The organism is Colwellia maritima (assembly GCF_022669015.1).
Classification (GTDB): domain Bacteria; phylum Pseudomonadota; class Gammaproteobacteria; order Enterobacterales; family Alteromonadaceae; genus Colwellia; species Colwellia maritima.
Genome location: NZ_JAKKSL010000003.1, coordinates 173015 through 230685 on the forward strand (window position 1 = coordinate 173015; position 57671 = coordinate 230685).

Consider the following 57671-nt stretch of genomic DNA (forward strand, 5'->3'; position numbering starts at 1 on the left):
TTTCGGTCACTTAATCATTAATATTGGTGATATGTTGCAAGAAGCATCAGGTGGATATTTTCCCTCTACCAGTCATCGTGTGATTAACCCAACAGGTAACAGTAAATCAAAATCGAGAGTATCATTACCGCTGTTTTTACACCCAAGAAGTGAGGTTGTACTGTCAGAAAAACACACCCAAGCAAGCTACTTATTAGAAAGATTAAAAGAACTTGGGGTGAAATAATAATGAAGCAAATTCACCCATTATTACAAGCACGACGTAATGCTTACGCAGTCTCTTTTAATAGACGTTTATCTGATATCTTTTCACTTAGATCCAAGCCCAAATCATACCCCACTTTCGGTATATTGATAGGCATTTCGAATAAGGTTAGTTTACACATTATGTCGCTTCGATATTAATCATTGTATTTTCAACGTCAGTATTGATAAGCACTTTCAAAATGGTTATACACGCTGATAATTATTAATTAGAAACTGCGCTTGAAAGCCTAATTTATCATACAGAGGCTTTCCTGCATCAGATGCTTGTAAGACAACATGTGTACCTTGCCATTCTGCACAATTTACAATAAGTTCAGACATCAATAAACGTGAAAAACCTTTACCTTGTACATCAGGTTTGACGCCTACCTGATGTACACCAATAATACTTCCTGTTTTATACATAAGTGCAGTGGCAATAGCCTCGTCATTATCATAAGCTAATAAAAGGCGAATTTCAGAATCATTCATTAAACTTTCTATCACTGATTGATCTATAACATATCCAAATGCTTTAGACGCAATATCTACCCACGCCATTAATTCTTGTGTTTTAGTTACCAATTTAACAGTAAAACCCTTACGCAATTTTATTTTATCTTTTATCGTGAAAAGCACCGCAGGCAATATAGCTAGGTACATTGCAGTTTGACTGAACAAACATTGCCCCTTTTTAACTAATTCTACTTCTAAACTCGATTGTTTCGTTAAAAACAGCTGTGAACTTAAATTACTGTTCTCCTTTTCTTCAATGTCTGCGTTTTCAGGTTCAGACCACATTGGTACGATAGCGGTTGTATCAAGATGTTTTAACTGCAAATAATTTTGACCCGATGCCGGAAGATCAAACCAACAACGATAAGGCCAAGAAGTGTTTTTGATCAATTGCGTATTTTTATCAATAATTTGAACGCCATATTTTTTCCATAAACGAGTAAGATTATCTATATTCGCCTGATTAATATCCATATTCTGTCTCCCAATTAATTAATATAACACCAATAATTAACAAAGTTGCGCCGCCTAATTTTATAGCGCCGATTTGTTTTATCGGTAAATCAAACCGGCCCAAAATGACTAGCAACAATTGCCATTAACAACTGCCCTGTTAACGCATAAGACATCATATTTCCTACGCCCATTTTAGGAATTAAATAATAGAACATGCTAATACCTAGAGCACTTAACACGCCACTAAACCATAAAAACACAGGCACAGATTTTATTTCTACTAGTTCGGGATACTGCCTAGTAAATACCAAAGATCACTACTACTGTAAAAAACAAACTTGTGAAAAAAGCGATACTTGTTGCTACCATTGAACTGTTTAATAATACTCCTAAACGAGCATTCATTGCTGCTTGTACAGCAATTGCGGCACCTGCTACCAAGGCCATACAAGAAAATAGGAACATGTTACATCTCCACTACTATTTCATTGTAATCAAACCTAACTTTAGGAGAATCTGCTTGAGCATCACTTTCATGACGGTAGCCTATAGGGCATATTGCGGTTACTGTTAATTTCTTTGATGTTAGATCTAAAATGGCATCATATCCCGCACGATCAAAACCTGTCATTGGGCAAGTATCTATTTGCATTGCCGCAGCACAAGTTAACAAATTACCCAAGGCAATATAGGCTTGCTGATGTGCCCATTCTTGTTTTTCTTCGGGTGTTTTTACACTTAATGCTGATTTCATAAAATCAGAAAAGTTACTGAGACCTTCAACACTATTATGAGTTATTTGTGCATGTTTATTAATATAACAATCAACTGTATCATTACCCACATTAGTATGTGCTGCCAAAACAATTAGATGTGAACTTTCAGCTACTTTATTCTGCCCGTAAGAAAAAGGCAGTAACTGCGTTCTAATATCTGCTGACTCAACCACAATAATTTTATAAGGCTGAAGTCCATAAGACGAGGCACTTAAACGTGTTGCATCAAGTAATGCCCTTAAGGCTGATTTGGTCACCTTTTCATCTGAAAATTTCTTAACTGCGTAGCGCCATTGTAGTGCTTCTAAAATATTCATTATTAATCCTCTATTTGTCGTTAAGATCACAAACCATAAAAAAATACAAACTTATCTAAGTTAAGTGTATACATTGGTTTGTAATAAGATAAAACGGATAATAAAAGACTAATTCTTTAAGTGCATTTACATAGGTTGATAGATGAACTTTATTTATAAAACACTTTAAATAGGTTGGTTCAATAAGCTTTTTCTAATACGGCTTAATTGCGTTGGTGTAATAGCAAGATGTGAAGCAATATGATATTGCGGTAAACGATCAACCAAAACAGGATACATAGCCACAAAACGTAAATAACGTGCTGTAGCATCAGTTTGCACTATTTCTATTTCACGAGCCTCTTTTTCCAAAGAGCCAGTTTTTCTCCAAATAATAAATTTGAAATAGCATGATTTCTTTGTTCTTATGCATGAGTGCGCGATATGCTATAAAATCAATTTCAATAATAAGAGAGTCTTCCAATAATTCACAAGCAAGTTTCGATGGTGTTGAAGTTAACAAAGCTGCCATTGATCCAGGAAACATACCTTCATCAAAAAATATTTTGTTGTATTCATTACCCTTTTCATCACACGTAAAACAACGTACTAATCCTTTAAATACATAAGCATATGAATTAGGAACATCGCCGATACTATAAAGTACATGTTGTTTTTTTAGTGATTTAAATTTACAAATCTGCTGAAATTCATACCAAGTATTGTCACTTATAGGGTAATAAAAAGACAAAGACTCCCTTAAAGCAATGAAAGCATTATATTTATCTGACATGGTTAAAGTATAACTCGAAGCTTAAACCTAAAGAATATATGAATCATAACCACTAGCCTATTTAAAATACAGAGGGGATGGTTGAAATATCTATGTATACCTATGGCTAATACTAAACAAGAGTTATAAATAAAATACCCCAGAGTTTCTCCTTTATTCCTATCGATTAACTACCGAACTCAACAGGCCGGTGTGCCACCAAACCTGTCGTTCACATAATGCATTGGCATGACTTATAAGTTAAGGTTTTTGAATATTATTTACTGGCCCTCCATAATTATCCGTAGTCATAAATCTACAACAGCTTACCTATATTACTCTGAAAGTAATCCAAAAATGTTCGCGTTTTTACTGGAATTTTTCGGCTTTGATATAAAACACTCAACTGCTGTGCAATTGGCTGTTTATCTAAGCATATCCTTTTCAATTGGCTTTGATTATTACCATGATTCTTGATTTGCTTATCGCTTAGCTTAATGCCTTGCTGCAAAACGTAATCGGGTAGTTTACATAAACCTAAACCTTGTTCTGCCGCTTGTTGTCGCATCTCAGGGCTTGATAATGTCACTTGCCCTTTGACGTATATCGCCTGTACTTTATCATTATCTCGAAATAACCACGGCTGACTTGGTTGGGCTAAAATACAATTATGCGCTGTTAAATCTTCCGCCAAATTAATCATATTACTATCAAAGTTTTTTGGTGCATAAATAGATTGTGAAAAACTCAGTAAGGTTTTCGAAATCCAGTTGGAGGTCGGTAACAATTGTTCATGCAAAACAAAACAAAGATCAAACTGAGGATTAAAGTCAGGAATTTCATCTGAGTAGTGCTGACAACTAATATGAATTTTGGGATATAGTGTAATAAAGTCAGTGATCAATGTACTAATAATTCGGTTAAAAAACTCTAACGGTAGCAAAATATTAAGCCGGCCTTGAGGCTGATGAATTATAGATCCGACTTCTTCTTCAATTTTACTTAAAGCTTCAACGTGTTCTTTTGCAGCACCATATAATAAGCGACCACTTTCAGTTAGCTCCTGATTTCTGGTGGTTCTAATAAGCAACTCACTCCCTAACTTATGCTCTAGCTGCGCTAACCGTCTACTGAGGGTTGATTTTGGCATTGTCATTTTTTGGGCGGCAAGGGTAAAAGATCCCTCTTCAACTAAAATCACAAATAAATATAAGTCATCTAGATTTGTTAACATCAATTTTTATTGTTCCATTTTTGAGATAATAAAAACCATTAAACCCAACTAATCAATAAAGCACAAGTCCATTACACTACTTCTATCAAATAAACACACCCAAAGGAAAACCCATGAGTAAAGTAATTAATGTTTTAGCAGAAGATTTTAAAAATGAAGTAGAGCAACACCGAGGCAAAGTACTAGTCGACTTTTACGCACCTTGGTGCGGTCCATGTAAAATGATTGCGCCAATTGTTGAGCAAATAGCCGAAGAAAATAAGGCTGTAAAAGTAGTTAAAATTAATGCTGATGAAAGCCAAGAACTAATGGCGAAATTTGGTATTAGAGGCATACCAACATTGTTATTAATGAACGAAGGGGAAATCATTGCAACACAGGTAGGTACAGCTAGTGTTTCTCAAATTAAAGCGTTTGTAGAACAATAAATGTAAAATAAATGGTTAGGGGAAGAATATTATAACTATGAGGCTGATTGTCGTTCATATGTTCACCTTATATATTGCCAATTTACTTGCGCCTTATGAAAATGAAGGTGATGGCCGGCGGTTTTGCTACATCACCGATTTTTGTTATGTGGGCAGTGGTTATATGGCAGAACTTGCCAAAGACCTAGACTTTGACTTCGATGCAGGTCTTTTTCAGAATTTGTTTGGAACATATCCTATTGAGCAAGCGATAGAAATGTTTCAAATATGGGAAACTAACTTTGTTTATTACGCCATGGTAGCCAAAGTTTTCACTATTCAAAAAGTAGCAGGTTAAATGTTGTTTAGCAGCTGAATCAAAAACTAATACCACAAAGCCAATATAAGGTAATACCTGCCAATGAAGCTTTAGTTTTATATAAATAACAAAGCCTTGCACTAACTAAACATGCTTTAAACTGTTCATCAATCATAAAAAATATAGTTATTCCAGATATAAGTGGACATTCAATTAGTTGCCATGCAATATGTAGAGCTTTGTTTAATATAGAAAAAACTAAAAAGGATTTTATCAACCATGGCATCAATCAGTAACCAAATTTGTAGTGCGGATCAAGCTATTTGCAATAATATTGCATCCGTTGGAAATAGAGACTTACTTTCTCAAAATATATTATCCCAATTAAGAAACCTTATTGAAGGTATTATCGTTTTCACTCACTCTGCAAATCCAGAGGAGTCATTTCATTACGATAAGGTATCATTGGCCATGGAGGTGGTTAAGCAAAATGGAAGACTAAACTTTCTTGCAAAATTTCATAAGCTAATACAAAAAAGTGCCTCACATTATACTTTTGATGGGGATACATCAGAACGTTTAATGCTTAAATACTATGAATACCTTCTGCGAACAAGAAAGATGATGAATGTTCATTATGGGCTAAACATTCTTAATAATCTTGAAGCTTTCCCTATTGATCAAGATCCTTCTCTCCGAGAGTACCATGAGCGAATTGCTGACCAAATAAATACGTCAATGGTTTCAAATCAACAATTACTTACACCTGAACGCTACTATATTCATAAAACAAGACCATTTTTTGTTAATGAAGAAATCTTCTATGAAGTCACATTTTATCGCGCAATCAATAAAGCAACAAAAGCAGACCGTGTAATAGCATTTACAAGCATAGATATTACTGACAAATATTCAGCAATGCTCACCCTCCAACAGGACGCTATAACGGTTATAGGTTACACAATGCCAATAATAATAATACGCCAATGGGAGGTATCAATAAGGCCCTGTGAATTTGATAACTTGGCAAAACTATTGACTATTTCCAAAAAGGTACAAGCCAATTCCAAAGAATATCGTTTTATCATGAACATATTAACTACGGAATCATCTAATTTGTTAGATATTATAGATATGCCTGACAATAAATATGAAGTAGTTAAAGCCAACGCGACTAATGGTGTTGTCTCACCTAAATTATTTCCAATTTTGGATAAAGCTCGCTACATAATTAGACCTAAACTTGCCGGTCATAACATTATTAGGTATTTGATGCTAACAATGTTCAATAAAACCCTAAAATCCCAATTTGATAGAGGGGGATGCGCTAACCTATCAGCACTAAGCCTAAAATATGCTTGTATACCATTTGATCAGATGCCTTTTTGTACATCTTTATCTGGACATAACCCGAGATACTGGGACCTTGTTGAAAGCCTTGATACTGCAGATAAACAGCATGAGCTACTAGTAAGAAAAGTGAAAAACAATGTAGATCATCAAGGAGTACTTTATACCCCTGTAGCAGAGCTCTCTCAATACGATAATTTAGACACTCTAATACGTACATTTAACAATAATCTGTATTACAAACATAGAAGCACTCGTAAATTGATATCGGACAAAGGACATGTATTCGTCGCCGGATATGAAATAGATACCGCGGCAATTGTTACAAAATTAAAAGGAAAGTCCTCTCATGGAATACAGGGCTATACCGAAGCTGTTGAACGTTGGCTGTCCGATAGTAATCGTGATATTGACGACGCATTAAAAGTAACAGCGTTAAAACAATTATTTTGCAAATCATATGTAGCACTTATTTATGGCGCTGCCGGCACTGGCAAGTCTACAATGGTTAATCATATTGCAAATTATTTTAACGATAAGCAAAAACTATTTCTTGCACATACAAATCCTGCGGTAGACAACTTAAAACGTAAAGTTAGTGCTCAAAACTCTGTATTCAGAACGATAAGCAGTCAATGCTATACCGCAGAAAATACAAACTATGACGTACTTATCATAGACGAATGTAGCACGGTTAGTAATGCTGACTTACTCAGTGTTTTAGAAAAAACCTCTTTTGACTTACTTGTTCTTGTCGGTGATATATACCAAATTGAATCAATCCAATTTGGTAACTGGTTTAGTGCTATAAGCTCATTCATACCAAGTGACTCTATCTTTGAATTACAAACACCTTATCGCACAAGCAAGCAATCATTACTAAATTTCTGGAACAAAGTAAGAAGCATTGATGACGATATAGCGGAAAGTATCGCTCAAAATGACTATTCTTCAGTTTTGAATAGCAAGCTATTTCAACCTAGCGCCAATGATGAAATTATTCTCTGCCTTAATTACGATGGCTTATATGGCATTAATAATGTAAACCGCTTTATGCAAAGCAGTAACCCAAACCCTGTTTATACATGGAGAGAGACAATTTTTAAAGTGGGCGATCCTATTTTATTTTCAGAAACAGGGCGATTTACCCCTGTAATATACAACAACCTAAAAGGTAGAATAAAAGCTATCCAACAAGCACCGGGATGGATTCAATTTGACGTTTGGCTAGATCGCCCAGTCAGTCAATTCGATGTATTACATTTAAATGAACTTACATGGATAAGCAGTTCAGTAGTCAGGTTTACGGTTTATGATCACCCCGGAACCAGTGATGAAGATGATGATTCATATAATACCACAATACCATTCCAAGTAGCTTATGCTGTTTCAATTCATAAAGCACAAGGTCTTGAATATGAATCCGTTAAAATTGTAATCACCGATGCTAATGAAGATGATGTATCCCACAGTATTTTTTATACCGCTGTCACTAGAGCTAGAAAACACTTAAAAATATTTTGGACACCAGAAACTCAGCAAAGTGTTTTAAATAAATTAAGTAAAAAAACTAACACAAAGGATGTACACCTTTTAAAGGCAAGGTGTGGGCTGTAGACGATAAATAAAAAAGCCCCATCCAATTAAGGACAGGGCTTTCGTATAATGGTATCGGTGGGCGGACTCGAACCGACATGTCTGACTACAGCTTAGTTTAAAAGAGCATACATTCAAAAACCACTTGTAAATTAAGTCCTGTAAAGCACTTTTATTACATGCCAACCGAATTTAGTTTTAACGAGATGAGGCTCTAATATTGCACCGTTAAATGCTACCTTATCAAACTGGGGTACCATTGTTCCTCGTTTAAACTCGCCTAAATCACCACCCTTTTTACCAGACGGACATGACGAATATTTTTTAGCCAACGTTTGAAACTTAGCGCCTTTACCTAACTGCTTAATAATATCTTCTGCAATTTCTTTGTGCTTAACCAGTATATGAAGTGCGTGCGCTGTAGCTGCCATAAAAAACCTTTTCAATATCATTAAAAACAAAAAAGCCCTAACTCTTTCGAATCAGGGCTTTCATATATGGTACCGGAAGACGGACTTGAACCGTCACGCCCGAAGGCAACGGATTTTGAATCCGTCGTGTCTACCAATTCCACCACACCGGCAAGAGGGGATAGTAAACTGTGAAGTTTACAAAGAAATCATGTTTTTCTAAAACCTAATTTCTTTGTAAACTCTATTAATTCTTTTAATAAGCTAACTATAACTTATACATAATAATGTACTTCGCTAAAGTGGTTGGCATTATACGAGATATCTTTGTTAGTGCAATAGTTTTTCTCTGCACATTGCGCATTTGTGCCCTATTTGTTGTTTATTTATTCAATTCCTGTTTAATAATTTCTTTTATATTCTCGTATCACTATTTAACTGGCTGCTCTGGTTGGTAAGCTTTAAAAAATAGATCAACCGCTTTATTAACATGCTGACGAATTTCTTCGTCTGATATTTTTTGGTTTGGCAATAATAACACTTTAAAATGTATTCGACCTTTTATCATTTCCATTAGCATACGTGTTGCAAAGCAAGGGTCATCAATGGTTAAAATACCAGCTTGATCAAGCTGCATTAAATAATCCGTCAATGGCTTTAAACCTTTCAATGGCCCTTTGTCATATATTAGCATGCCAATTTCAGGTAATTTCGGTATAACCTGAATTACTAATCGAAAAAGTGACACTAAGGTTTCTGATACCAAGCCTTTAACAAACCGAAAACACATTTCTTTTAAAGCATCACTCGGTATTAATTCTGTCGTATTAATAGAAGCGATAGTGTCTGTTTGTATACTTACTTGCTGTTGTATTACTGCCATCAACAAACCTTGTTTGTTGCCAAATTCATCATAAATAGAGCGCCTAGACCCACCGGCAACAGAAATAATCATTTCGAGTGAAGTTTGATCGTACCCATGTTGAAGAAATAAATCTTTTGCCGCGGTAAGTATTAATTCTCCACGGGCACTTAATTGAGTTGAATGTATGGTTTGGCAACTTTCCATTATAGTGCTAGCGCTTTTAACTTTTTAATTGACTTTGGTACTACATAGTACCAAAATGCATGGTACTTTACAGTACCAATTTACTTTTTAATCTTTATTTTCTTAAATAAAAGCGAGTTATCCTAACTGGAATCATCATGCGACTATTACTAATCATTATTTTAACGTCATTTTTATTGAGCTGTAGTGAACAAACAGTTAACACCGAAACGGCGATTAGGCCTATTGCGTGGACTAAAGTTACTGAATCAAATTTACAACAATTACGTACCTTGTCTGGTATTGTGGCCCCGGTTGAAGCAACAAGCCTAAGTTTTGAAGTCCGCGGAAAAGTGCAAAGTGTTGAAGTAAAACTTGGAGATTCTGTTCAAAAAGGCGATGTTTTAGCTCAGTTAAATCATCGCACCTTTGAGCTATCCTCTAAATCTGCTCAAGCACAGTTAGATAAAGCAAAGTCAGATATGGTAGAAGCCAAAAATAGTTTTACTCGCTATAGCCAACTAATAAAACAAGGATTGGTATCTCAATCAGGGTTTGATAATGCACAAGCAAATTTTGAATCAACTAAGAGTGCTGTAAATGTAGCACAAGCGCAGTTAGACATCGCTAAGAAAAATTTGCAAGACAGCACACTAATTGCCCCTTACAACGGCATTATAACGAAACGTTTAATAGAGCCTTCTCAACAGATTAGTGCCGGTCAAGCGGCCTTTGAAATTGAAGGAAAACACGGCTTAGAAGTGAATGTGATGGTACCTGAAACACTTATCAGAGAATTACGCCAAAATACCATTATACCAGTACGCTTTCCGGTATTAACTCAAACAACCATGTTAGGTCAAATTACAGAAATAGGAACAAGAGCTGAAACAGCTAATGCTTTTCCTGTTACCGTTGTATTACAAGAAGAAAATTCACTATTACGCGCAGGTATGACCGCTGAAGTTGATTTTACTTTTGAAGGGGTAGGAAAAACAGGCTTTCAAGGGGTAGCCATTAACGTTCCATTCACTGCCATCCGCGCCGGACTAAATCAAAAAAGTTATGTATTTGTGTATAACCCAACCACACAGGTTGTGGAAAAACGTCAAGTAGTAACAGAGAATGTGCTCAATAATATTGCCTTTATTTCTTCAGGTTTAACAAACGGCGAGATAATTGCTATTGCCGGCGTCGCCTTTTTAAGGGATGGACAAAAGGTTACCTTATTAGACAACACCACTCAGCGTTTTAATTAAGAAGCACTACAATGAATATTACTCAAATTGCCTTTACTTACCGTAAAACAGTATTTTTCATCCTTACTTTGCTGTTAATCAATGGTGTGTTTGCCTATTTTGTTTTACCTGCACAAGAAGATCCCACCATTACCATTAGAGAGGCCGTGATTACAACGTCTTTTCCAGGTATGGCACCTGAGCGGGTTGAGCAATTAATTACTAAAAAAATTGAAGAAGAAATACGAAAAGTCCCAGAAGTTAAAGAAATTAGGTCTCTTTCAACAACCGGCACTTCAACTGTTCATGTTAAGATTTATGATCGCTATTTCAATCTTGACGATATTTGGCAAGACGTTCGAAATAAAACCGCAGCCGCTCAAACTAAAATGCCATCAGGCACTAGCTCTCCCTTTGTTAACACTGAGTTTGGGGATGTTTCAGTTGTAACACTCGCCTTAACCGCTGACGGTTTTGATATGAGCTCAATGTATGATATTGCGCAACATATCCGAGACACATTATATGCCGTTGAAGGTACCAAAAAAATTGAAATTTTGGGCCAGTTGCAAGAGCGTATTTTTCTTGAAGTGTCAAACGCAAAACTATCGCAGCTTGGAATTTCTCCTCAAGCACTCATCAGCGAATTACAACAACAGAATATTATTCGATCGGGTGGTGAAGTAGACACAGGTGCAAAAAGCTTTATTGTCGAGCCTTCGGGTAATTTTGGCAGCGAAACAGATATTGCTGATACTTATATAAACATTCCAAACACAGAAGACTTTATTGCATTAAAAGACGTGGTTAACATCAAACGAGGCTATATTGATCCACCGGATAAACTTGCCTATTTTAATGGAAAACCCGCTATATTCTTTGCCATTTCAATGTTACCAAAATATAACATTTTAAAATATGCACCTAGCGTTAAAGTAAAGGTTAACGACATAATTGCTAGTTTGCCTATAGGTTATCAATTAGATATTGCTACTTATCAAGCCGACCAAGTAAACAAAACGGTGCGAGGGGTTTCTATTAATGTTCTGCAAACCTTAGCCATTGTGTTAGTTGTTGTCGTATTATTTTTAGGTGTAAGAACAGGCCTAATTGTGGGCGCTATTGTACCATTTGTTATGCTAGCAACACTTTCCATCATGCTCTTTTTTGGTATGAAATTAGAGCGTATGAGTTTAGCTACATTAATCATATCTCTAGGTTTGTTAGTTGATAACGGTATTGTTATTGCTGAAGATTTCAAAAGTAGAGTTGAAAATGGTATTAGTCGTTTTGACGCCATGATACAAGGTTGTCAAGAATTAGCTGTTCCACTACTAAGCTCTTCAGTTACCACTATTCTATTTTTCTTACCCCTTATGTTAGCTGAACATGTCGCAGGGGAGTTTACTCGCTCAATTTCCTTAGTCATTTTAATTACCTTACTAACAAGTTGGATAATGGCTTTATGCGTTACCCCTATTCTTTGTTATTATTTTATAAAACCGTCTGTAAACAAAAAAGAAAAAGATTCTGCCTTATCTAAAGTTTATAGTGGATATGAAAATTTTTTACATTGGATATTACAATATAGATTATTATTTATAGGGTTTATGTTACTTTTGTTTATTGGTTCAGTGGGTTCAATGAAGTTTGTGGCTAAACAATTCTTCCCTGAATCAGACCGAACACAAATACTCATGTATATTGATCTACCTAACGGTACCTCATCCCGTGAAACTAACCGACAAATGAAGGAAATTTTTGAATGGTTAGATGACAAAGAAAAATTCAGTTTTATCGAAAATTATTCAGCCTATGTTGGATTTAATGGTCCTCGCTTTGTTTTATCACTTAACCCAGAAGATCCGGCTAAAAACAAAGGTTTTCTGGTACTTAATGTAGTAGAAGGAACTGATGTTACTAAAAGAGTATTAGAGCTAGATACACAACTTGAGGCAAAATTCCCTAATATATCAGCACGCGTTAAAAAAATGTTTCTTGGGCCGTCTGATGCAAAAACCATTAAAATTCAGGTTCGAGGTCCAGACAAAAATGTTATCTATGAAAAGGCACAACAAATTATGGATTTACTCCATCAGGTGCCCAATACCATCAATATTCGCAACGATTGGGAAAATTTAATTGTTAAAATTGATGTACGCGTAGATCAACACCGTGCGAAAAGAGCAGGTTTAACATCAACGGAGATTGCCGATGCCTTACAAACCTACTTCTCGGGTGCACAAATTACAGAATTTAGAGAAGAAGATGAAATTATTCCTATTATTTTGCGCGCAGAAGAAGCTGAACGAAATAATTTAGACAGACTGCGTACTTTGAACGTTTATTCACAAAAAACTGGCAAAGCTATACCACTATTTCAAGTAGCAACGTTTGCTCCTGTAAATCAATTTTCCGTTATACACCATGAAGACATGTTTCGTACCATTAGCATTGAAGCTCGCAATAACAAAATGGCTGCTGAAGACTTAAAATTCGTTGTTGATGAGAAAATTCAAGCATTGGCTGCCGATTTACCTATTAACCACGAAATAGTATACGGGGGAGCAATTAAAGAATCTAAAGCAGCCCAAAAAGCGTTAAGTGCAAGTATGCCTATGGTAATTGGTTTTATCTTAATATTGTTGGTTGCCCAATTTAATTCTTTCAGACAGGCTTCAATCATAACCCTCACTATGCCTTTGTCTTTTATTGGTGCAGTTATTGGTTTATTAGTAATGCAGGCACCGTTTGGCTTTGTAGTAACCCTTGGTTTATATAGTTTAGCCGGGATTATTATTAACAATGCCATCGTACTTATTGATCGAATTAAAATTGAAGGCCAAAGTGGTAAAACACCGTACCAAGCCTTAATTGATGCTTGTTTAGCTCGATTACGTCCTATTGCAATGACAACCATAACAACCGTAATGGGGTTATTGCCGCTGATTATTGGCCACGACCCCTTATTTTATGGCATGGCTAATGTTATTGCCTTTGGTTTAGGTATTGGCACCATATTAACTCTGGCTGTAGTGCCTGTATTGTACTCATTATTGTATAAAATTAGCGCTCCATCTTAATATGTTTTTTTAAATATAAATTGGTTATGCATTTCGATCATAAAAACGTAATATTCACTGTAGGGCGTAATTCAATGCGCCATCTCTGAATAGTCAGAATAAATTCTAACCTACATAGGCGTATTTTAATTTCAAGATAACGCATTACTCTCTTAAACTTTGCGCATCTCTTTGTTAGACTATGGCAAAATTTTCTGAGCACTTTCTATGACTTCAATTTCTGTTAACGAATTTCCCGCGCCGGCTTTCGTCGCCGTTTAGGTTCTTGGATTTATGACGTACTTATTGCCTTTGCTGTCTATATGGTTGCAGGTGCAATTGCATTTTTACTTTTTAATTTGCTAATAAAATTTGGTTTAATCAGTATGCAAAACTTTGAGCATCCCATAGATTTACAACGCTCTTCTATATTGTATAGCGTTCTAATTTACGGTCGGAACATTGCTTGGGTGAGTTTTTTCTTTGTTTTCTTTTGGGCTAAAAGTGGTCAAACATTAGGAATGAAAGCTTGGCGGTTACGCGTTCAAAATCAAGATGGTACGCGCATAAGTAAAATAACAGGAATAAAACGTTTATTACCTACATTATTGGGTTTAGGTAATTTAACCGTGATATTTGATCGTAAAAACAAACTGAGTTTGCAAGACAGACTAACTGACACAGAGGTTGTAGTATTGTCTTTAGAAGCAAACAAAGGCAGACTATAGTTGCCCGCGGCGCATAACTTTCTCGTTTATTGCTTTATTACGCCGCCTTTTTATTCATAAAATACCAGGCTACACCTATAAATAATATACTTGGTGATAAAGCACCTATTATCGGGGGAAATTGATAAACTAGGCTCAACGACCCAAGTACTTCATTTGATACAAAAAATACAATTCCTGTGATAACCCCCATCATGATGCGTGCGCCCATGGAAACAGAACGAAGTGGTCCAAAAATAAAAGATAATGCCACCAATAACATTACTGCTACCGTTACGGGTTGTATGATTTTTCTCCAAAAAGCGAGTTGATAGCGGCTAGGATCTTGCCCATTCGCCTGCAAATAATCTAAGTAATCGAGTAAACCTCGCACCGATAAGGATTCAGGTGTCACCGTAACCACACCCAACTTTTTAGGCGTTAGTGACGAGATCCACTCTTGCGAGTCAACTGAAGAGGTGATGATTTCATTTTTATTTATCTTCGTATTAACTACACCAGACAACTTCCAGACCTTGCCTTGATATACAGCAGACTTAGCGCTAAGCCAACTATCGAGTTTTAATTCATCATTAAAGCGATATACTTCTACTTTTTTAAGCTGCCCTTGTTCTAATACCTCACCTATATTAACAAAGTAATCACCATCTTTTGCCCAAACACCATTTTTGGCTGAAATTAAACTTCCACCCGAAATGGCTTGAGCACGAATCTCTCTAGCTGTTGCTTCACCACTAGGTGCAAGCCATTCACCCACAGCCATTGAAACAAAAATAAGTAAAACAGCAGTTTTCATTACCGACTTAATAATATCTAACCGTGATAATCCGACCGCTTGCATAACGACTAATTCACTATTACTTGCTAGCATGCCAATACCGATTAGCCCCCCAATTAGCGCTGACATTGGGAAAAAAACTTCAATATCGCGGGGTAAGGAATAAAGCACATAAAGCGCAGCATGTGATAAATCATAATCACCTCGCCCAACTGCCCGCATTTGTTCTACAAATTTAATAATACCACTAACGCTCACAAATACAGCCAAGGTTAAGAACGTTGTTGATGCCACAATACGACCGATATAAACATCTAATATCTTCATTCTTTTATATCTCGTACTTTATTATCACTAGCAGTATTGCGCCTGAAACCTGGAAATTTCGCCTTAATTTTGCGCCCACTACTACGTTCTCTCATCAGCAAAATAATCCCCATAAATAACGCACTGATATGTATAGGCCATAACCCTATATTCGAAGGTAAGGCTTGACGCTCCACACCCGATTTCATTGCTGTTAATAGCAAAAAATATCCCAAAAATAACATTAACGGTAACATTTTAGCAAATTTACCTTGCCGAGGATTAACCACACTTAAAGGCACAGCAATCAGTGTTAAAATAATACAGGCAAGCGGAAAAGCAATACGCCATTGAATGGTGGCACTGTATTCAGGTGCCGAATCAGCATCTGGTGGGTTAAACAACTGGTGTGTAGGTAAAGCGCTTAATTTTCGATGTTTTTGTTCTATTTCTTGATCTTGAATTTGAATATAATATTTATCAAAGGTAACCGCTTGAAATTCACCACTATTGGCGTCCTTGTGATAACGAATTCCTTGAGATAAGACTAAGCGTTGCGACCCTGATTCTTCTTCAAATACTTGACCTTTTTTGGCATAAACTAAGCTCGAATTAATAATACTGTCATCCAGATGGTTTTCATCCGGTAACTGAGCTAAAAAAACTTTATCAAAACTATTATCATCACGGTGTTTATCATGAATAAAAACTACTGCTTTTTCATTACCCGTCTTCTGAAAACGTCCTGCAACTAAAGAGCTTAATCCTGAATCAGCAGCAAGTTTATCTTTCACTTGGTATTGATACTCTGATGCCATAGGCGCTAAATACAAAGTAAAAATACCGGTAAATATAGCGGTAACTAATGCTAATATTAACGTAACCCGTACTACATACCATTCACTGACACCACAAGCATGTAATACTGTCATTTCGTTGTCAGCATAGATACGTCCGTAAGCTAGTAAGATTCCTAAAAAGAAACTTAGTGGCAACATCATGCCGCCCAAATCGGGTACTTTAAGCGCAATAAAGATCATAACCATTTGACCGGGTATGCTACCTTCTGAGGCATCACCTAAAACTCGAACAAATTTTTGGCTAATAAAAATGGTCATCAACACAAAAAATACTGCTAGCTGTGTTTTTGCCACTTCTTTTAATAAATAACGAAAAATGATCACAAAAAGATCCCATTAAAACTGTGTTTTTTCTGACAATTGACGAGTTTTTCTAGTAAACTTGCCGTTTTCATAACTAAACTATATAGTCAACAGCTAAGTTTAATTGATAAATACTGCTATAATTATAGCCCTTAGCGATATCACTTGAATAGTTAAGAGTGCAATTTTTTACTAATTTTAGCAAGTTATAGTCTCATTAAAAAGGTTAAAGGAGATCTCATGGAGTTCAGTATAAAAAGCGGTAGTCCCGAAAAACAGCGTAGTGCCTGTATTGTGGTGGGTGTATTTGAACCTCGTCGCCTCAGTTCAACGGCTGAACAACTTGACGAAATTAGTGAAGGCTACATAAGTAACCTATTACGAAAAGGCGATTTAGAAGGTAAATCAGGACAGATGTTATTGTTGCATCATGTGCCAAATATTTTGAGTGAACGCGTATTACTTGTTGGCTGCGGTAAAGAACGTGAACTAGATGAACGTCAATATCGTCAAATAATCAAAAAAACAATTAACACCTTAAACGAAACCGGTTCAATGGAAGCGGTATGTTTCTTATCTGAGTTACACGTTAAAGGTCGTGATACGTACTGGAAGGTTCGTCAAGCAGTAGAAGCAACACAAGATAGCTTATACAGTTTTAATAGCTTAAAAACTCATAAAGAAGAACCACGTAGACCTTTACGTAAAATAGTATTTAACGTGCCAACTCGTCGTGAATTACCTATTGGTGAGCGTGCAATTAGCCATGCATTAGCAATCTCCGAAGGAATAAGCACCTGTAAAAACGTAGCAAACATGCCACCTAACATTTGTAATCCTGCTTATTTAGCTGAACAAGCTAAAATTTTAGCAAATGATTACGATAAAGTGTCTACCACGATTGTTGGTGAACAAGAAATGGAAAAACTAGGCATGGGCTCTTACTTAGCAGTTGGACGTGGTTCTGCTAATGAATCATTAATGAGTATTATGACTTACAAAGGTATTGATGATGATTCAAAACCGCTTGTTTTAGTAGGTAAAGGGCTCACGTTTGACAGTGGCGGAATCTCGTTAAAACCTGGCGCAGGTATGGACGAAATGAAATATGATATGGGTGGTGCAGCAGGGGTTTTAGGCGCCATGCATGCATTAGCCGAACTCGATTTACCAATTAATGTTATTGGTGTTTTAGCGGGTTGCGAAAATATGCCAAGCAGCAATGCTTACCGTCCTGGCGATATCCTTACAACGATGTCAGGCCAAACGGTTGAAGTACTTAATACCGATGCTGAAGGTCGATTAGTTTTATGTGATGCATTAACTTATGTGGAACGCTATGATCCAGAAGCCGTAATTGACGTGGCAACGTTAACTGGTGCTTGTGTGGTTGCATTAGGAAAACATGCCACTGGCTTGTTAAGTTCTCACAACCCATTAGCGCATGAATTATTAAATGCGTCTGATCAAAGTGGCGATAGAGCTTGGCGCTTACCTTTATGGGACGATTACCAAGAACAATTAGAAAGCCCCTTTGCTGATATGGCAAATATAGGTGGTAAAGAAGCGGGTACCATTACCGCTGCTTGTTTCTTGGCACGTTTTACTAAAAAATATCATTGGGCACATCTTGATATTGCCGGTACCGCATGGCGAAGTGGTGGTAAAGATAAAGGCTCTACTGGTCGTCCGGTAAGCATGTTAACGCAATTTATGCTTAATCGTGCCGGTCAAGAGCAAGGCGAATAGATTAACCGCATGCAAACACACGTAATGTTTTACCTTCTCGATGATGATAAGGAAAAAATAGACAAGCAAAACGCTGATACTAGCTCAGCGTTTTATCATGCCTGTTTGCAAGCGAGTTATTTTTATCGTCAAAATCAACGAGTATTTATTTACACGCAAGATAAGCAAAGTGCGGAACACGTAGACGAACTACTGTGGGCATTTGATAGTGACAGCTTTGTACCTCACAACTTATCAGGTGAAGGGCCAAAACAAGGTGCTGCAGTAGAAATTAGCGATCAGCCAATTCGTGGTCGTCGCTCTGTGTTAATAAATTTAACACCTACCGTGCCAGACTTTGCTAACCAATTTCAATTTATTGTTGATTTTGTTCCTAGTGAAGAATCACTAAAACAGCAGGCAAGAGAGCGTTTTAAAGCCTATAGACAACGGGGCTTTAAAGTCGATAATCAGCCCGTAGCCTCGTCGCAATAATGTAAGCAAACTTACAATTCATAACTTTTATTTTTGAGAACATGATGGAAAAAACTTTCAACCCAACCGACATTGAACAATCTCTTTATACTCACTGGGAAGAGCAAGGCTACTTTAGCCCTACCGGTGAAGGTGACAGCTATAGCATTGCTATTCCACCACCTAATGTCACAGGCTCATTGCATATGGGTCATGCTTTTCAACAAACCATCATGGACACGTTAATTCGTTATCAACGTATGCAAGGTAAAAACACACTCTGGCAAACGGGTTGTGACCATGCAGGTATTGCCACACAAATGGTAGTAGAACGTAAAATTGCGGCCGAAGAAGACAAAACACGTCACGATTACGGTCGTGAAGGTTTTATCGATAAAATTTGGGAATGGAAAGAAGAATCAGGCGGTACAATCGGTAAACAAATGCGCCGTTTAGGTAACTCTATTGACTGGACACGCGAACGTTTCACTATGGACGCAGGTATGTCTGAGGCCGTACAAGAAGTATTTGTACGTTTATTTGAAGATGACTTAATCTATCGTGGCAAGCGCCTTGTTAACTGGGATCCAAAATTCCACACTGCTATTTCTGATTTAGAAGTAGAAAATAAAGACAAAAAAGGTCACATGTGGTACTTACGTTACCCTCTAGCTGATGGCGCAAAAACTGCGGAAGGACTTGATTACTTAGTTGTGGCAACTACACGTCCAGAAACCATGCTAGGTGATACTGGCGTTGCTGTAAATCCTGAAGATCCGCGCTATAAAGATTTAATTGGCAAAAAAGTTTTATTGCCATTAGTTAATCGTTTAATTCCTATTGTTGGTGATGAGCATGCCGATATGGAAAAAGGCACAGGTTGTGTAAAAATCACCCCTGCCCATGACTTTAACGATAATGAAGTAGGTAAACGTCACGCCTTACCTCAAATTAATATTTTAGACAAAAATGCAGCTATTTTAGCTGAAGCAGAAATTTACGATACCAAAGGTGAACTTTGTGATGCCTATAGTACCGCATTACCTAACGAATTCGCAGGTATGGACAGATTTGTCGCTCGGAAGGAAATTGTGGCAAAGTTTGACGAACTTGGCTTGTTAGTTGAAGTAAAAGATCATGATTTAGTTGCCCCTTATGGCGACCGTTCTGGTGTGATCATCGAGCCATTATTAACTGACCAATGGTATGTACGTGTTGAAAAATTGGCAGGTCCTGCCGTTGACGCAGTTAAAGATGGTCAAATTGAATTTGTACCTAAACAGTATGAAAATTTATATTTTTCGTGGATGCGTGATATTCAAGACTGGTGTATATCACGTCAATTATGGTGGGGACATCGTATTCCGGCATGGTATGACGACAGTGGTAAAGTCTATGTTGGACGCACAGAAGCCGAAGTACGCGCTAACAATAATATTACAGATGATATCAATCTTAAACAAGATGATGACGTACTTGATACTTGGTTCTCCTCTGCCCTATGGACTTTCTCAACTTTAGGTTGGCCAAAAGAGACTGACGATTTAAAAACCTTTCATCCTACCGATGTATTAGTGACAGGTTTTGATATTATTTTCTTCTGGGTTGCCCGTATGATCATGATGACCATGCACTTTAACAAAGATGAAAATGGTAAAGCGCAAATACCGTTTAAAAAGATTTACATGACAGGCCTTATTCGTGATGAAAATGGCGATAAAATGAGTAAATCTAAAGGTAACGTTATCGATCCTTTAGATATGATTGATGGTATTTCACTAGATGATTTACTGAAAAAACGTACTGGCAACATGATGCAACCAAAACTTGCCAAGAAAATTGAAACACTCACTAAAAAAGAATTTCCTAACGGAATTGAAGCACACGGCACGGATGCTTTACGTTTCACTTTGACCTCTGTTGCGACAACAGGTCGTGATATTAGTCGGGATATGAAGCGTTTAGAAGGTTACCGTAACTTTACCAATAAGTTATGGAATGCAAGCCGTTATGTATTAATGAATACTGAAGAATTTGATTGTGGTTCAAAAGGTGGTGAGCTTGAGTTTTCATTGGCTGATCGTTGGATTATCGGCCAATTTGAACAAACAGTAAAAACCGTACATGAAGCATTTGATACCTTCCGTTTTGATTTAGCATCACAAGCCTTATATGAATTTACTTGGAATCAATTCTGCGATTGGTATTTAGAATTAACTAAACCAGTATTATTCAAAGGCAATGAAGCACAGCAACGTGGTACACGTCATACCTTAGTCAATGTATTAGAAGCTTTATTACGTTTAATGCACCCTATTATGCCATTTATTACTGAAACCATTTGGCAACGGGTTCAACCATTAAGCGACTTCGAAAAAACTAACGACTCAATCATGGTGCAAGCATTCCCACAATTTAATGCGGAAAAATGCGATCAACAAGCTATTGACGATTTGGAGTGGGTTAAACAATTTATCATTGCTATTCGTAATATTCGTGGTGAAATGGATATAGCCCCGAGCAAATCATTACCGGTTTTACTGAAAAATGTCAGCGAAAGCGATCAACGTCGTTTAGCTGAAAACGAACAATTTTTAAGTTCATTAGCAAAACTTGAAAGCATAACGGTACTTGATGAAGGAGAACAAGGACCTGCTTCAGCGTCTGCCGTTGTAGGTGATTTAACGGTATTAATACCTATGGTCGGGCTAATCGACAAAGAAGCTGAAATTGCACGCTTAGATAAAGCGATTGAAAAATTAGACAAAGACGCCTCAAAAACACGAGGAAAGTTAGCCAATGAAAACTTTGTTAGTAAAGCGCCTGCGGCCGTAATTGAAAAAGAACAAGCCAAACTAAGTGAGGTAGAATCGACATTAACTAAATTACGTGACCAAAAAACACAAATTGCTGCACTGTAACCTAATTTAGTTAAAAACCTGCCAATAATCCCGCCTTTATATAATATCAATAGCAAAGTATCGATATTATAGGCGGGGTAATTAAAGTAAGTACTCGCATTTTATTCAACCAGAATCCCCTTATAACAATAAATGTTTATTTTCTAAATTAAGATTTTTATTAAGTATAAAAAATATTGAACTATTTCAATTTTTTATAAAGCAAATTAAAAATACCTGTGCTAATATCTAATTGCGTTGAGTTTTTGTGTTGCGGATGAAGGTTGATACTAACTTTTGTTTTAGATTTACCGGGTACTAATGTACTTGTTTATTCTTAACAAATGGATTTAGGCAATACAGACTGATTGTTTGTTCCAAATACGGTTTGTTACGAATATGGTTTGTTTCCTTCCTCTTCCTGTACTACTTATGGTAGAGGGCATTTACTCGGGTAAAAACGGTGTTAAATTGTGCTGAATATTTCTAGCAAAAACACCACATTAATATTATTTTATGACTACGGGAAAATGTAAGTATGTCTGATACAGTTACTGGTAAAGTTAAATTTTTCAACGAAACTAAAGGTTTCGGTTTTATAGAACAAGAAAATGGTCCTGACGTGTTTGTTCACTTCAGCGCTATCTCTGGAGACGGTTTCCGTACTCTAGCTGACGGTCAAGCAGTAACATTTACTGTTAAACAAGGTCAAAAAGGCCCTGAAGCAGAAAACGTTCTAGCTGTATAAGTTTTAAACTTATAAGCGAAAAAAGCGAGGAATGAGTTAAACTCTTTCTTCGCTTTTTTGTATCTGGCGTTTGATCTATTCTGACGTTTGTTCTATTTAGATTTATACCAATCTCAGCAATTTCTACGTATAAAATAGATCACTTAATTAATGGAACTGGTATTAATCTTTCGCCCGCTTCGTTATGCCGGGTTCAAACTAAATACCACAGCAAAAAAAACGCTACCGATTATCACCACTAGCGTTTATTACTGTATTATTTCAGTTGGTATAATCGTTATTCTGCTATATATTCAACCACTTCCAAGCCAAAACCGGATAATGAATGGTATTTGCTTTGCGAGCTTAACAAACGCATTTTACCCACACCTAAACTCGAAAGAATTTGTGAACCAACACCAACATTGCGCGATCCAACATGTCGATTAACTTCTTTAACAGTTTCACCTGCGTCGATTTTAGCGTATTTTTCAGCAAGATTAATTAGTTCAGTTGGTGATTCATGTTTACCTAATAAAACCAACACACCGCCTTCTTTAGCTATCTTTTCTAAAGCACTCGCTAATGGCCATGTAGCAACGCTTTCACGTTGGCTAAATAATAAATCTCTGAATGTATTTTCTAAGTGCACGCGAACTAACGTAGGCTCACCTGCCTTTATTTCGCCTTTCGTTAAGGCAAAATGCGCTTGACCATCAATAGTATCTTTAAATACCGTAAGATCAAACTCGCCAAATTCAGTTGGCAATTTACATTGAGATACCCGTTCAATGGTAGTTTCTGTAGCGTTTCTAAACTCGATTAAGTCCGCAATAGTACCCATTTTAATATCATGCTTTTTAGCAATAATTTCTAAATCTGGGCGACGAGCCATGGTGCCATCTTCATTTAAAATTTCAACAATTACTGCTGCCGGCTCTAGTTTAGCCATACGAGCTAAATCAACCCCTGCTTCAGTATGACCTGCGCGATTCAATACACCGCCATCTTTGGCAATTAAAGGAAAAATATGTCCCGGCTGAACTATATCTAAATGCGTTGCATCTTTAGCAACAGCTGCAAGTACTGTAGTGGCTCTATCTCCGCCTGAAATTCCTGTAGTAACACCTCTAGCAGCTTCAATTGAAACAGTAAAGTTAGTACTAAACTGAGCATCGTTTTTATCAACCATCAATGGAAGCTTTAATTTTTCACACTTCTCTTGGGTCATTGGCATACAAATTAGCCCTCGCCCATGAGTCGCCATAAAGTTAATGGCTTCTGGCGTTACTTTCTCAGCAGCCATGATGAAGTCACCTTCATTTTCTCGGTCTTCATCATCCATTAGAATAACCATTTTACCTAAAGCAATATCATCGATTATTTCTTGTGGGGTATTTAAATTCATGGGGTTCTCTTTGGTTACTTGTTGATATTAGTTGTTGATCATAGTAATTAATTTTCTTAGCTATGCATTTTGTTCAAGCAAAATTAATACCCCAATGTAGGGGATAATTTATTGCCCTATGTCAGAATAAATTCTAACCTACGTAGGCTATTTTAAGTTTAATAGTAAACCCTGAGTTATCAGCATGGCCATGTACATTTTTAACCTAAGTGTTTATTGAGCAAACATTAACTTACTTAATAAAGCCAGATTTTTTTAATAAGTCTTCTGTCACGTTCGACTTAACGTCCGCCGATTCGTTTTGGTTTTTTGTTAATAAACGCTCTAAATAACGAGCGATTAAATCAACCTCTAGATTCACTTTAGTACCTACCTGATAATAAGCAAACACCGTTTCTTTCACAGTGTGTGGCACTATTGTTAATCTAAACTTGCTATTACCTGATTGTTCATTTAATGCGTTTACCGTTAAACTGGTGCCATCAACTGTTACTGAGCCCTTTTCTGCAATGTAATGAGACAAATCATTTGGCATAGATAACCAATATTCAATACTGTTACCGTTGCTGCTAATAGACAATACCTCACTAATACCATCTACATGACCTGAAACCATATGGCCACCAAAACGTGTACTTGCTTGCATGGCTTTTTCTAAGTTGACTTTCATGCCCACTTTATAATGAGCAAATCCCGTACGTTGCAACGTTTCATTTGACACGTCTGCACTGTAACTATGTTGGTCATAATCAACAACAGTGAGGCAAATACCGTTAGTGGCTATGGAGTCACCTAATTTAACATCGCTCATATCAAGGCTATTGGTCGCAATAACTAAACGCGCGCCTTGGGCATTAATATTCATCGCTTTAATTGTGCCGACAGCTTCAATAATTCCTGTAAACATGTGTATTCTCTATTCTGTTTTACTAAGTGTTATAATCAAATATTTAACTATTATGCTTTTTTTGCAGTTTAGCAGTAATGCGAATATCAGTACCTACTTGACGAACATCGGTAATTGATAACAATTTTGCTTGTGGCAACGTATTAACATTCGGCATTTCTATTAAATTTTTTCCATCACCACCCAATAATTTGGGTGCTTGATATAAAATAAATTCATCAGCCAAGCCTTGTTCTATAAATGCTCCCGCTAAGTGAGCACCAGATTCAACAAGTACATCATTTAAGCCACGTTGAGCTAATAATGATAATAACGCATGCAAATCAACTTTATATTGTCCTAAACTTGTCTTAACCATAGGAATTTGTACTTGTTCTACAAAATGAGGCCAACGATGATAATTTTCAAGGTTAGTTTCAGTTATATTTCCACGTACTAAAATAACAGGGGATTCTTGCCTAAAAAAATCGAGGTCAGGTGTGAGACGATTTTGGCTATCTATTACTACCCGAACAGGTTGACGAATCTTATCTTCAGGATAACTATCCTTTAAATCGCCTAATTCCGACCAACCGAACCGTCATTTTGGCATTATCAGTTAATATGGAGTCTGCACCAGTAATCACAGCGCAGCTTTGTGCCCTAAGCTTTTGTACATCAAACCTTGCGTTAGTTGAGGTAATCCACTTACTTTCACCATTTTTCATGGCTGTTTTGCCGTCTAAACTCGCCGCCAATTTAACGCGAACATAAGGCAAAGCTTTGGTCATAACGTTAATAAAACCTACATTTAATGACTTTGCTTCATTTTCTAACAAACCAAAAGCTATTTGAATTCCCGCTTGTTCGAGCATTGCCAAACCACGACCAGACACTTCAGGATTGGGATCAACCATCGCAACGACAACACGTTTAACTTGTGCATCAATTAATGCTTGAGCACAAGGAGGTGTTCTACCAAAGTGGCTACATGGCTCTAAGGTCACATAGGCAGTTGATCCTTTAATCAAATGGGGATTGTTAGTTGTAGCGTCAAGCAAGGCATTAACTTCTGCATGCCCTTGCCCTGCTTTTTGATGAAAGCCAGTACCAATGATTTGAGTATTTATCTTCTCCCTTTCCGCCGCTACTCTATCAATAACTTCTTCATGAACCAGAACACAACCTACTCTAGGATTAGGGGATGTTGTGTAATGACCTTGTTTGGCAAGCTTGATAGCTAATGCCATATAATGATGATCTTGCTCAGTAAACACGTAACTTCCTTCCCTATTTTTTATTCGTTTTTTTATCCACCTTTTTACTACCACTTTTTTCCCTGTTTCGGCTTTCCTTACCTAACAAGGCTATTTCATCAGCAAATTCGCTAATGTCTTCGAATGATAAATACACAGAAGCAAAACGAAGGTAAGCAACCTTGTCTAACTCCTTTAGCTGAGTCATTAATAAATTGCCGAGCATTTCACTGGTAATTTCTCGCTCACCCGTGGCGCGCATTTGTGATTGTAGTTTGTTAATTGACAGCTCAACTTGCTCAGTACTAACAGGACGTTTTTCTAATGCTCTCATTAAACCGCTACGCATTTTCTCTTCGTTAAACGGTTCACGGCTACCATCACGTTTGATAATACGAGGCATAACTAATTCAGCAGTTTCAAAGGTGGTATAACGCTCATTACAGACAAGGCATTGTCGACGACGCCTAATTTGGTGTCCGTCTGACACTAAACGCGAGTCAATTACTTTGGTTTCTTGTGCGCTACAAAATGGACAATACATGGTTTACCTACAATAAGAATAAGATTAAGATTATAGCAAAAGTGATTCCTGTATTTGCTAAACACCTTGATTCTAGATATAAAAATGGCCGCTAATTGCGACCATTTTAATATAAATTCACGTGAATTTGTAAATTAGTTTTAGTTATTCAAGTTATTAGCAAAGACTATATTAACTATTTGTATACTGGAAAACGCGCACATAACTCTTTAACGTTTGCTTGTACTTTAGCGATAGTTTCTTCGTTAGTAATATCGTCTAAAATATCACAAATCCAACCCGTCAACGCTTTAGTTTCTTCAAGACCAAAACCACGACGACTAATTGCCGGTGTACCAAGGCGTAAACCTGAAGTAACAAACGGAGAACGAGGATCGTTAGGTACTGAGTTTTTGTTTACTGTAATGTGTGCTTTGCCTAACGCCGCATCAGCATCTTTACCCGTAATATCTTTATCGATCAAATCAAGTAATAAAAGGTGGTTTTCTGTACCGTTTGATACCACTTTATAACCACGTTCTTGTAACACGGCAACCATCGCTTTAGCATTATCTAAAACACTTTGTTGGTATACTTTAAATTCTGGTGCTAAGGCTTCTTTAAATGCTACCGCTTTAGCCGCAATAATATGCATTAATGGGCCACCTTGGCCACCAGGAAATACCGCACTGTTTAATTTTTTGTATATGTCTTCATCATTACACGCTGAAACAATTAAACCACCACGAGGGCCTGCTAATGTTTTATGCGTTGTCGTAGAAACTACGTGTGCATGAGGAACTGGGTTTGGATATAAACCAAGAAAGCAACAAGACCAAGAACATGAGCCATATCTACGAAGAAATAAGCACCGATGCTGTCAGCGATTTTACGCATACGCGCCCAATCAACAATACCTGAGAAGGCAGAGAAACCACCGATAATCATTTCTGGTTTGTGCTCATTGGCTAAACGTTCAAGCTCATCATAATCAATATCGCCTGTTTCAGGGTGTAAACCATATTGGAAAGCTTCGTATGATTTGCCTGAAAAATTAACATGTGAACCATGTGTTAAGTGACCACCATGGGCTAAGCTCATACCTAACACTTTTCCGCCTGGAGTAACAAGCGCTTGAAAAACAGCAGCATTTGCTTGTGAACCCGCATGTGGCTGAACATTGGCATAAGTTGCACCAAATAATTCTTTCGCACGGTCAATGGCTAATTGCTCTGCAATATCAACATATTCACAACCACCGTAATAACGTTTGCCCGGATAACCTTCAGCATATTTATTGGTTAATTGTGAGCCTTGTGCTTCAAGAACACGCGGGCTACAGTAATTTTCAGAAGCAATCAATTCAATATGCTCTTCTTGACGCACAACTTCGTTGCTCATAGCTTGATAAAGTTCAGCATCAAAATCTGCAATATTCATATCACGAGTAAACATGGTTTTTCCTCAAATAAACAACCTAAGTACGTTGTATGTAAGATAATAAAAAGGTCTAAAATTAATGCCGCATATTTTGCCTGACTTAGTCCAAAATGTACACGCAAAAACCTGTAACTTTTAGTTCATTTTGTCTTGTCTTATGTCTGATTTACTACCTGTACTATAGAAGTAAAACAAAAGAGCCAACACAACGGGGTTAAGCTTAAAGTTCTCAAACTTATACAAACCCAACAAAACCGAATATAACCAATAAAAATCCTAAACACAACAAATAATATACACAAACATAAGTCAAACGCCGAACTTTAATCGGATCGCACTGAGTTGTTCGAAGTAAACTTTACTACAAGGAAATATCAATATTAACTTAAAGCTAGAACAACTTTTTCTGAACGTAATTTTTTCGCCATTAATAATACTAATAAAAAGGTCATTGTAATGGTCACTAATCCTGTAAAACAAAGTAAAGACCACGACACAGGTAAACCTTTAAAAAGATCTTCCATAATCAGCGACTGCCCTGAAATAGGTAACCAATCTAACCACTTAGGTTTATTATCCACAAACATCATGATAACGGGCACCATAGCGGGGAGCATAATAATCATCGAGACCATAGATTGCGCCTCTTTAAAGTTTTTAGATTGAAAAGCAACAAAAAGTTGTAAGGCTGAAGCAAAGAAGCAAATGGGCAATAGCAGTAATAATAAAGCTGTGATAGTAAAAGCATCTAAATTAAAACTCGCGCCAATTTTAGTTAAATCAATAAAGCTAACTGAAAATGTGGTTAAACCTAAGGTTAACAGCACTCCAATACAGGCAATTAAACTTGCACAACATAATTTTGCTGCAACCACTTTAAGTGTGCTTACGGGTTGACATAATAACATTTCTAACACGTTACGTTCGCGCTCCCCTGCACTGGCATCTATAGCCACAGGAAGCCCCGACATAAAAGCAGCCATTAATAAATATAAACCAAGCATCATCGAAATAATCATCGCATTTGAGTTTGGTAATGAAGTATCTTGTTCTATAATTTTAATTGGCTGTAATAAACGTACATCAATGCCACGTACCAACAAACGCTTGTAACCAATGGCTTGAGCATAATGATTAATAGTGGTTTTAATACGTCTAATAGGTGACATATTGGCTTTTTCACTAAAATCAGCCCGTAAATAAAGATCGATAGGTTTACCTTCTAACATGTCTTGATTAAAACTAGTGGGTATTGTGATACTCAGAGCACGATCTTCCCAAATTGTTTTTTCATCGTTAGGTACATCAGCGAGTAACAAAATATTTTCATTTTTAAGAGATTTAATTAATTTGGGTGCATATTCAGCCCCAGTTACCTTGACATAAACAGGAGGCGTTTCTACCGCCTCTTTAATCATGACCTTTGACATAGCAAAAATCATAACCGGTGCCATTACTGCCATCATCATGGCCATCATCATTGCCCGTTTATCACGAAAGGCTTCTTTTAACTCTTTTGAAAGTAACGCTCTAAATTGAATCATACTGCTACTCCTTTAGCTCTTTTGAAAGTATCGCTCTAAATTGGTTTATATTAAAATACATCATGCTGCTACTCCTTCGTCAGATCCAATAATTTTAACGAAAGCCTCTTCTAGTTGAGTTTCACCTGCCAATTCACAAAGCTCATTAGGTGTACCTTCTGCAGCGAGTTTACCGTTAGCAACGATAATAACGCGATCACATAAAGCAGCGACTTCCTGCATTACATGGGAAGAAAATAAAATACAGTGTCCTTTTTCTTTAAAACGTGCCAAATAATTTCGTAACACCCGGGTACTCATCACATCAAGACCTCGGGTTGGTTCATCAAGTACAAAGTTTTTAGGTTGATGTACTAAGGCTTGCGCTAGTGTTACTTTCATTCGCTGACCTTGGGAAAACCCTAAGGTTTTGCGGTGCGCCAATGCCTCCATGTCTAAATCTTTGATTATTGCTTCAATGGCTTGATGCTTAAAGTCTCCTTGTAAACCATGAATACTGGCAAAGTAATCTATTTGTTCATAAGCGGTTAAACGTTCATATAAGCCAAACTTATCAGGAAATATCCCTAAACGCGCTCTGGCCGCCAGTGGATTTTTAACAACATCAATACCGTCAATCATGGCACTGCCATCATCGGCCTTCAGTAAACCATATAAGGTTCGCAAACAGGTTGTTTTTCCTGCGCCATTAGGTCCTAAAATACCTGTAATTTCACCATCTTTAGCGGTAAATGACAGGCCATCTAAGGCGACAACGGGGCTTGGCTTTGTCGCCTGACTAAAACCATTAAAAAGGTGCTTCTTGCTAGCCCCAAAGGTTTTACGTAAATTATTAACTTGTATCATTGCTCTTTACCTCCTTGTTTAGAAACATCGATGTGAATATCTCCGCCATTTAAATTAGTCATAAAAGACTCTCTAGGTACCTCTTCTAAGCAAGATTCGTCTAATGATTTAGGTTCGAGTGTTGTTAAAAACTCATTGATAATATCACTAGCACAAGTACTCATAGCAACAGTATGAGCGGCATTTTCAATAACAATATGATGGTTGTTTGGTAATGATTTAGCGCTATATTCACCATTGCTAGGTGGTGTAACTGGATCTAAATTGCCTGATAAAATCAAGGTGGGAATATTCGCAGTTACAGGTTGATAAAATGCTTCGTCGGGGCGATATTGTGGCCATATAGGACAAACCATTTTAAAACCAAAATGACTATCTCCACCCCCAAAATTATTATTAGCATCCTGGGCAAAATCCTCTGCTGAAATTCGAGGGAAATCTTCATTACAAGCAATATTAAATAACAAGCCTAGATAAATACCTTGTCCACTTTCTGATTGGGCAACCAACCCGACTAATGGCATATAATTACCTAAATAAGCTTGATGAATAACTAAAGGCACGATAGAACGTGTGGCCACTGAGTATAATTGTGTGCGTAAAGTACCAAGCAATTTTCCTTCACTAATAACGAACTTGGTTTGAGTGCCTAGTCTAGGGTGAGCAATATTCACTTCTCTGCCGGCGCTTTAGCTAAACGAGTAACTAGGCTATGAAACTCTTGTTCGAGTTCAGGATAAGCTTGCTGACAACTTACCTCTTGTTGACAATTTTCTAGTAACAAATTAAATGATCTGGCCGAACTTTGCCCAAATAAACCAATAGGGACTTCAATAGGGCCTACACTATCCAGTACAACACTGCGCAATGAATCAGGAAACATGCGCATATAAACGAGCCCTGCGCGAGTACCATATGAACCACCATAAATATTTAATTGTTGATGACCAAGTACTGCGCGTACCGCATCAAAATCACGAATAGCATTTTCGCTGTTATATTGACTTAAATCGCCAGTAAAATTGGCAATACAATCTTTAATTTCCTGTGCTGAAAATTCTTCGGGTGTTACGGTATAAACGTTTTGTTCTGCCGCTTCCTCACATTGCAAAGGATGTGATAAACCTGTACCTCGTTGATCCACTAAAATTAAATCGCGGGTTTTACGAACTTCTCTAAACACATGACGTAAACTCGATGCTAATTCTGCTGCCGCCTGTCCAGGGCCCCCCGCTAAAAACATTAGCGGTGTTTTATTATCACTGTTATCAATAGCAGGTAAAACCACAAAATTGATGCTAATTTGTTCACCATCAGGTTTACTGTAGTTTTCTGGCACTAATAGCTTGCCACATTTGACCTGTTCTCTAACACCATCAACATGACAGTTTTCTAACGTAAAACCTTGCTGCTCACTATAAGCTGCAAAGCTCAAAAGCAGAAAAAACAAGGGTATAATTTTCCAATTATTTATCATTTTATATTCCATTTATTTAACGTTTTAAGCATTTTTTACAAAACAACGTTATTCTATTAGAGTTAGCGCTTATTTAAAATCGATGAAAGTGTAAATATTTATAAATACTTATTCCCAAATGCTGTAATAAACGATAAAGTTTGAATATTGATTTCCCTCTAAATATCTAAGGAAACCCTCATGGAATTAAATCAGTGGGTAGATGAGTTATTTGAAGTGTTTGATGAAGATAAGGACGGTGTAATTAGCCGCTCTGAATTCGTTGAGCTCATTGATGTACTTTTACAAGACAAAGGCATTCGTATGTGTGAGTCTATTTTCAATCGTTTTGACAAGAACCACAGCAATTCTATCTCTAAAGATGAATTAACAGAAATGGTAATAGAATTAGCTTTATAGGGTTGTGCCTTTTTAGAATGTAGCTCTCTAACTGAAAGCTACATTTATTTTATACCAATCTCACTAACTATGTGATCATTTCTACTTGCTAAAATCACCAACTACATCATTATTTATTTAATAATTAGAATAACTCGTTATTGAAATAAATGCTTTGTATTTGGCAATTTTTTAGATTCAAATGTTGATTATGAACCTGATAACAAACCATTTTTCAGCGCTTCTTTGTTAATTTTATTTTTGTCACTTTGCACCAAAGGTAGAGATTTTTTGTAGATAACTCTCTTGGGTATCATATAAGAAGCAAGGTGTTTTTTAAGTTCGAATAATATTTCGTTTTCGGTTATTTCATTTAACGCAGAATAAACCATAACAATTTCTTCTTCGATAAGTTCATTGTCTAATCCAAATACAGCACATTTTTCTATTTGCGGAATGTTTTTTGCCACAACAGATTCAATTTCATACGGTGAAACCCTAAAACCACGGGTTTTAATCATATCATCCTGTCTAGAAACAAAGTACAAGTAACCTTCTTCATCTTTGTAAACATAATCACCTGTTGCTACTACAAGTTCGTCGGTTAATTGCCCTTCTAAATTAATAACATCTTTTAATATCTGCACAGACTTGAATCGTTCAGCATTTTGTTCAGGGGCGTTCCAAAAACCACGATATATATAACCACCACGGTGAATTAGTTCGCCAACCTCACGCACACCACACTCTTTTCCATCTTCATTAATCACATACAATTCAACATCGGGAATGGCTTTACCGATTGAATCAGGTCTAATTTGTACTTGTGATGGGTCTAAATAGGTTGAACGAAATGCCTCAGTAAGTCCATGCATTGAATAGAAATCTGCTTTTTGGAAGGTATTCTTACAGTCTTTGATCATTTTAGCTGTGACATTACCACCTGAAGAAGTAATGGTTTTAACGTTTGAAAAAAGTTCAGCACTAGGAATACGTTGTAAATCTTCGTCAAACATTTGCGAAATATTCACAGGCATTAACGGTAACACTGTCACTTTATCGTTAATAATATGATTAAAAAAGTCTTCCGGTAATATGAAGCGATGCAGTGCTAAAGTCGCTTTTTTATATAAGGTACAAAAGATTTGGTTCAAACCATAATCAAGATTAAAAATAAGCACGCCTGAAATAACATCTTCATGCTTAAGAACTAAATATTGGGATACAACTCGTGCAGAATCAATTAAATTTCGATGTGATATAACAATACCTTTTGGCGTACCTGAAACACCAAAAGAATAGGTAATTACCGCATTACTATGGCCATTAATATCACAAACATAAGGCTTATTGTAATACTTAAATATTTCTTCAAAAGAGGCTATGCCTTTATCGGCCGTTTCATAAGAAATAATGTGGCCATTAAAGTCAATTTCTTCTATATTTTCAAGCTGAAGTTTATCAGTGATAATACATTTAATATCACAATCATTAATAATATATTCCACCTGCTCAGACTTAAGCAGCGTGGTTAATGGCACTAAAATATAATCGGTAGACAAAATAGCCAACACCGCGATAACTTGTTCGATACCTTTAGTAGAATAAAGCCCTATACGTGAATCTTTGGGTAAATCTAATTCATTCAAGTAAAAAGCCACTTGATTTACTTTGGTAAATAACTCGCCATAGGTGATGCTTTTTTCGTTATAAACAATAGCAGATTTATCGCTATGACCTTGCACGGCATCTTCAATAAGTGTTCTTATACAGTTTATCGACATTATGCTTTTCCTCTTCTTTGTCTTTTAAGCATCTACAGCCCCAAGTGTCCAAATATCGTAATTGCTATCAAGTACGGTGGTTGGGTTATGCGCTGAATTAAGAATTTTTTTGTAGAAAAACGAAACAATATCTTCTATTTCGTTACTTGTTAAAACTTTGGTAATACCACCTGTTAACACAATGGAGTTAATAGCAAGCAGCTTCAAATTAATGTAAGCCTTTCTATAATGTGAAATTTTACATAAAACCAAAAAGATAGCCAATTGCATTAATATTTTTGTCGCTTTTTCACTTTGTTCTTCAAAAATATTTTCAGTTACTTTTAAATGCATCAGTAATTCATAAACAAATTCATTATTTTTAGCGGCAAAAATTAATGACTGCCTTGATTTATATACACCTAACTTTTTAAACACCAACCGGTCATATTCGTTGTCAGTCACTAAGTTGTCATCAACCAAATCTTTTGAGTAATGAATATCCGTCGTTGCCCCACCAATATCAAGTAAAATAAAAGGGTTAACCACTGAAAACTTCGTGTGAATTAAAGGTAAAGTTTTATTGACGATATACGGTGTAGAATAAATTTGATTTGAGGTAATATTATACAAGTGTTTAATATCTTCCTTCCCTTCAATATCTTTTTGATAAAGATTCGTTAAATATTCACGTAAATGTTCTTCTACAATATGTAACCTGTCATCAATAATATTAGGCAAAATCTCTACATGTTCAATGTTAGCTTTAATTGTAGGTGCATCAAGTTCATTACCAACAAATACAACATTGGAATAATTTAACTGGGCTAAATAGTTATATAATGAACTAGAAAAAATATTACCGTTAGCATTAATACCACCAACAATAATCACTACATCAATAAGATCACTTGGTATTGAATAGTCTTCAATATTTTGAAACAACACAGTATCGATAATATTAATGCCAGAATTAAAAGCAATATTGGTGGCATATTTTATTGAGAAGGTGTTGGTAATGCCAATAATAAGGGTAGTTAATCCACCATTCGCAGAAGAACAAATATAAACATCTTCTTTTGCAAAACGCTCTATCGTTTTTCCGCCCTTGTGCATTAAATCATCTAAAATATCTTTATTAAAATCTCTAAAATGCTGCTCAATAGCCGGAGTGCTCATTTTAAAGTAAGTACTTCCTACATCAATGAGTAGTTTTTCATTGCTACGTTTCATGTTAATGCTTTCATCATTGTTGTTAACTTCTACCATACTCATTGCATGATCCCTATATCGTGAATAATATCATTAACGATACTGGTGGTATCTTTGGTTAGATCACATTGTGCTTTATCATAGGCATAACAACGATCAGGAATAGGTACATTGCCTCGTTTAATGATGCGGATATTTTTCTTCGCATCTCGGATAGTGATCATATTATTGTGATTGATGATATGAGGAGAAAAAGGCACATCAATAATACCGTTTTTAATACTATTAAAGACTTTTCGCCACAATGTATCTGCAGGATCATTAAATACCGCTTCCATAATTGCTTTTACTTGCAACGTAAGCATTTCTTCTTCTTCTTCATCAACCACGTTAGGTAAACCATTTAAAATCCCTAACGTGTATTGAGTATTTGCCACCGTTTTAGCATTGGCTTCTTTGGTTGGAATTCCCGATGCTTCTTCTCGGGTTTTAGTGATAATTTTGTCTGCACCAACCATAGACGCGATCACTGTGGCAACGTTGATCAATTGCTCAGCATAATCTTTGTTCATGGGGAAAGCGCCCATCCATTGGTGGTATACCAAGTGAATAGCCGCATCACTACAATTAATTTCTGCTGCATAATGTTTAGCAAGTTTTTTCAATACTGCACCAGTAACAATATCTTGATTCATTGATCCTTGTTGCGCAAACGAGACAGAAAACGACTTTACGCCCTCTTCTAATGACAACAACATTTCCAATAATTGAATAACAATGGTGATTGAAGGAGGCACTAACGTTGCGGTTAAAGGGCCAAACGATTCTCTATTAATTGGTTCATTTAATTGAGAATAGTTAGCACACACTCTTTCTACATACTTCCAATACAGGAAAGCTTTATCAAGTGGGAAATTTTTTGAATAGGGTAAAAGGTAGGTGATTGGTCCACCTTCAATTTCAAAAATACCCGACGCAATGGCCGTTTCAATCAATAGCCTAGCGTCTGGCGTACCGTGTCGTAAACTCACAGGTTTATTAAAATGCGTAATCATTTTACGTGTGGTGCGATACCCATGATTGACTAAAGGATAGCCGTTGAGCATATCAACATTATTCTCTTCGCTTAAGCGTAGCATTTTCTTCGATGTAGCATAATCATTTAAGCGCGTGTTGGAGTCAATGGTTAATGGCAGTACATCAACATTGGCATCCACAAAAAACTCGTACAGTGCAAACTGTTTTTTATACGTAGGGAAACCACCACGAGGCTGCACTAACATTTTATTTTGATTTTTAAAGTGATGAGATATAAATAAATCTTTACTGGCGTTTTTAACAAATTCTGTTACTTCGGCAAAGTCAAAGGTGTCAACATACTCATTGCTCAGAATTATTTCTCTTTCTTCTTGCAGCAAACTCATTAGCTATTTCTCTCTTGTGTCACGCTATCTTCAATTGTTTTTTCTTCAGAACTTTTACCTTCACTTTTTCGCTCCGCAAGTAAGTCCTCAAGCATGTCTAAACCTGTATTCAAATCCACTTGATGACAAACAATATCAAAACCGTAATTTTTATATCTTGGTACTATATCGTCAGCATTACCAGTGCCAACAACCAAGTTGCCACCAATCATCATAATAAGGTTATCTAAATTTTTATATTTTGATTTCAGTGCTTTAACCTCTCGGCTCCGACCTTCTGCTTCACCATTCAAAGAAGAAATCATTAAAACTTCGGCACCAGTTTCTACCACAGCATCAAAAAATTCTTCTAAATAGGTGTTTACTCCTAGGTTAAACACCTCGTATCCTCGAGCATTTAATGATAGCTCTATTAGTCGATTAGCGACCACATGGATGTCGTTACCAACTACACCTGTTACAACCTTCATATTTTTACCTTCATATTTTCGCAGAGCCTACCGTATAACTATTCACTATTGCTGAATATATAGTACCAAAATTTAGTGAAAAACACTCCTTTAATGCTAGAATACTGCCAAATACCGTATATAAAAAATAACAGGACTGATTTATGACATTTTTTACCGCAGATATCTGTGATGATCACAGCGAAAAGGTATTTTTACTTGGCGCGGTTATCAAAATTATGGTGGCGCAAGTAAATGCCAAGGTGAAGTTATCACAATAAAGTTAGACAAAAACAACACTGACTTAATTACACTACTTAGAGATGAAGATGGCTCAGGTAAAGTAGTTGTGGTAGATGTAGCCCAAGAATATTATGCCGTTGTGGGGGAGAATTTAATGAAATTCGCCCATAAAAATAACTATGCTTTGGCATTATCGTTAATGGTTATATTCGAGATACTTTTCAAATTACCGATATTCCTGTGGCGCTATACGCCCTAGGTACGTGTTCTAGAAAAGCAATTCCTGTGACCTCAGGCGAGCGTGGTGTTCGTTTATCATTTGGCGGCATTGAGTTTAATCAAGGTGATTACCTTTATGCTGACACTGATGGTGTGATAGTTACAGCCAATAAAATTGTTTAGTTTTAAAATTAGAACAAACAAATTAAAAACGAAGTAAAAACCAAAAATCCCGTTGTTAATATATTAACAACGGGATTTTTTAAGCTTTTAAAAACTATAATTTAAATAATTACAGTACTTTAGCAATTGATTGCGTTAAATAATCAACATTATCAGGTGAGATACCCGCTAGGCTAATACGGCTAGAGCCAACAATATAGATACCAAATTCACCTTGTAAACGTTGTACCTGCGTTTGATCAATACCTAAAAATGAGAACATACCATTTTGCTTAGTGATAAAACTAAAATCGCGTGTTACCCCATTAGCCACTAATTGATCCACCAATAGTTGACGCATACCGTTAATACGATCACGCATTTCTTTTAATTCGCCATGCCACTGTGTTGTTAATTCGGCAGAGTCTAAAATAGTTTCAACAATGGCAGCACCATGTGCAGGAGGCATTGAGTAATTAACACGCACAACCGAAAGTAATACAGAGCTAATAATATCAGCAGATATTGCATTTTTACCAATGATTGAACAAGCACCAATACGCTCACGATATAAGCCAAAGTTCTTTGAACATGAACCACAGATAATCATTTGATCAACGGTATCAGCCATTAAGCGCAAACCAAAAGCATCAGCATCTAAATCTTCACCAAAACCCTGATATGCCATATCAACAACAGGAATAAAGCCAACTTGATTTGCAATATCAGCTACTTGTTGCCATTGTTCTTTATTTAGATCCATACCACTTGGGTTATGACAACAAGCATGTAGCAGTACCGCATCATCTTTAGACACTTGTTTTAATGCAGCAGCCATACCTTCAAAATCTAAACATTTATTTTCATAGTCATAATAAGGGTATGTTTTAACGTTCAAACCTGCGGCAGTAAATACACCTTGATGGTTTGCCCATGTAGGATTACTTACCCAAATAGTCGCGCCAGGCGTACAGGTTTTGATAAATTCACCCGCTGTACGTAAAGCACCCGTACCGCCAGGGGTAGAAACCGTACGAATACGATTTTCCCTAATAACTTGATGATCACCCAACATAAGTGCAGTAATTTTTTCATTAAATAAAGCTGAGCCTGCAGAGCCTAAATAAGCTTTACTCTTTTCATTTTCTAGTCGAAATCTTTCAGCTATCTTTACACAGGATAATACTGGCGTATCACCATTTTCATCTTTGTAAATTCCCGCACCAAGATCTATTTTATTAGGGTTGAGGTCGGCTTTGAATTTTACCGATAAACCTAAAATAGGATCGGCAGGTAACTGTGTTAACTTTGAAAACATAGGTTTAATACCTTCTAATTACGGTGTTGATTTTGTGAGTGCTTGTATAACGTTTTTGCCATTTAAAATAGACAATAAATTTTTAACTTAATACCCTAAACAGTAACTACAGATTATACATTAAGATATTTGAATAATCATGCATTAAATATGAATACTTATATCGACATCATAATTAAATTCCGACCTGACATCTGAAACGAAAAAACCTGCAATTTCTTGCAGGTTTTAGTTCTCTAATTTACTCATCTAATGATGATATATGGTGCCCCGACCCGGAGTTGAACCAGGGACACGCGGATTTTCAATCCGCTGCTCTACCAACTGAGCTATCGGGGCATTTTACTATCGTTCAAAACGAATATGTTTCAACGAGCGCGTATAATAGCTATAAATATCTACGCTAGCAACCGTTTTTTACCTTGTTTGTGCAAAGCAATATCCCTCTTTAAAGCTCAAAATCACTGAAGTCCACATCAATATCATTCGACAAAGTCACTTTTTTGTTTGGCTCTAATAATGAGGGCTGCTCTGGTTGTGAGCTTTCTATCGCAGATTTCACTTCAACCACTTTAATCTGCTCTCTTTTGTTTTGACGTTTTGTCCTTTGAATACAACGCTTTATAACTTTTTGTTTGTCATCATTATTAAGTGTCGACCACTCTTTTCGTTCATCACGCGTACGCATGCAGCCAAGGCAATAGCCTTTCTCATTTGATTGACACACACCCACACAAGGGCTTGGAATATCAAAGAAGTCTAACTGCATGTATTACCTTACCTTAAATGATGTTACCTTTTTTTATTACACAAACGTTTACGCAAGTTTATCAGAAGCAATATGGTACTCAGGATCTTCAATTACATTAACTTCAACTAAGTCACCTGCTTTTTTTAATAACAATTTACATTCTTGACTCAAGTGTTTTAAATGTACTGTTTTACCTTTAGCTAAATAGCGTTCAGCTAAGGTATCAATTGCACCAATTGCAGAATGGTCTGCAACACGAGAGCGTTTGAACTCAATAACAACATCATCACTGTCATTATTAACATCAAATTTCTCTAAAAAATTAGCAACAGAACCAAAGAAAATTGGACCTATAACTTCATATACTGTTGAGCCATTCTCATCTGTACTACGATTCACATTAATATGTTTAGCATGATCCCATGCAAAAACTAAAGCGGAAACAATAACACCAACAACAACCGCAATGGCTAAATCAGTGGCAACGGTTACCGCTGATACCAAGACAATAACAATAGCATCGGCTTTAGGCACCTTACTTAAAATACGAAAACTTGACCATTCAAAGGTACCAATAACAACAATAAACATTACGCCTACTAACGCCGCTAACGGGATCATCTCAATTAAACCGGAAGCAAACAAAATAAAACCTAATAAAGCTACCGCAGCCGTTATACCTGAAGCTCTACCTCTACCGCCAGAATTTACATTGATCATTGATTGTCCAATCATAGCACAACCACCCATACCACCAAAAAAACCAGTAACCGTATTTGCAGCACCTTGTGCAATACATTCTTTATTACCGCGACCACGAGTGCCCGTTAATTCATCAATTAATGTTAAGGTAAGTAACGACTCAATTAAGCCTATCGCAGCTAATATCAACGCAAAAGGAAAAATAACTTTCAATGTATCTAAATTAAAAGGCACGTTAGGAATAGAAAATTGTGGTAAACCACCCGCAATAGACGCGGTTGGATCGTTGGTCATATCACGCAGAAAATCAACCACTGTTCGGGTGTCTAACCCTAAGCTCTGCACTAGCAATGTTACAACAACAATCGCAACAAGCGACGAAGGCACTGCATTGGTTAATTTAGGTAAAAAATGAATAATGGCCATGGTAATTATTATTAGTCCTGCCATTATCATCAGTGGTGTTCCTTGTAACCACTCTAATTCACCCGCACTATTAGTGACTTTAAACTGCCCAAGTTGCGCTAAGAAAATAACGATTGCTAAACCATTAACAAAACCAAGCATTACAGGATGAGGTACTAAACGAATAAACTTACCCGACTTGAATATTCCTGCTAATATTTGCAGCAACCCGGTAAGCACCACTGTAGCAAAAAGATATTCAACACCATGAATTGCCACTAAACTTACCATAACAACAGCCATAGCTCCTGTTGCACCAGAAATCATCCCAGGACGACCACCAAAGATGGCAGTAATTAACCCCACCATAAACGCAGCATACAGCCCCACTAACGGCTCTACACCGGCAACAAAAGCAAAAGCAACCGCCTCTGGTACCAAGGCTAAGGCAACAGTTAAGCCTGACAATACATCATTTTTCAGATTCGACGCTTTACTGGCGTGTAATTCAAACATTTTTATCTCATTGATTATTTTGGATACACAATAAAAGCGTATTCTTGATTTGAAAAACGATGAAATATTGCCATAGTGAGAAATAATCAGCACTGGAAGCAACAACAGCGTTTTTACGTAGATTTAAGGCGCCGGAATACTATAGATCTAACGATTAAAAGTCAATATTTGCTTCTTTTATCAGCAAATTTAACCTTTGTGGGAAATATTGGTTATGAATAGTCTTTTCTTATAAATTACACTGTTTGGTATTTGATTTGGTTTGCCTCAGTGACGGGCTAATTAACCTCATTAGCTTTTCTTTCTACTTTAGGCTTTTTAATAGGTACGATCACTTCAAAACAAGCACCTTGTTCAGATTCTAATAATTTTATAGTGCCGCCTAATTTTGCATTCACTAAATTAAACACAATATTTAAACCTAACCCTGAACCTCCTTGCCCTCGTTTAGTTGTGACAAAAGGTTCAAAAATACGCTTTGTATAATCGGTTGGTATCCCTTTGCCGTTATCGGTATAAACCAAGGTTAATGCTTCTTCGCTGATAGAAAAAACAATAGATATTTCACCTTCATTACGCCCTTCAAAACCATGAACATGTGAATTCATTAAGAAGTTGGTTAACACTTGGTTCCAAGCACTAGGGTAGGTAATTAAGTTTATCTTTTCGTCTACCTCAATATTAATATGATATTTTTTTTGCTTAAAGAGTGTTTTAACTGTGTTAACAATATCAAACACATGTTGACGTAAATTTATATTCATTTCAGGGTCTGTATGTTGTTCTACAGCAACTGATTTGAAACTACGAATAAGATCAACAGCTTTATTTAAACTACGCTCAATTATTTGTTCATACTCAATTAGTATATTTAACGTATCATTAAGAAAAGATTTTGTTAATGTTTGGGATGCTACTAACGATTGCAACGCTTCTATTTTTTCTTTTAAAGCGGTAATTGAGGTAACGCAAATACCTAACGGCGTATTTACCTCATGGGCTACGCCTGCAACTAATTGCCCAAGGGATGCCATTTTTTCAGATTGAATTAATTGGTCTTGTGCTAATGTTAAGTTATCCAGTAAATCTTGCAATTGTTGATTGTTTTTTTGTAATTTAGCCGTTCTATCATGTACTTTAACTTCTAATTCGCCATTTAGAGTTAGTAACGCATTTTCTGCGCCCTCTAACATGGCAATTTTATCTTTTAACTTAATTCTCATACTATTAATAGCATTCACAAGGTAATCTAATTCATCTTCATTTCCAGATCGATTAGACAAAATTAATTCTTTATCCAAATTATCGCTTGCCAATTCCTGAGCATAATTTGAAATTTGAAACAAATACCGCATGATAAATTTATTAACAATAAGAATAATAAAAAAAGTAACAATGAAAATTTTAATAAACTCAGAGGTTAATATAAAACCGGCGTGTTGCCATAACCGCTGATAAATGTCGTTATAATGTGCATGGATTTGTAACTTACCCACATATTCCCCTTCAAAAACAATGGGATATTCAATATATTTTTTCGCGATTATATCTGCATCGCCAAATTGCTGCTTAAAATCAAAATCATTCTCAATAATAACCAGACCAATATCGGGCAAATCAACAATACCTTGAATTTGTTGAGCAACTAACGGTTTATTAAAATCCCATAAACCTCTAGCGATAGAAGGAATGTAACTTTTTTCTATGTTTTTAAATCGTTGTTCTAATAGCGTTACATCATCTTTGAAAAAAGAATATAACTGAACTACGGTGGAGCATACGGAAACAAAAGTACTGCAAAGTAATATATAAATCAGTAAGCGCTTGGTAAGTTTGTCATTGAATTCAATGGCTTTATTCATTAATGCTACTCATTGACATGATTAGTTTTCGTCCTTAAAAGACCATTTAAGGCATGTTAGTAACAAAAGTCAACTCAAACATGATAAATAGTAAAGATAGTGTTTAAGCAATTAAACAACGCTAAGCGTTAAAAAACAAGAGGCTTTATTGGTAAAAATTGTTATTATCCCTACATCATTTTTGTGAGAGAAAACAAATGCAAATTATCGCTATTCTTGCGGTATCAATGGCGTGGCTGATTTGGCAACTCGTTAAAGCTAAACGCTATACACGTTTTAAACAAAGAATTGAAGATGAATTAAAAGAAAAAGTTGTTGCAAGTATCATTGAAGAATTAGCTGAAAAACGCTGTACCACTTTTCCCAACAACGACTGCCATCAAGAGGCGACAATATTTTACTGGTGTCAATATAAAAGCCGCTTATTACAAGCGGCTTTACAACGAGAGATAATTACAGAGCAATGGCTCAAAGACACCGGAAATTTACGTAATGCACAACACTTATTTTACGTGGAGCGCGAGCACTTACCTAGCTGAGGTTATACTAGCAATTTTATAACTTAGAGAATTGTAAATCCCACACACCATGCCCTAATCGATGTCCCCTGCTTTCAAATTTAGTAAGGGGTCTTGAATCAGGACGAGGTACGTAATCATTGGTTGCTGACAAGTTTTTATATCCTTGAGCCGTTTGCATATCTTCAAGCATACATTCAGCATAATTTTCCCAATCAGTTGCCATATGAAATACCCCACCAACAATCAGCTTTTGACGAATAGCTTCAACAAAGTCAGCTTGCACTATACGTCGTTTGTGATGTTTCTTTTTATGCCAAGGATCAGGAAAAAACAACTGCACCGTTGTTAAACTGTTTTCAGGAATACAATCTGCTAATACTTCAATAGCATCGTGTTCAAACACTTTTAAGTTCTGAACACCTTGTTCTGCAGCCAGTGCAATACACGCCCCTACCCCCGGCTTGTGAACTTCAACACCAATAAAGTTGAGTTCAGGTGCTGCTTTAGCCATTTCAACTAAGGATTTACCCATACCAAAACCAATTTCTAAAACAATTGGATTATCATTGCCAAAAAGTGAGCCGGTATCGAGTAAGCCATCGCTATGATTTAACCCCATACTTTCCCAATGCTCATTTAAGGCACGTTCTTGTCCTTTAGTTAAGCGACCTTCACGTTTAACAAAGCTACGAACTTTACGAATATACTTACCTTCTTGTTCCGCTTCTTCAATAGTTTTATGTGTTTTTTTAATTTCTTCTGTCATTGTTTTTCTTCAAGGTTCTTCTTTAAGATAATTCAGCTTTTTTCTAAATAACCTGAACTCGGCTTAATAAAATTACTCAGCCCACCACACATCATACAGTTCACTAACCGCTACCGCAGTGGCACCATTATCTTTTAACCATTTTTCTACTGCTACTCTGTGCTCATCAGTGCACGACCCTAATTTTTGTGTGCAAATTAAACCATGCCACAAAGTGTCGCCCTCACCACCAAAACCTAAACCATTTGGCTGAATCACTTCACTGAAAAATTTATCTATAAAAACATCAAGTTCATCACTGGTGATATCTGCACTTAACTGCCAAGCCACATCAAAACCTAATTCTTTAAATTCATCTACTCTTAATTTTTTACGCAATCGCTGACTTCGGTTTTTTGCATCAACTTTCATGGCATTGCCTCAATAATATTGTTACTAAAATAATTCTCACTATTATACAGGCTTCATCCCGCGCAATAAAACTAATTTATTAAATACAGATGAATGTTAAATTGAAACGACTTAAAACATTTTTTGAGTCAATTTGTATAATTAGTTACACTGCCTCATTATTTAAACGTGAAGACACCATCATTAAAAAAACAAATTATCCTCCCTCAGACCAAACAGTAAAAATATCTTCTGAATCAGCAAAGCAATTCGCCACGCAAGTGGTTACTTGGTATCACCACCAAGGTAGGAAACATTTACCGTGGCAACAAAATAAAACGCCCTACAGTGTTTGGGTTTCTGAAATCATGTTACAACAAACACAAGTTACTACTGTCATCGGTTACTATGAGCGCTTTATGGCAAGCTTTCCTACAATTAGCAGTTTAGCCAATGCAGATGAAGATAAAGTACTGCACCACTGGACAGGTTTAGGTTATTACGCCAGAGCACGTAATTTGCACAAAGCAGCGAAACTCATTGATAGTGAATATAACGGTGTTTTTCCAGAAAAAATTGATCAAGTTATTGCCCTACCAGGTATTGGTCGCTCAACGGCAGGGGCAATATTAAGTTTAGCTTTAAATCAACATCATCCAATTTTAGATGGCAACGTAAAACGAGTATTAGCACGAAATTATTTAGTTGAAGGCTACAATGGCCTAGCTAAATTTGACAAAGCATTATGGCAGTTAAGCGAATGTTTAACACCAACAACAGATACCGGGTTTTACACACAAGCCATGATGGATCTTGGAGCAACGGTTTGCACACGTAGTAAACCTACCTGTGAGTTATGCCCAGTAAAAACAAGTTGTTTAGCATTAGCAAGCTCACAACAAGCAGAATTTCCGCAAAAAAAGCCTAAGAAAAAAACACCTGAAAAAAGCACGATAATGGTGATCCCCCGTATTACGACAGAAAAAGGTGATAGAGTTTTAATGGAAAAACGACCTCCTCTTTGGGATTTGGGGTGGTTTATGGTGTTTTCATGAAGTGAGTAACAAAGATGAAATTGCTGATTTATTAAAAACATTAGGCTTAAAAGCCACTGCTAACAAAAATGCACAACAGGCATTAACACCATTTAGGCACACCTTTAGCCACTTTCATCTTGATATTTCACCTATCGTTATTGAGTGTATTCAACTAGAATCAACATCAATAGGCCAAATTAATGATCAAGAAATTAGCGAACCAAGAAAACAAAAATGGTATGATTTACACAATGAGGCTAGCGTAGGCTTGGCTGCATCAACAAAAAAACTTATTGGTCTATTGCAAAACTATTAACACAACAGTATTAATATCAATAATAAACCAATAAGTAATAGTAACGACTATTACTTAACATAAAATAAGAGAGAATTATGAGCCGTACAGTATTTTGTCAAAACCTTAATAAGGAAGCTGAAGGTTTAGCTTTTCAGCTATACCCAGGTGAAGTTGGTAAGCGTATTTTTGATAATATTAGCAAAGAAGCGTGGGGGCATTGGCAAAAAAAGCAAACCATGCTAATTAATGAAAAAAATGAACATGATGAATGTTGATGACCGAGCCTTTTTAGAAGCTGCCATGGTTGCTTACTTGTTTGAAGGAATAGAACCTGATATTGAAGGTTACGTTCCACCGTCAACCTAATATGTAAAACTATAAATAAAAGATAAAGAGTAAAAAAATCACAATTACTGTTAAATAAACAACAATAAGCACAATAAAACAGCAAACAAACTTATTTTATTAAAAAGTTAAAAAAAACAGTTGACGAACAAAGTGAAAAACAGTCTAATACGCCCCGTCTTCACGAGGTAGCAAACACCTTGAAAGAGATGCCCCGATAGCTCAGTTGGTAGAGCAGCGGATTGAAAATCCGCGTGTCCCTGGTTCAACTCCGGGTCGGGGCACCATTTACAGAGATGGTGCTCAATTATTATTTATTAATAATATTAAGTATTATTTCGGTGCCAAAGTATTAGCGTTTCAAATAACTAATACTGCACACAGCTTTGTGTGCCGACTTAGCTCAGTTGGTAGAGCAACTGACTTGTAATCAGTAGGTCGCCAGTTCGACTCCGGCAGTCGGCACCATTCATTCAAGCCCTAACTTCGGTTAGGGCTTTTTTGTATCTATCGATTGGTCGAATTCTATAGTTAACCTCAGCTCGGGATAAGAATAAATTAAATTGAACTAAGTGCCCGTTCCACGATCCGATCTTTCGACCAAGAAAAAACAGAAAGATAATAAGGAACGGGCATGAACAAACTAGTTGAAATATTCTGTGATGTCGATGATTTTTGTCGCGTATTTATTCCACAATGGGAAAAACAATTAATTGCTGATGGTAATATAAAGCGAAATCGCCCCTGTCGTATGACGATGAGCGAGGTGATCACTATCCTTATTGCTTTTCATACATCAAATCATCGCGACTTTAAAAATTATTATAAAGGTTATATCGCTAAATTTTATCGTTCTCACTTCCCTAGTTTATTGAGCTACACTCGATTTTTAGAGGTAATGCCTAAAGCTATCGTTCCTCTTTCTAGCTATTTTTCCATACTCAAGGGTGAATCTACAGGCATTGAATTCATTGACTCTACGAGCATAAAAGTATGCCATAACCTACGAATACCTAGACACAAAACATTTGACGGTATAGCCGAGCGAGGCAAAGGAACAATGGGTTGGGTTTATGGGTTCAAACTGCATTTAGTCACCAACTTTAGGGGGAAATAGTTGATGCTAAATTAACGACTGGCAATGTGCATGACACCAAGCCTGTGTTTGCGTTAGCTAAAAACCTCAAAGGAAAGTTATATGCTGACAAAGGTTACATCAGCAAAAAATTAACCGCCGATTTAAAGGAAACTGGTGTTGACTTGATAACAACTGTTCGCAGTAATATGAAAGCAAAAGCGATGTCGTTATGGGATAGAGCCTTGCTATCTAGACGATTTATTATCGAGACGATAAATGATCAATTAAAGAATATTTCTCAAATAGAGCATTCTCGTCATCGCAGTCCTAATGGTTTTATGTTGAATTTACTTGCGGGGTTAGTGGCTTATTGCCTTAAAGAAAATAAGCCAACCCTTAATATTAATGACGTAGAGAAGAATGCTATGGTTAGGGCTTAACCCGATCTGAGGTTAAATAATCTAAAATGCTTGTAAAAGTAGCTATTATTAACACCAGAACAAAGATAGTGCGCGAACAGCACAGTTGTTTATGAGTTTTCACACAGTCTGAGCTCAAAGGCGACAGTGATATTTTGATAACTACAGACTTCTGAGCTTGAAGCGGTTATATAATTGCGAAACCATCGCTCTAACCAAAAATACACCTGAAACAAGCACCTTGCGGGCGCTTGATATAAATTAAGTCACCACCATGGTTTATCATTATTTGCCTTGATAGGCTTAAGCCTATGCCCGAACCGTGTTGCTTAGTGGTGAAAAATGGCACAAAAATCATATCGATAACATGCCCTGCTATACCAGTACCGCTGTCTGCTACTTCTACGTAGAGTTGTTGTGCACTATTATGTCCGACAGTTAGGCTGATTCTTCTTTGTGCAAGGTCATTTGCATCTCGGTCTCTTTGCTGCCCATTATCTAAAGTGATCGATTCTATAGCATTTTTTATTAAATTAATGAGTACTTGTTCAACTTGACCTTTATCTAGCATCACTAATTGCTGATTTTGAATTTTAATATCAAGAGAAATATTATTTACATCTAATTGTTGCTGATGAAAGATACCTATCCGTTCTAAAATAGGCGTTATATTTGTAGGGGTTAATGTGGGTAAAGGTAAGCTACTTATCTTTTTAAATCTGGAAATAAATTCGCCTAAATAATCAGTACGTGAAGCTAAGGTTGCTAAGGCTAAAAGTAAATCTTGTTTATTTTCTTTATCACTAAAACACAGTTTTTCTGGCATAAGCCCCTGACAGGTTTGTGCAAGAGAAGCTAAGGGTGTAATAGTATTGGCCACTTCATGAGTAAGTACGCAAGTTAAGCGTTTATACGCTTGTTGTTCTTTATTAAGCAATCGCTCATGAATAGATTGTAAGGTAACAATTTTACGCTCCTTTCCTTGAATTTCAGCAATACTTACTTGCAGTGTTAAAGTATCTTGTTGCTCGCCATTTTGCCATTGAACAGTGCTATGTAAATCCTTATTCGTATCTAAAATCATAGTGCCAATATGATTCAGCTCCTTAATATCATTGACACTTTCACCAAGTAGCCTAGTAACCGCAGGGTTAGATTCAATTATTTTTCCTTGTGAGTCACACACCATAACCGCAAGATTTACATGCACTAAAAGTGTCTTAAAAAATTCACTTTGTTGTTCCGCATAGATCCTTGAAGCCTGCATTTGATGTTTAACTTCATCAAAATGTTTTCGCATTGGATGTTCGGTACTAAACCCCAACGAATTATCACCATTTGCGAGCGATCTTATTACTTGTATTATTTGTCTGTCTTGACGTTTGAATAATGAAAATAAAGAAGCTAATAGTGAAATAGTGATAATTAGTAATAATAGCCAAACTGCTGACACGCCTTTAGTTATAAAAAGACTGTTTAGCAGTGTAACGGCAGTGATTAATGCAACAAGGTTAATAGCCAATAACAATTGAAGGCGATTAGTTAAAATATTCATATTAAAGATCGTACTTATCTAAACGTCGATACATTGCGCCTCGCGTTAAACCAAGTGATTTAGCAGCTTTAGTCACATTTCCTTGGTGGTATTTTAAGGCTGCACGAACAGTGCGCTGTTCCACCACTTCTAAATTAAAAGTATCATCGTCATTATTACTGTCAGTATCAGTCGGTAATTGAATTAGCGTTGGGGCAGTATTAGCATTAATCACTGAACGAATATCAACTATATTTGTATTACTTAAAATAACAGAGCGCTCTATAACATGAGCTAGTTCACGTACATTACCTGGCCAACTATACTGGCAGAGTACCTGCACATCTTCAGGTACTATACTTACTGTTCTTTTATATTTATGGTTAAAGTGTTCAAGGTAATATTCTGCAAGCAATAATATATCATCAACACGATCTCGTAATGGCGGTAAGCGTATTTCTACGGTATTAATACGATAAAGTAAATCCTGCCTAAAACGACCTTCCTGAACAGCCTGTGTTAGATTTTCATTGGTCGCGCAAATAAGCCGAATGTTTACTTTAATAGACTTGGAACCACCAACTGGGGTGATTTGACGACTCTGCAATGCAGAAAGTAAAGTTGCTTGTTGATTTATGGGCAAATTACCTAGTTCATCTAAAAAAATACTGCCATTATGGGCAAGCTCAAAGCGCCCGACACGATCATTTTTTGCATCAGTAAATGCGCCTTTTTTATGACCAAAAAGCTCACTTTCAAATAAACTTTGTGAAATTGACCCCATATCCAAGCTTATAAAGGCTTGCTGACTCCTTTCACTTGCCAAGTGTATCGCATGCGCAGCCAGTTCTTTACCCGTACCACTTTCACCTGTGATTAATATATTAGCATCTGTTTGTGCTGCTTTTTCGATGGTATCAAATACCTGTTGCATGGCGACGCTTTTGCCTAAAAATTCGAATTGCTGTCCATTAAGAGCTTGATTCAAACCTTGAGTTTGACGAGTCAGCTTACTGAGCTGTTGCTTATCTTTTGCATGTGAAAATGCAGCGGTAATTGAAGCTAATAACTGCTCATTTTTCCAAGGCTTAGCTATAAAATCTGAAGCGCCCGCTTTTATTGCATCTACGGCTATTTGAATATCACCATAAGCAGTCATCAGAACCACAACAATTGAGGGATCTTGAGCAAGAATTTTCTTTAGCCAATAAAAACCTTCCTGACCACTTATCGCATCGTGATTAAAGTTCATGTCGAGCAAAATCACATCTATTTTCTGCTCGTTAAGCACCTGTTCAATGTCAAAAGGGGTGTTTGTCGTTAAAACTGTTTGATAATGCTGTTTAAGTAATAACTTGACTGCTATTAAAATATCAGGGTTATCATCAACAATTAAAATTGAGCCACTTGCTTCATTTCCATAATCCGCTTTCTAAATTTATTTTTAGTCTACCCTACTTACAATTCAGCCGTCTAGCTAAACGTCCATAAATGGACACTTTACGTTATCAAAAGTGTTCTATAAACGGACAGTTAAACGTTAGTCGTTATATACAAAATAGCTAACCCTTTGTTTATAATGAATTATCTTAATTGGCGCGAATATTGTATTTAGCCTTAAATGTCTTGATATGAATGTGTCGAGCGTTATGAAATAAAAATAGAGAGAAAAATTAAGTAAGTTAAGAGGAAAAAGGTAGGAATTTTCTTAATGGACAAAAAAATAACGAGAACACCACTGCAAAAGTACTTAAAACATAGCTTACTTGCCCTGCTAATTTTAGGTGTAGTTGTATCTGTATATGGGGTGAGTCAAGCACAGATGACTGGTAGAAGTCAAAATATCGAGAAGAATAACGTCACCATTAGTCCCGTTATACAAGGCGCTTTTATTGATGCGTTGAGCTTGCGTGGTCATGTAGTACCAAAAACAACCGTTTATCTCGACACCATTCCGGAGGTCAGATAGAGCAACGTTTAGTTGAACAAGGGGAGTTGGTGAAAAAAGGCCGACCACTCGTGCGTTTAAGCAATACAAGTTTGCAGCTTGATGTGATGGGACGAGAGGCACAGGTTACCGAACAGCTTAATTTTTTGCGTAATACCCAAATGAATATGGAAACTAATCGACTCAATCTACGTCGTGATTTACTGGAGATAAATTTACAGATTAGCCACCTAGAACGTCGTTTGGCACAATCAAAATCATTAGTTGCTAAAGGTGTATTGGCTAAAGATCAGCTAGCAGAGATAACAAGCAACTTGGACTATTTCAAAGCCAGAAAAGTACTGACTTTAGATCGGCAAAAACAAGAAAATAGTATCCGAAAGCTTCAAGTTGAACAACTTGAAGACAGTGCGACTATGTTACAAAAAAATCTACAGTTTGCCCGTAAAAACCTCGATAACTTACTTATTAAGGCTCCTGTTTCAGGTTATCTAAGTGAATTAAATGTCGATATTGGTGAATCTAAAAGCCGTGGAGCACGCTTAGGTCAAATAGACATCCCTAATGAATATAAACTCGTAATTCGTCTAGATGAATTTTACCTCAATCAAGTACAGCGAGGTATGACTGTTGTGGTTGAATTAGAAAGCGGAAAAGTGAATGCCACAGTCAGCAAAATTGATAGTCGAGTCAGTCAGTCACAATTTCAAATTGAAGTCGATCTACCTAAACACACACACAGCATTAAACGTGGACAAAGCATCGATGCCGAACTTATGTTGGGTGGAGATAAAAATGATGCACTCCTGCTCAGCCGAGGAGCATTTTTTACCAGTTCGGGAGGTAATTGGGTCTTCGTACTAGAGGCAAACGGTGACAAAGCAACCAGACGAAATATTAGTATAGGCAAAAAGAACCAAAATTATTTTGAAGTACTATCAGGCGTGACTTTAGGTGAGCAAGTTATCACCTCAGGCTATGGTAATTTCGATCAAGCTCAGCAACTCAAGTTACAATAATAAAAGGGATATACATGATCACATTAACTAATTTAAGCCGTGTTTTTCGCACTCAAGATGTTGAAACAACAGCACTGAGTAATATTAATTTAACGGTAAAACAAGGTGAGTTTGTAGCCATTATGGGGCCTTCAGGTTGTGGAAAATCAACGTTATTGTCAATTTTGGGTATGCTAGATTCACCAACATCAGGAAGCTTTGAATTTTTAGATGACGATATCTCAATATACAGCGAAGTAAAGTTAGCTGAGTTACGTAAGTCATCTATTGGTTTTGTATTTCAAAGCTTTAATCTAATTGATGAACTCACTGTTTTTGAGAATGTTGAGTTACCACTACAATATCTGAAAATTTCAAAGATTGAACGAAAGCAAAGAGTAGAAGCTATTTTAAAACGTGTAGCCATTGATCATCGTAGCGACCACCTTCCTCAGCAACTATCTGGAGGTCAACAACAACGTGTTGCTGTAGCACGTGCGTTGGTGAGTAATCCAAAAATTATTCTAGCGGATGAGCCAACGGGGAATTTGGATTCAAAAAATGGTGATGAAGTCATGACCATGTTACGAGAACTAAACCGTGAAGGCACTACGATAATTATGGTTACCCACTCTGAAAAAGAAGGTAATTATGCCGATCGTCTAGTGCGCTTGTTAGATGGGCAAGTAATGGTTGATAAAGCGAGTCAGGTATCTATGCCAAAAGATATGACAGATGAGGTCGCTTAACATGATTGTTAACTATTTTGTCACAGCAACACGAGCGATAAGAAATGATAGCCAACATTTTTTTCTCAACTTAATCGGTTTAAGTATTGGCTTGGCAGCAGCGATTTTAATGGCATTATTTGCTCAACATGAATTGTCATATGATAAACAACATCCGGATAGTGAACGTGTTTACCTAGGTCATACTGATTACACTGCGGTAGGTTTACAAGTCATATCTATTAGTAGCTTTAAGCTTGCCGAAAAGATAAAAAATAATAGCCAAATAGAAGATATATTTAGACTTGTTAATACGTGGAAATTGGACAAGGAGTGAGTAACACAGTTGAAGTAGACGGCAATTATCATAGACTAAATGATTTTTATATGGCATCTGCTAATATTCTTGATTTTATTAACTTAACCACTATTGCAGGAGACATTACACAAGCATTATCAGAGCCAAATCAGTTAGTGTTAAGTGAAAGTGAAGTCACTCGACTTTTTGGTAATAATCAAGTTGTTGGTCAGACATTAAATCATGATAGTGAGTTGTACACCATAGGTGCTATCTTTAAAAATTTACCTGAAAACACCCATTTTAAGTTTGATAGCCTGATTCAAATGCCAACTAAATTGATGCAAGAGAGTTACGGTTATACTTATTATAAATTATTGGCAGGTACTGATTTACCTAGTTTAACTCAGCAACTGATTAAAGAAAGCCACATTATTTCTCCTTGGCAAGTTAAACAAAATGTGAAAATGGCATTAGTCAATATGGAAGACTTACACCTTAATGGCAATGACCCGGCTGCAATGAAAACTGGCGGTTCGTCAACAGTTCTACAAATAAGCATTGGATTAAGTGTTGTTTTGATCCTTATTGCAAGCATCAACTTTATAAATTTAGCTATTGCTCAATCAGCAAAACGCGGCAAAGAAGTAGGGATTCGTAAGGCATTAGGCGCAACAAAAACACAGTTGGTTACTCAATTCCTTACTGAATCATTTGTGGTAGTAGCGCCGGCAGGTCTAACAGCATTTGCACTAGTTGAGTTAACTTTACCTGAATTTAATGTACTTATGGATAGAGAGCTAAGCTTAAATTACGGTTCAGCATTTATGTGGGTGAGTGTTGCAATAATTTTGGTAGTAGGATTACTTTCAGGTTTATACCCTGCACTTTTTATCGCCTCTTTTAGCGCCAAAAGAGTGCTCAGTGGCGATCTAATTCGTGGTGGTACGGCTATTTTTGTCCGTAAATTAACCCTTTGCTTTCAAAGCGCTTTATCTATCGGCTTAATTATCGCTGCAATGTCTTTATATCAACAAATGCAGTTGATCGATAATTTGAACGTAGGTTATGAGAAATCATCAAGGCTAATAGTTAAATCACTACCTAGTGATGCTTTATATAAACAAGAGCACAATAGCTTGTTCGATGCTATTAAAAATTTACCTGGTGTTGAGCAAGTTACAGCCTCCAATACAGATTTTACCGATGATATGGAGTCTAACCTGCAATTTACTTGGCCAAACGGAGAGATATTAAGTGGTATGCAACCTACCGTTTCAACGGGTTATTACCCTATTGATACATTAGGTCTTAAATTACTTGCGGGACGTGATTTTTCTCCAAAATTCAGTGGTGATTGGTATTATAGGAATGAAGAGCAAAGTCGTATCGTTAGTGTCATTGTCAGTCGGCGTATGGCTGAATTAGCAGGTTATCAAGACTTAGATTCTGTTATAGGGTTAACCTTAATAGAGCCAAGGCGTAATATGAAAGCTAAAGTGGTTGGCGTTATTGAAAATGTCAAAATTGGTTCTGCGCGGCAACAAGTATTGCCGATGTCATTAAATTTAGGTTTTTTTGATCTGAGTGTTACAAGTGACCTCGTGATAAAAACTAATAATGTAGATATGGCTAGGCTTAGCAAACAGCTACAAAAATTAATAAGTGAAGAGCTGCATTTAAGTGATGTAGAAATTAACAAATTAACAGATGACTTTGCTAATGCTCATAAAAGCGAAAAGCGAGAATTAGATATGGTGACTATTTTTAGTTTGTTAGCTATTTTCTTAACTTGTTTAGGTATATTTGGTTTAGCTTCTTTTGCAACGCTACGTCGGCAAAAAGAAGTGGCTATGCGTAAGGTGCTTGGTGCATCCCGTTTAAGCATAGTGAATTTATTAGCAAGAGAGTTTTTATTGTTAGTGGCAATAAGTATTGCTATCGCTTTTCCATTAAGTTACTGGTGGTTGGGGATTGGCTTGCTAATTTCAATGAACGTATCGATCAAGCTGCTTGGGTATATTTTGCATCTGCTGTTATCGTCACAGTTATCACTTGGTTAACGGTTGCTAGCCTGGCTTTTAAAGCCGCGAGCAGTAGACCATCATTGATATTACGTGATGAATAATAATATGCTAAAACAACAAAAGTTAATAAATATTGATAACCTATCTATATTATTGTTTAAAATATTAATTTTACTTGTAGTTGTATGTTTCGGATACAGAGAATATAAAGTTTATAAAGAGGATGAAAATCAAACTTTAATTAATGTTTTAGCTCCAAAAATTAATGATATTTACTTTTTAGATTTTAGATTTTAGATTGTTAAGTGATAATTTAGGACCAAATTAACTAGGCAAATTAACTAGGCCACCTAAAATTAACTAGGCCACCCACGATAAATCTAAGTATTAACGACACGTAAATCAGGTTGTTTTTTTATTAAAAAAATTCACAACATGATCAAGTAAATGGTTCGGTTACCCGATTTTTTATTTTTAACGTCACTTTTTCTGAATTTTAGGTGAGAGAAGGCCGTGGTGTTAGCGAAACCACTTGTTTTTGTCTTGTCGTTTAGATGTTTAATTACTTTACTGTTAAATAAAATTAGGCACTATTCAAACAAGCTTGGGCATTGGCTATGCCATGTGTTCGCTTTAAGCCTACATGTTCACTAAATTCACTTAAGTGCTCAGCTGTTCCGACAGCGCCCGTGAAAATACATTCAAATTGTGTGGTGAGTTTTAACCAACTTTCATCACTGATGTGTAGCCTGGCTAAAATGTTAGACGCTTTTGGGTTAATCGCGCCACGTTTATCGTTTCGAATTATTTTCCCCGTTTCATCAACGAGGGTTAAATAGTCTCTCAAGCTGAAAGTAATTCCTTGTGTTTTGTGTTGATGTTCGTTGCCAGTAAAAGGGAGTAACTCGGTTGGTTGCTCACCGTTAATAGCCGCTTTAATACGTAATTGAATGTGGTGAAACTTGATTGCTCGGGTGTAGGGGAGATAGCGGCACGTACTGGGTTTAAATCAACATAAGCCATACATGATAATAAGGCACCTTCATCAAGCAAGGCTTGAGATTTAAACCGTCCTTCCCAGAAATGGCCTGTGCATTTATCTTCTTGATTAGCTTGCCTTGCAATAGGCTCATTTAAGGAGCGCATAAACCGGCTAATATCCATTAAACGCTCTTTGTATACTTTAGCGGTTTGTTCAACCATGGTGAGTTGATAGTCAGCCAGTGGTTGTTTGTTTAAATATTGGCGTGTGAGGAGCGTGCCTTTAAAAAGTTGATGCCAACGTTGAAGAATATCTGCTGTGGTCCACTGTTTTATTTGCTCACAATCAACATGCAGCACTAAATGTAAGTGATTGTGCATGATAGCATGGGCACAAATATCAATAGCAAAAGATTGGGATAATTGAAACAGACGTTTTTCAATCCAACGGCGTCTGTGTTCAAAGCTAGTGCCAGTTTCTTTATCGACCCCGCATAAAAAGGCTTTGCGTACAGTGCGGCTACAAATGTGATAATAGGGGGTATTGAGTAAACTAATTTGTTGTGAGCGGGGTTTAGGCATCATAGTGTCCGTACTTGATTGAGGTAAAGTAAGTGTAGTTTATCTTTGGGAAAGTTGCAAAAGTTATTATGGGTGGCCTGATTAACTTAAGGGAAAGTTGCAAAAGTTATTATGGGTGGCCTGATTAACTTAAGGGAAAGTTGCAAAAGTTATTATGGGTGGCCTGATTAACTAGCCTGATTAACTTCAAAAGTTATTATGGGTGGCCTGATTAACTTATGGGTGGCCTGATTAACTTACTTTGATTTTTATGGGTGGCCTGATTAACTTAACTTTGATTTTTATGGGTGGCCTGATTAACTTATTATGGGTGGCCTGATTAACTTAAACTTTGATTTTTATGGGTGGCCTGATTAACTTATTATGGGTGGCCTGATTAACTTAATTTGTTGTGAGCGGGGTTTAGG

50 protein-coding genes, 4 tRNA genes and 6 pseudogenes (1 of these 60 cut by a window edge) are annotated in these 57671 nt (G+C 36.6%); 25 read left to right on the plus strand and 35 right to left on the minus strand.

Going from position 1 to position 57671, the window contains the following annotated elements; all coding sequences use genetic code 11:
* A protein-coding gene (locus L3081_RS16670) for a 2OG-Fe(II) oxygenase family protein (protein ID WP_242287195.1) crosses the window boundary here: on the plus strand, positions 1 to 226 show its final stretch. 614 nt of this gene lie to the left of the window's left edge; 226 of the gene's 840 nt are visible here — the last part of the coding sequence; its start codon lies beyond the left edge, outside the window; it ends in the stop codon at positions 224 to 226.
* A 224-nt stretch (positions 227 to 450) separates the two neighbouring features.
* On the opposite strand, the gene L3081_RS16675 is transcribed toward L3081_RS16670, so the two are convergent.
* From L3081_RS16675 to L3081_RS16705, 7 genes are all read right to left on the minus strand, one after another.
* The gene (locus tag L3081_RS16675) at positions 451 to 1236 is read right to left on the minus strand and encodes a GNAT family N-acetyltransferase (RefSeq protein WP_242287196.1); all 786 of its coding nucleotides are present in this window, start codon (positions 1234 to 1236) and stop codon (positions 451 to 453) included.
* Between the two features lie 89 nt (positions 1237 to 1325).
* Complete coding sequence (locus tag L3081_RS16680; protein WP_242287197.1) at positions 1326 to 1529, minus strand: DMT family transporter; 204 nt, start codon at positions 1527 to 1529, stop codon at positions 1326 to 1328.
* Complete coding sequence (locus tag L3081_RS16685; RefSeq protein WP_242287198.1) at positions 1516 to 1683, minus strand: DMT family transporter; 168 nt, start codon at positions 1681 to 1683, stop codon at positions 1516 to 1518. The genes L3081_RS16680 and L3081_RS16685 overlap by 14 nt, the downstream gene beginning before the upstream one ends.
* Before the next feature lies 1 nt (position 1684).
* Entirely contained in the window at positions 1685 to 2311 is a 627-nt protein-coding gene (locus L3081_RS16690; protein ID WP_242287199.1) for an NAD(P)H-dependent oxidoreductase, read from the minus strand.
* Between the two features lie 165 nt (positions 2312 to 2476).
* Positions 2477 to 2662, minus strand: coding sequence for a cyclic nucleotide-binding domain-containing protein (locus L3081_RS16695; RefSeq protein WP_242287200.1), 186 nt, complete (start codon positions 2660 to 2662; stop codon positions 2477 to 2479).
* Positions 2643 to 3083, minus strand: coding sequence for a Crp/Fnr family transcriptional regulator (locus L3081_RS16700; protein WP_242287201.1), 441 nt, complete (start codon positions 3081 to 3083; stop codon positions 2643 to 2645). Before L3081_RS16700 ends, L3081_RS16695 begins: the two co-directional genes overlap by 20 nt.
* Positions 3084 to 3378: 295 nt before the next feature.
* Positions 3379 to 4296 carry a LysR family transcriptional regulator gene (locus L3081_RS16705; protein ID WP_242287573.1) on the minus strand — a complete coding sequence of 306 codons (918 nt, stop codon included), beginning with the start codon at positions 4294 to 4296 and terminating at the stop codon, positions 3379 to 3381.
* A gap of 113 nt (positions 4297 to 4409) precedes the next feature.
* Here L3081_RS16705 and trxA point away from each other — a divergent pair, with 113 nt between their 5' ends.
* The 3 genes from trxA (at position 4410) to L3081_RS16720 (ending at position 7989) form a co-directional block, all read left to right on the plus strand.
* Positions 4410 to 4724, plus strand: a complete 315-nt coding sequence (gene trxA / locus L3081_RS16710) for a thioredoxin (RefSeq protein WP_242287202.1) — start codon at positions 4410 to 4412, stop codon at positions 4722 to 4724.
* 37 nt (positions 4725 to 4761) lie between these two features.
* A complete protein-coding gene (locus L3081_RS16715) occupies positions 4762 to 5061 on the plus strand; it encodes a DUF2787 family protein (protein WP_242287203.1) in 300 nt (99 codons plus the stop codon).
* Positions 5062 to 5301: 240 nt separating this feature from the next.
* The gene (locus tag L3081_RS16720; protein ID WP_242287204.1) at positions 5302 to 7989 is read left to right on the plus strand and encodes an ATP-dependent DNA helicase; all 2688 of its coding nucleotides are present in this window, start codon (positions 5302 to 5304) and stop codon (positions 7987 to 7989) included.
* Positions 7990 to 8120: 131 nt separating this feature from the next.
* On the opposite strand, the gene L3081_RS16725 is transcribed toward L3081_RS16720, so the two are convergent.
* From L3081_RS16725 to L3081_RS16735, 3 genes are all read right to left on the minus strand, one after another.
* A complete protein-coding gene (locus L3081_RS16725; RefSeq protein ID WP_242287205.1) occupies positions 8121 to 8399 on the minus strand; it encodes a peptidylprolyl isomerase in 279 nt (92 codons plus the stop codon).
* A 67-nt stretch (positions 8400 to 8466) separates the two neighbouring features.
* A tRNA-Leu gene (locus tag L3081_RS16730) sits at positions 8467 to 8551 on the minus strand.
* Between the two features lie 257 nt (positions 8552 to 8808).
* A complete protein-coding gene (locus L3081_RS16735) occupies positions 8809 to 9447 on the minus strand; it encodes a TetR/AcrR family transcriptional regulator (protein WP_242287206.1) in 639 nt (212 codons plus the stop codon).
* Positions 9448 to 9584: 137 nt separating this feature from the next.
* Here L3081_RS16735 and L3081_RS16740 point away from each other — a divergent pair, with 137 nt between their 5' ends.
* The 3 genes from L3081_RS16740 (at position 9585) to L3081_RS16750 (ending at position 14454) form a co-directional block, all read left to right on the plus strand.
* The gene (locus L3081_RS16740; protein WP_242287207.1) at positions 9585 to 10685 is read left to right on the plus strand and encodes an efflux RND transporter periplasmic adaptor subunit; all 1101 of its coding nucleotides are present in this window, start codon (positions 9585 to 9587) and stop codon (positions 10683 to 10685) included.
* Positions 10686 to 10696: 11 nt separating this feature from the next.
* Positions 10697 to 13747 carry an efflux RND transporter permease subunit gene (locus L3081_RS16745; RefSeq protein WP_242287208.1) on the plus strand — a complete coding sequence of 1017 codons (3051 nt, stop codon included), beginning with the start codon at positions 10697 to 10699 and terminating at the stop codon, positions 13745 to 13747.
* 230 nt (positions 13748 to 13977) lie between these two features.
* Entirely contained in the window at positions 13978 to 14454 is a 477-nt protein-coding gene (locus L3081_RS16750) for an RDD family protein (RefSeq protein ID WP_242287575.1), read from the plus strand.
* A gap of 37 nt (positions 14455 to 14491) precedes the next feature.
* Here L3081_RS16750 and lptG read toward each other — a convergent pair whose 3' ends face one another.
* Complete coding sequence (gene lptG / locus L3081_RS16755) at positions 14492 to 15559, minus strand: LPS export ABC transporter permease LptG (RefSeq protein ID WP_242287209.1); 1068 nt, start codon at positions 15557 to 15559, stop codon at positions 14492 to 14494.
* Positions 15556 to 16722, minus strand: a complete 1167-nt coding sequence (gene lptF / locus L3081_RS16760) for an LPS export ABC transporter permease LptF (protein ID WP_242287210.1) — start codon at positions 16720 to 16722, stop codon at positions 15556 to 15558. The genes lptG and lptF overlap by 4 nt, the downstream gene beginning before the upstream one ends.
* A 219-nt stretch (positions 16723 to 16941) precedes the next feature.
* Between lptF and pepA the strand changes: the two genes are divergently transcribed.
* The 4 genes from pepA (at position 16942) to L3081_RS16780 (ending at position 22551) form a co-directional block, all read left to right on the plus strand.
* A complete protein-coding gene (pepA, locus tag L3081_RS16765) occupies positions 16942 to 18450 on the plus strand; it encodes a leucyl aminopeptidase (protein WP_242287211.1) in 1509 nt (502 codons plus the stop codon).
* A gap of 9 nt (positions 18451 to 18459) precedes the next feature.
* Positions 18460 to 18924: a DNA polymerase III subunit chi gene (locus L3081_RS16770; protein WP_242287212.1), complete on the plus strand. Its 465-nt coding sequence runs from the start codon at positions 18460 to 18462 to the stop codon at positions 18922 to 18924.
* Between the two features lie 44 nt (positions 18925 to 18968).
* Positions 18969 to 21824 carry a valine--tRNA ligase gene (locus L3081_RS16775; protein WP_242287213.1) on the plus strand — a complete coding sequence of 952 codons (2856 nt, stop codon included), beginning with the start codon at positions 18969 to 18971 and terminating at the stop codon, positions 21822 to 21824.
* 517 nt (positions 21825 to 22341) lie between these two features.
* Complete coding sequence (locus L3081_RS16780; RefSeq protein ID WP_011041587.1) at positions 22342 to 22551, plus strand: cold-shock protein; 210 nt, start codon at positions 22342 to 22344, stop codon at positions 22549 to 22551.
* A gap of 277 nt (positions 22552 to 22828) precedes the next feature.
* On the opposite strand, the gene ribB is transcribed toward L3081_RS16780, so the two are convergent.
* The 9 genes and pseudogenes from ribB to L3081_RS16825 all read right to left on the minus strand — a co-directional run bounded on the left by ribB (position 22829) and on the right by L3081_RS16825 (position 31910).
* Positions 22829 to 23938: a 3,4-dihydroxy-2-butanone-4-phosphate synthase gene (gene ribB, locus L3081_RS16785; protein ID WP_242287214.1), complete on the minus strand. Its 1110-nt coding sequence runs from the start codon at positions 23936 to 23938 to the stop codon at positions 22829 to 22831.
* A 232-nt stretch (positions 23939 to 24170) separates the two neighbouring features.
* The gene (locus L3081_RS16790) at positions 24171 to 24845 is read right to left on the minus strand and encodes a riboflavin synthase (RefSeq protein WP_242287215.1); all 675 of its coding nucleotides are present in this window, start codon (positions 24843 to 24845) and stop codon (positions 24171 to 24173) included.
* Positions 24846 to 24888: 43 nt separating this feature from the next.
* Positions 24889 to 26074 (minus strand): annotated as a pseudogene (gene ribD, locus L3081_RS16795) (bifunctional diaminohydroxyphosphoribosylaminopyrimidine deaminase/5-amino-6-(5-phosphoribosylamino)uracil reductase RibD).
* 40 nt (positions 26075 to 26114) lie between these two features.
* Positions 26115 to 26624: a transcriptional regulator NrdR gene (gene nrdR / locus L3081_RS16800; RefSeq protein ID WP_242287216.1), complete on the minus strand. Its 510-nt coding sequence runs from the start codon at positions 26622 to 26624 to the stop codon at positions 26115 to 26117.
* A 175-nt stretch (positions 26625 to 26799) separates the two neighbouring features.
* Positions 26800 to 28058 (minus strand): annotated as a pseudogene (glyA, locus tag L3081_RS16805) (serine hydroxymethyltransferase).
* A gap of 365 nt (positions 28059 to 28423) precedes the next feature.
* Entirely contained in the window at positions 28424 to 29587 is a 1164-nt protein-coding gene (locus L3081_RS16810) for an ABC transporter permease (RefSeq protein WP_242287217.1), read from the minus strand.
* A 60-nt stretch (positions 29588 to 29647) separates the two neighbouring features.
* Positions 29648 to 30433, minus strand: coding sequence for an ABC transporter ATP-binding protein (locus L3081_RS16815; protein WP_242287218.1), 786 nt, complete (start codon positions 30431 to 30433; stop codon positions 29648 to 29650).
* Positions 30430 to 31107: an alpha/beta hydrolase gene (locus L3081_RS28465; RefSeq protein WP_242287219.1), complete on the minus strand. Its 678-nt coding sequence runs from the start codon at positions 31105 to 31107 to the stop codon at positions 30430 to 30432. Before L3081_RS28465 ends, L3081_RS16815 begins: the two co-directional genes overlap by 4 nt.
* Positions 31104 to 31910: an alpha/beta fold hydrolase gene (locus L3081_RS16825; protein ID WP_242287220.1), complete on the minus strand. Its 807-nt coding sequence runs from the start codon at positions 31908 to 31910 to the stop codon at positions 31104 to 31106. Before L3081_RS16825 ends, L3081_RS28465 begins: the two co-directional genes overlap by 4 nt.
* A 180-nt stretch (positions 31911 to 32090) precedes the next feature.
* Between L3081_RS16825 and L3081_RS16830 the strand changes: the two genes are divergently transcribed.
* A complete protein-coding gene (locus L3081_RS16830; protein WP_242287221.1) occupies positions 32091 to 32309 on the plus strand; it encodes an EF-hand domain-containing protein in 219 nt (72 codons plus the stop codon).
* 188 nt (positions 32310 to 32497) lie between these two features.
* Here L3081_RS16830 and L3081_RS16835 read toward each other — a convergent pair whose 3' ends face one another.
* Genes L3081_RS16835 through glmS form a run of 4 tightly spaced genes read right to left on the minus strand, consistent with a single transcriptional unit; the run spans position 32498 to position 37157 of the window.
* On the minus strand, positions 32498 to 34072 hold the full coding sequence (locus L3081_RS16835) for an AMP-binding protein (RefSeq protein WP_242287222.1): 1575 nt from the start codon (positions 34070 to 34072) through the stop codon (positions 32498 to 32500).
* A gap of 24 nt (positions 34073 to 34096) precedes the next feature.
* A complete protein-coding gene (locus tag L3081_RS16840) occupies positions 34097 to 35326 on the minus strand; it encodes a glutamate mutase L (RefSeq protein ID WP_242287223.1) in 1230 nt (409 codons plus the stop codon).
* On the minus strand, positions 35323 to 36687 hold the full coding sequence (locus L3081_RS16845) for a hypothetical protein (RefSeq protein ID WP_242287224.1): 1365 nt from the start codon (positions 36685 to 36687) through the stop codon (positions 35323 to 35325). Before L3081_RS16845 ends, L3081_RS16840 begins: the two co-directional genes overlap by 4 nt.
* Positions 36687 to 37157 (minus strand): methylaspartate mutase subunit S, encoded by a 471-nt coding sequence (gene glmS / locus L3081_RS16850; RefSeq protein ID WP_242287225.1) that lies wholly within the window; start codon positions 37155 to 37157, stop codon positions 36687 to 36689. The genes L3081_RS16845 and glmS overlap by 1 nt, the downstream gene beginning before the upstream one ends.
* 286 nt (positions 37158 to 37443) lie before the next feature.
* Between glmS and L3081_RS29180 the strand changes: the two genes are divergently transcribed.
* Together L3081_RS29180 and L3081_RS27140 are read left to right on the plus strand one after the other, a co-directional pair.
* The gene (locus L3081_RS29180) at positions 37444 to 37638 is read left to right on the plus strand and encodes a hypothetical protein (RefSeq protein WP_476728557.1); all 195 of its coding nucleotides are present in this window, start codon (positions 37444 to 37446) and stop codon (positions 37636 to 37638) included.
* Complete coding sequence (locus L3081_RS27140; protein ID WP_338027406.1) at positions 37572 to 37781, plus strand: RraA family protein; 210 nt, start codon at positions 37572 to 37574, stop codon at positions 37779 to 37781. The genes L3081_RS29180 and L3081_RS27140 overlap by 67 nt, the downstream gene beginning before the upstream one ends.
* A 109-nt stretch (positions 37782 to 37890) precedes the next feature.
* Here the strand turns inward: L3081_RS27140 and L3081_RS16860 are convergent, their stop codons facing one another.
* From L3081_RS16860 to L3081_RS16880, 5 genes are all read right to left on the minus strand, one after another.
* Positions 37891 to 39078, minus strand: coding sequence for an amino acid aminotransferase (locus L3081_RS16860; RefSeq protein ID WP_242287226.1), 1188 nt, complete (start codon positions 39076 to 39078; stop codon positions 37891 to 37893).
* Positions 39079 to 39341: 263 nt separating this feature from the next.
* Positions 39342 to 39417 (minus strand) — tRNA-Phe (locus L3081_RS16865).
* A 109-nt stretch (positions 39418 to 39526) separates the two neighbouring features.
* Complete coding sequence (locus L3081_RS16870; RefSeq protein ID WP_242287227.1) at positions 39527 to 39847, minus strand: DUF1289 domain-containing protein; 321 nt, start codon at positions 39845 to 39847, stop codon at positions 39527 to 39529.
* Positions 39848 to 39895: 48 nt separating this feature from the next.
* The gene (locus L3081_RS16875) at positions 39896 to 41452 is read right to left on the minus strand and encodes a SulP family inorganic anion transporter (RefSeq protein ID WP_242287228.1); all 1557 of its coding nucleotides are present in this window, start codon (positions 41450 to 41452) and stop codon (positions 39896 to 39898) included.
* Between the two features lie 278 nt (positions 41453 to 41730).
* On the minus strand, positions 41731 to 43314 hold the full coding sequence (locus L3081_RS16880) for a sensor histidine kinase (RefSeq protein WP_242287229.1): 1584 nt from the start codon (positions 43312 to 43314) through the stop codon (positions 41731 to 41733).
* Between the two features lie 197 nt (positions 43315 to 43511).
* Between L3081_RS16880 and L3081_RS16885 the strand changes: the two genes are divergently transcribed.
* Positions 43512 to 43853: a hypothetical protein gene (locus tag L3081_RS16885; protein ID WP_242287230.1), complete on the plus strand. Its 342-nt coding sequence runs from the start codon at positions 43512 to 43514 to the stop codon at positions 43851 to 43853.
* Positions 43854 to 43869: 16 nt separating this feature from the next.
* Here the strand turns inward: L3081_RS16885 and trmB are convergent, their stop codons facing one another.
* Together trmB and L3081_RS16895 are read right to left on the minus strand one after the other, a co-directional pair.
* Positions 43870 to 44601 (minus strand): tRNA (guanosine(46)-N7)-methyltransferase TrmB, encoded by a 732-nt coding sequence (gene trmB / locus L3081_RS16890; protein WP_242287231.1) that lies wholly within the window; start codon positions 44599 to 44601, stop codon positions 43870 to 43872.
* A gap of 72 nt (positions 44602 to 44673) precedes the next feature.
* Positions 44674 to 45012, minus strand: coding sequence for a YggL family protein (locus L3081_RS16895; protein WP_242287232.1), 339 nt, complete (start codon positions 45010 to 45012; stop codon positions 44674 to 44676).
* A gap of 224 nt (positions 45013 to 45236) precedes the next feature.
* Here L3081_RS16895 and mutY point away from each other — a divergent pair.
* From mutY to L3081_RS16920, 5 genes and pseudogenes are all read left to right on the plus strand, one after another.
* Positions 45237 to 46344: pseudogene (gene mutY, locus L3081_RS16900) on the plus strand (A/G-specific adenine glycosylase).
* A 77-nt stretch (positions 46345 to 46421) separates the two neighbouring features.
* Positions 46422 to 46692: pseudogene (locus L3081_RS16905) on the plus strand (oxidative damage protection protein).
* Between the two features lie 190 nt (positions 46693 to 46882).
* Positions 46883 to 46958: transfer RNA gene (locus tag L3081_RS16910), tRNA-Phe, on the plus strand.
* 105 nt (positions 46959 to 47063) lie between these two features.
* Positions 47064 to 47139: transfer RNA gene (locus tag L3081_RS16915), tRNA-Thr, on the plus strand.
* A gap of 166 nt (positions 47140 to 47305) precedes the next feature.
* Positions 47306 to 48189: pseudogene (locus tag L3081_RS16920) on the plus strand (IS982 family transposase).
* A gap of 190 nt (positions 48190 to 48379) precedes the next feature.
* Here the strand turns inward: L3081_RS16920 and L3081_RS16925 are convergent.
* Both L3081_RS16925 and L3081_RS16930 read right to left on the minus strand, forming a co-directional pair.
* Complete coding sequence (locus L3081_RS16925; protein WP_242287233.1) at positions 48380 to 49723, minus strand: sensor histidine kinase; 1344 nt, start codon at positions 49721 to 49723, stop codon at positions 48380 to 48382.
* 1 nt (position 49724) lies between these two features.
* A complete protein-coding gene (locus tag L3081_RS16930; RefSeq protein WP_242287577.1) occupies positions 49725 to 51101 on the minus strand; it encodes a sigma-54-dependent transcriptional regulator in 1377 nt (458 codons plus the stop codon).
* A gap of 312 nt (positions 51102 to 51413) precedes the next feature.
* Here L3081_RS16930 and L3081_RS16935 point away from each other — a divergent pair, with 312 nt between their 5' ends.
* Genes L3081_RS16935 through L3081_RS16955 form a run of 5 tightly spaced genes read left to right on the plus strand, consistent with a single transcriptional unit; the run spans position 51414 to position 55737 of the window.
* Positions 51414 to 51671 (plus strand): hypothetical protein, encoded by a 258-nt coding sequence (locus L3081_RS16935; protein ID WP_242287234.1) that lies wholly within the window; start codon positions 51414 to 51416, stop codon positions 51669 to 51671.
* A 29-nt stretch (positions 51672 to 51700) separates the two neighbouring features.
* Positions 51701 to 52669: an efflux RND transporter periplasmic adaptor subunit gene (locus tag L3081_RS28470; RefSeq protein WP_242287235.1), complete on the plus strand. Its 969-nt coding sequence runs from the start codon at positions 51701 to 51703 to the stop codon at positions 52667 to 52669.
* A gap of 14 nt (positions 52670 to 52683) precedes the next feature.
* Entirely contained in the window at positions 52684 to 53397 is a 714-nt protein-coding gene (locus L3081_RS16945; RefSeq protein ID WP_242287236.1) for an ABC transporter ATP-binding protein, read from the plus strand.
* A gap of 1 nt (position 53398) precedes the next feature.
* A complete protein-coding gene (locus L3081_RS16950) occupies positions 53399 to 53713 on the plus strand; it encodes an ABC transporter permease (RefSeq protein WP_242287237.1) in 315 nt (104 codons plus the stop codon).
* Positions 53710 to 55737, plus strand: coding sequence for an FtsX-like permease family protein (locus L3081_RS16955; protein ID WP_242287238.1), 2028 nt, complete (start codon positions 53710 to 53712; stop codon positions 55735 to 55737). Before L3081_RS16950 ends, L3081_RS16955 begins: the two co-directional genes overlap by 4 nt.
* Positions 55738 to 56284: 547 nt before the next feature.
* On the opposite strand, the pseudogene L3081_RS16960 reads toward L3081_RS16955, so the two are convergent.
* Positions 56285 to 57264 (minus strand): annotated as a pseudogene (locus L3081_RS16960) (transposase).
* Between the last annotated feature and the right edge of the window lie 407 nt (positions 57265 to 57671).

Excerpts from the sequence above, each read along its gene's own strand:
- L3081_RS16815 (WP_242287218.1), bottom strand. The coding sequence starts at position 30,433 with ATGATACAAGTTAATAATTTACGTAAAACCTTTGGGGCTAGCAAGAAG.
- L3081_RS16690 (WP_242287199.1), bottom strand. The coding sequence starts at position 2,311 with ATGAATATTTTAGAAGCACTACAATGGCGCTACGCAGTTAAGAAATTT.
- L3081_RS16735 (WP_242287206.1), bottom strand. The coding sequence starts at position 9,447 with ATGGAAAGTTGCCAAACCATACATTCAACTCAATTAAGTGCCCGTGGA.
- L3081_RS16840 (WP_242287223.1), bottom strand. The coding sequence starts at position 35,326 with ATGAGTATGGTAGAAGTTAACAACAATGATGAAAGCATTAACATGAAA.
- L3081_RS16925 (WP_242287233.1), bottom strand. The coding sequence starts at position 49,723 with ATGAATATTTTAACTAATCGCCTTCAATTGTTATTGGCTATTAACCTT.
- L3081_RS16770 (WP_242287212.1), top strand. The coding sequence starts at position 18,460 with ATGCAAACACACGTAATGTTTTACCTTCTCGATGATGATAAGGAAAAA.
- ribB (WP_242287214.1), bottom strand. The coding sequence starts at position 23,938 with ATGAATTTAAATACCCCACAAGAAATAATCGATGATATTGCTTTAGGT.
- L3081_RS16880 (WP_242287229.1), bottom strand. The coding sequence starts at position 43,314 with ATGAATAAAGCCATTGAATTCAATGACAAACTTACCAAGCGCTTACTG.
- trmB (WP_242287231.1), bottom strand. The coding sequence starts at position 44,601 with ATGACAGAAGAAATTAAAAAAACACATAAAACTATTGAAGAAGCGGAA.
- L3081_RS16860 (WP_242287226.1), bottom strand. The coding sequence starts at position 39,078 with ATGTTTTCAAAGTTAACACAGTTACCTGCCGATCCTATTTTAGGTTTA.
- L3081_RS16875 (WP_242287228.1), bottom strand. The coding sequence starts at position 41,452 with ATGTTTGAATTACACGCCAGTAAAGCGTCGAATCTGAAAAATGATGTA.
- L3081_RS16945 (WP_242287236.1), top strand. The coding sequence starts at position 52,684 with ATGATCACATTAACTAATTTAAGCCGTGTTTTTCGCACTCAAGATGTT.
- L3081_RS16825 (WP_242287220.1), bottom strand. The coding sequence starts at position 31,910 with ATGATAAATAATTGGAAAATTATACCCTTGTTTTTTCTGCTTTTGAGC.
- L3081_RS16775 (WP_242287213.1), top strand. The coding sequence starts at position 18,969 with ATGGAAAAAACTTTCAACCCAACCGACATTGAACAATCTCTTTATACT.
- L3081_RS16675 (WP_242287196.1), bottom strand. The coding sequence starts at position 1,236 with ATGGATATTAATCAGGCGAATATAGATAATCTTACTCGTTTATGGAAA.
- L3081_RS16705 (WP_242287573.1), bottom strand. The coding sequence starts at position 4,296 with ATGTTAACAAATCTAGATGACTTATATTTATTTGTGATTTTAGTTGAA.
- L3081_RS16895 (WP_242287232.1), bottom strand. The coding sequence starts at position 45,012 with ATGAAAGTTGATGCAAAAAACCGAAGTCAGCGATTGCGTAAAAAATTA.
- trxA (WP_242287202.1), top strand. The coding sequence starts at position 4,410 with ATGAGTAAAGTAATTAATGTTTTAGCAGAAGATTTTAAAAATGAAGTA.
- L3081_RS16885 (WP_242287230.1), top strand. The coding sequence starts at position 43,512 with ATGCAAATTATCGCTATTCTTGCGGTATCAATGGCGTGGCTGATTTGG.
- L3081_RS16780 (WP_011041587.1), top strand. The coding sequence starts at position 22,342 with ATGTCTGATACAGTTACTGGTAAAGTTAAATTTTTCAACGAAACTAAA.
- L3081_RS16830 (WP_242287221.1), top strand. The coding sequence starts at position 32,091 with ATGGAATTAAATCAGTGGGTAGATGAGTTATTTGAAGTGTTTGATGAA.
- glmS (WP_242287225.1), bottom strand. The coding sequence starts at position 37,157 with ATGAAGGTTGTAACAGGTGTAGTTGGTAACGACATCCATGTGGTCGCT.
- L3081_RS16810 (WP_242287217.1), bottom strand. The coding sequence starts at position 29,587 with ATGATTCAATTTAGAGCGTTACTTTCAAAAGAGTTAAAAGAAGCCTTT.
- L3081_RS16685 (WP_242287198.1), bottom strand. The coding sequence starts at position 1,683 with ATGTTCCTATTTTCTTGTATGGCCTTGGTAGCAGGTGCCGCAATTGCT.
- L3081_RS16715 (WP_242287203.1), top strand. The coding sequence starts at position 4,762 with ATGAGGCTGATTGTCGTTCATATGTTCACCTTATATATTGCCAATTTA.
- L3081_RS16935 (WP_242287234.1), top strand. The coding sequence starts at position 51,414 with ATGGACAAAAAAATAACGAGAACACCACTGCAAAAGTACTTAAAACAT.
- L3081_RS16725 (WP_242287205.1), bottom strand. The coding sequence starts at position 8,399 with ATGGCAGCTACAGCGCACGCACTTCATATACTGGTTAAGCACAAAGAA.
- L3081_RS16870 (WP_242287227.1), bottom strand. The coding sequence starts at position 39,847 with ATGCAGTTAGACTTCTTTGATATTCCAAGCCCTTGTGTGGGTGTGTGT.
- L3081_RS16700 (WP_242287201.1), bottom strand. The coding sequence starts at position 3,083 with ATGTCAGATAAATATAATGCTTTCATTGCTTTAAGGGAGTCTTTGTCT.
- L3081_RS16845 (WP_242287224.1), bottom strand. The coding sequence starts at position 36,687 with ATGAGTTTGCTGCAAGAAGAAAGAGAAATAATTCTGAGCAATGAGTAT.
- L3081_RS16835 (WP_242287222.1), bottom strand. The coding sequence starts at position 34,072 with ATGTCGATAAACTGTATAAGAACACTTATTGAAGATGCCGTGCAAGGT.
- L3081_RS16745 (WP_242287208.1), top strand. The coding sequence starts at position 10,697 with ATGAATATTACTCAAATTGCCTTTACTTACCGTAAAACAGTATTTTTC.
- L3081_RS16720 (WP_242287204.1), top strand. The coding sequence starts at position 5,302 with ATGGCATCAATCAGTAACCAAATTTGTAGTGCGGATCAAGCTATTTGC.
- pepA (WP_242287211.1), top strand. The coding sequence starts at position 16,942 with ATGGAGTTCAGTATAAAAAGCGGTAGTCCCGAAAAACAGCGTAGTGCC.
- nrdR (WP_242287216.1), bottom strand. The coding sequence starts at position 26,624 with ATGTATTGTCCATTTTGTAGCGCACAAGAAACCAAAGTAATTGACTCG.
- lptG (WP_242287209.1), bottom strand. The coding sequence starts at position 15,559 with ATGAAGATATTAGATGTTTATATCGGTCGTATTGTGGCATCAACAACG.
- L3081_RS16950 (WP_242287237.1), top strand. The coding sequence starts at position 53,399 with ATGATTGTTAACTATTTTGTCACAGCAACACGAGCGATAAGAAATGAT.
- L3081_RS16740 (WP_242287207.1), top strand. The coding sequence starts at position 9,585 with ATGCGACTATTACTAATCATTATTTTAACGTCATTTTTATTGAGCTGT.
- L3081_RS16790 (WP_242287215.1), bottom strand. The coding sequence starts at position 24,845 with ATGTTTACAGGAATTATTGAAGCTGTCGGCACAATTAAAGCGATGAAT.